Here is a 43,270-nt window from a genome sequence, read left to right on the forward strand (position 1 = left end):
GCGCGCGCGAGATCGCCCTGGTAGATCTGGATCGACAGCAGCGACAGCACCGCGATCGACGCCATCATCAGCCGCGCGGGCTTCCAGCGCCAGCCGAGCACGACAAGGGCCGGCACCGTGCCGATCATCACCGCCTTGTCGTAGTAATTCATGTGTTCGTTGTAATGCACGAACGCATAGCCTGCGCCGACCACGAGTGCCAGGGCGAACAGCCAGTCGATGATCGACAGGCGCGCGAGGAACGGACGGTCGTCGAACAACGGCGCCGGATTCGGGGCCTGGACCGGCCGCGAACGGGAAGAGGAAACTTGAGTGAGATCCATGATGTTACCGGGTGGAATTCTCGGAATCGGAATCGGAACCGCCGCCGGCAGGCGAACGGGCAGTCGCAGCCGAACCGGCGGGCGCGGCGTCGCGCGGTGTGGCGCGCAAGGCGGCGCCGGCCGCGTCGCGCGTCTGCACGAATTCTTTCTCGAAATCGAAGGTCTTGCGGGCCGTGGACATCGCCATCACCACATCGACGCCCGAACCGGCATCCTTGAGCCAGAACCAGAGGCGCCGCTCGCGCACGTAGAACATCGAGAAGATGCCGGCGACCAACAGCAGGCTGCCAAGATACACCAGATTCTTGCCGGGTGCGCGCGTCAACTGAAATACCGAAGCTTGCACCTGCTTGAAGGAGTCAAGCTGCAAATAGACCGGCGATCCGTACAAGAAGCTGTCCGATAGCGCATTGATCGCGTTCTGCACGAAGCGGATCGTGTCGGCGCCCTGCTGGGCGGCCGGCTCGCCGGCGCGCTCGCGCGCGATCTGCCAAACCTCCCACATCGAGCCCTCGAGCATGCGCAGCAGCAGGCTGGCGGCCTTTTCCTGCTCGGCCTTCGGCACCGAACGGTCGATGAACGTCGCCACCGCCTGGAAACCGCCGACCGGCTGGCCGTCGGCGCCGCGGCCGATGCTGTCGTCGCTCGCCGCAAAGAGGGTCAGCACCTTGAACGCGCTGTCCTGCAGGCGGCCGCGCAGCGACGCTTCGGTCGTCGGCAGCGAACGCTGCGCGAAGCGCGCGGCGGCGTCGGCACGCACGGCCGGATCCTCGAGGGCGGCGCGCAGGCGCATCCATTCGGCGATCGAATCCTGGCTGTCGGCCGGAATCCGCATGTAGCGGAACGGATCGTTCGGGCTCGCGCGCACGCCTGCGAGGAACACGCGCGTGCCGCCCATGTCGACGGGCAGCATGTAGTTGTTGAATTCGCGCGCCTGGCCGTCCTTGCCGCGAATCTTGTACTGCACCGACGGGCCGATGTTGTGGAGCTGCATCGGCTTCGACGTCTTCGCGCCCGAACCGAGCCGCTCGTCGAACGCTTCCTTCAGCGACTCCGTCTTCGCGACGCCGCGCACGTCCGGCTTGCCGTTCGCGTCGGCCATGTTCTCGACGTTGATCGCGCGGAAGTCGGAGAACTCGATCGTGTCGCCGTCGCTGCCCGGCATCTGCAGCGGCGCCGTACTGCCGATCGTGCCCTTCACCGCGAAGGTCTTCGCGTTGCCGCCCGTCATCGGATAGGCCGTCATCTCCATCTGCGAGCCGCCGTCCTGGAAGCTCGACTGGTAGATCGACACGCCCTTGTACGTGAACGGCTTGTTGACCTCGACACGCGCCGGGATCTTCTGGCCCGTCTCGCGATCGGTCACGACGATGTCGCTCGCGAACAGCTTCGGCATCCCCGTCGTGTAGTAGTCGACGATGAACTTGTTGAGCTGGATCGAGAACGGCAGGTCCTGGATCAGCGAGCCGCTCGGCTGGTTCAGGATCGCGGTCGACACGAACTGGCCTTCCGGCACCCACGCGTAGCCGCGGAACGTCGGGTTCGACGCGGACAGCCGGTGGTCGGGCGAGATTTCGCTGATCGTCGCGCTCGTGTTGACCGGGCTCTTGCCGAACATCCACATCTGGAATTTGATCGGCAGGTTGCTGTCCAGCAGGCCGCCGATACAGATCACGACAATCGCAAGGTGCGCGGAGATATAGCCCCACTTCGTCAGCGCGCCGCGCTTCGCGGAGATCAGCGTCGCGCCGTCGTTCTCGCGCACGACGTGCTTGTAGCCAGCCTTGGTGACGAACGTGGCGAGCGTGGCCGTGGCGGTCGCACGCGTGCCGGACGCCGAGTATTCAGCCTTGTGGTGGAACGCGCGCAGGCTGCCTTCGCGGACCTTGTCCTTCCAGCTCTTCGCATCGGCAAGCATCTTCGGCGCGTTGCGGATCACGCACAACGAGATCGACACGACGAGGAAGATCAGGATCAGCATGAACCACCACGCGCTGTACACGTTGTACAGGCCCAGCGAGCGGAAGATATCCGCCCAGAACGGGCCGAACTGGTTCACGTAGTTCGGATACGGGTCGTCCTGGGTCAGGACCGTGCCGACGATACTCGCGATCGACAGCACCACCAGCAGCGCGATCGCGAAGCGCATCGAGCTCAGCAACTCGATCGCGCGCCTGGTCACACTTTGACCCGACTTCGACTGCAACCCCGACGTGGTAACGCTCATTCAAACTCCGACTAAGGGGAAACAGCCCCCAATGCTCACTATGTTCGCTGCCCCCGAGGGGGCGGTCAGCACTCTTGGGGCGGCCCGGCGAGTGCTGACAACAAAAAAGGGCAAGGCGGCCGCAATCACGCGGCGCCCCACCCTTTTCTTGTTCTGACTCCGGCCGCCCTTCGGGCGCCCGGTCATTCCATTCGCGACCGTCCGTTCAACGCAGGCCCGCGATGTAATCCGCGACGGCCTTGATCTCGTTGTCCGACAGACGCGATGCGATCTGATGCATCGCCTCGTTGTTGTTGCGCGCGCCGGCACCCTGCTGGAACGCGGTCAACTGGGCAACCGTGTAATCGGCCCACTGCCCCGACAGACGCGGGTACTGGACCGGAATCCCCTGCCCCGTCGGCCCGTGGCAGCTCGCGCAGGCGGGTACACCCTTTTCCGCGATGCCGCCGCGATAGATCTTCTGGCCGATCGGCACGGTCGCCGCATCGCGTGCGGTGCCGAGCTTCGTCGTCTGCGATCCGTAATACGCGGCGACGTTGCGCATGTCGTCCGCGCTCAACGCGCTCGCGAACCCGACCATCACCGGATTGGTCCGCGCCGGCCCCTTCGCGCCCGGCTGGGCCTTGAAGTCGTTCAACTGCTTGACCAGATAGTCGGGATGCTGGCCGGCGAGCTTCGGGAAACTGCCCGACGCACTGTTGCCGTCGGCGCCGTGACACGACGCGCAGACTTGCCCGGCAATCGCCTTGCCGCGGTCCAGATCCGGCTTTGCCGCATCCGCCGCGTTTGCCTCCGCTACGAAACCTACGAACCCTGCTGCAACCTGAAGCACCATCAGAGACTTGCACAGTCGATTCATTCGCACACCCTGTTTCGTCTTGTGGGAATTTGAGGTTCTGCAAAAAACGACGTCGACCAGTCTACCGCAGAAGCTGCATAAAAGCGCGAGGCAGGCGCCCGCAGCCCGTCGGCAAAACCGCCGTATTGTACAATATCGCGCTGAAAGCTCCCGCGCCTATCGGGGCTACCCCGCCTCCACCAAGCGGCTCGCGCCGCCTCGTCCCACCGGTTTCCCCATGGCCTTTTTGCTCCATCAAGCCCGCTTCTACACGACCGTCAACCATCTGCGCGACCTGCCGCCGACGGTGCAACCGGAAATCGCGTTCGCGGGCCGCTCGAATGCCGGCAAATCGACGGCGATCAACGTGCTGTGCAACCAGAAGCGGCTCGCCTTCGCATCGAAGACGCCCGGCCGCACGCAGCACATCAACTACTTCTCCGTCGGCCCGGCCGCCGAGCCCGTCGCGAACCTCGTCGACCTGCCCGGCTACGGCTACGCGGAAGTCCCGGGGGCCGCGAAGGCCCACTGGGAAATGCTGCTGTCGTCCTACCTCGCGACGCGTTCGCAGCTGTGCGGCCTGATCCTGATGATGGATTCGCGCCGCCCGCTGACCGACCTCGATCGCCGGATGATCGAGTGGTTCGCGCCGACCGGCAAGCCGATCCACACGCTGCTGACGAAGTGCGACAAATTGACGCGACAGGAAAGCATCAATGCGCTGCGCAACACGCAGAAGGGCCTCGACGCGTATCGCGACCAGGGCGTGAAGGGCAAGCTGACCGTCCAGCTGTTCTCGGCGCTGAAGCGCACGGGGCTCGACGAGGCGCATGAACTGATCGAGAGCTGGCTGCGGCCGTCCGTCGCCGACGAAAAAAGCGAGCCTGTAGCACAATGAGCGGGCAACGTGCGGCCGGGATCGGCTGCGCGCACCTGACGGCGCCTGCGGATTCGGCCGGCTCATAAAAAAACCCGCCGTTGAACGGCGGGTCAAACAGCCTAATCGAATAACGACAGGCACCCGCTCAGGGAGGAGAAGCGGGGAGCTGCACGCAACGCGTGCCGCTCGATCGCTATCATATACCAACGATCTCGAAAATGACCTAAGGGTTCCGTAAGGTCCTTCTTGCCCTGATTTCTGCCCAATCGCCATGAGCTTCCATCCGCTTCATCGTCCGCGCCGGATGCGCCGCGACGACTTCTCCCGGCGCCTGATGCGCGAAAACCGCCTGACCACCGATGACCTGATCTACCCGGTGTTCGTCGTCGAAGGCACCAACGAACGCCAGCCCGTCCCGTCGATGCCCGGCGTCGAGCGCGTCTCGGTCGATCTGCTGATGCATGTCGCCGAGCAGTGTGTCGAACTCGGCGTGCCCGTGCTGTCGCTGTTCCCGGCGATCGAGCCGTCGCTGAAAACGCCCGACGGCCGCGAAGCGGCCAATCCGGAAGGCCTGATCCCGCGCGCGGTGCGCGAGCTGAAGAAGCGCTTCCCCGAACTCGGCGTGCTGACCGACGTCGCGCTCGACCCGTACACGAGCCACGGCCAGGACGGCGTGCTCGACGAGAACGGCTACGTGATCAACGACGACACGATCGAGATCCTGGTCGACCAGGCGCGCGCGCAGGCGGAAGCCGGCGTCGACATCGTCGCGCCGTCGGACATGATGGACGGCCGGATCGGCGCGGTCCGCGAAATGCTGGAAAGCGACGGCCATATCCATACGCGCATCATGGCCTATTCGGCCAAGTTCGCGTCGGCGTTCTACGGCCCGTTCCGCGATGCGGTCGGCTCGGCGTCCAATCTGGGCAAGGGCAACAAGATGACCTACCAGATGGATCCGGCGAACAGCGATGAGGCGCTGCGCGAAGTGCGCCTCGACATCGACGAAGGCGCGGACATGGTGATGGTCAAGCCCGGCATGCCGTATCTCGACATCGTGCGCCGCGTGAAGGACGAGTTCCGCTTCCCGACCTACGTGTACCAGGTGAGCGGCGAATACGCGATGCTGAAGGCCGCCGCGATGAACGGCTGGCTCGACCACGACAAGGTCGTGCTCGAATCGCTGCTCGCCTTCAAGCGCGCAGGCGCCGATGGCGTGCTCACATACTTCGCACTCGATGCCGCGCGCCTGCTGAAAGCGCAGCGCTGAGCCACTCACCGGCAGGTATCCAATAAAAACGGCGGGACACTTCGGTGTCCCGCCGTTCTTATTGGTGTTCCCGGTCAGTCGAGTTACACCGTCGGTACCGCTGCGCGATCGAGGCTGCGCAGGAACGTCTCGGCAGCCTGATAGCCGACGACGCGACCGATTTCGTTGCCGTTGCGATCGAAGAAGATGATGCCCGGCGGCCCGAACAGGTTGAAGCGCTTGAGCAGCGCCTGGTCGTCCGGATTGTTCGCAGTGACGTCCGCACGCACCAGGTGAAGCCGCGCGAGCCGCGCCTGCACGCGTGAATCGGTGAACGTCAGATGCTCCATTTCCTTGCAGCTCACGCACCAGTCGGCGTAGAAATCGAGCATCACGGGCCGGCCCGACGTCTTCAGCAGCGCGTCGAGTTCACCACTGGAGCGCACCGATGCGAACGCGAGACCCTGCTGCCCGGCCGCCGCGCCGGCTGCCGACGCATCGCCCGATGCGACCGTACGTGCCGCGAGGACGGCCAGCGGCTTCACGGGGTCGTTGGAGCCCGCAGCGAGACCGACGAGCAGCGTTGCAGCCCAGATCGCGAGCGCGGCGCCGAGACCGCGACCGAGGCGGCGCCAGATCGACGCGGCACCGGCATGCGGCGTGAACAGGCCGAGCGCCGCAGCCGCGACGAGCAGCCACAGCGCGGCGAGCACCATCTTCAAACCGCCCGCGAGCACCGGCCACACGATCCACAGCGCGGCGGCGAGCAGCACGATGCCGAAAAACACCTTCACGCCGTCCATCCATGCGCCTGCGCGCGGCAGCACCGTACCGGCACCGATACCGACGACGAGCAACGGCACGCCCAGCCCCAGTCCCATCGCGAACAGCGCGGCGGCGCCGAGCAGCGCATTGCCGGTGTGCGCGATGAACGCGAGTACCGCAAACAGCGGCGCCGTCATGCATGCGCCGACGACCAGCGCCGACAATGCCCCCATCGCGGCGACCGCGACAAAGTGGCCGCCCCGGCGCGCGCTCGAGGCTTCGGCCGCGCCGTTCTGCCAGCGCTCCGGCAGTGCGATGTCCTTGCCGGAAATCAGCGATACGGCGAATGCGGTGAGCAGCACACCGAATGCGCCGAGCACCCACGGGTTCTGCAGCCACGCACCAAGGCTCTGGCCGACCAGCGCGGCCGCGATGCCCAGCACCGTATAGACGAGCGCCATGCCGACCACGTACGTCAGGGACAGCGCGAAGCCGCGTGCATGCGTCGCGCGCGTGCCCTGGCCGATGATGATCGCGGACACGATCGGAATCATCGGATACGAACAGGGCAGGAGACTCAGCACGACGCCCGCGACGAAATAGAGCGCGACGATCGTGAAAAAGCCGTGCCCCTCGAGCAGCGACTGCGCGAAATCCGCGCTCGTGATCTTGTCGAACCAGCTGCCCGAAGCCGCCGCGTCATCGGCCGGCGCGGCCGCACCGAGCGCGGCGCCGTCGACCTTCACGACGTGCTCCGCAGGCGGATAGCAGATCCCTTCGTCGGCGCATCCCTGCGACGTCACCGCGAGCTCGAATGGTCCCGCAGCCTGCTTGACCGGCACGTGAATCACGACCTCGTCGCGATAGGTCTCGACTTCCTTCTGGAACGTCTGATCGAACTTCACATGACCGGCCGGGAATTTCGGATCGCCAAGCGTCGCCTGTCCACCCTTCACCGCGAACGCGAACCGCTCGCGGTAGAGGTAATAGCCGTTAGCCACCTTGAAGCGGACATCCACCTGCCCCGGCGATTCGCTCGCGCTCATCTTGAATGCGACCGACGGATCGAGAAAATCGTCGGCCGCGCGCGCGACCGACAGGCCGCCCAGCACGAACATGAACGACAACAGGACTGCGAGGAACCGCAGCGCGCGCGCGCGCACGGAAAGCGCCATACCGTTAAACATGAAATAGACGTTGAGTTTCGCTGGTCACCCACTGGCCGTACGCGGCCGAGGCCGTCGCCTGCCACGAGACGATTTCCGGCGTCTCGTACGGATGACGCGCGAGAATAAATCGCTCCAGTTCGAGCGAGCGCACGGGGCTCGTCTTGAACAGCAACTGGATCTCGTCGGCCGTCTCGACCTTGCCCTGCCAGTGATAGCGTGACTTGATCGCACCGAGCTCCGACACGCACGCGGCCAGCCGCGCGTCAAGCGCGCCGTCGGCGAGCGCTGCGGCCGTCGCCGCATCCGGCACCGTCGTCAGCATCAACACCACCACCATACGCGCCCTCCTGGCTGGTTTTTACCGGCTTCCGCCGCCACGAATCGCCCATCGAGAGCCCACGTCGACAGTTCCATATCGTAGCGCAGCCCGCGCGACGCTGCCGGCACCCGGCTGCGACAATCGATCGCAGCCGGGGCATCGCCAAAAATAAAAAGGGCCAAGCAATTGCTCGGCCCTTTCAGATACTGCAGCGTACCGGAAGCTTACTCAGCTTCTTGCACGTTTTCCGTTTCGTCGACTTCCGGACGATCGAGCAGCTCGACCAGTGCCATCGGTGCGTTGTCGCCGACGCGGAAGCCGAACTTCAGCACGCGCAGGTAGCCGCCCGGACGGTTCGCGAAACGCGGACCGAGCACGTCGAACAGCTTCGCCACCGAGTCACGATCGCGCAGGCGGTTGAACGCCAGGCGACGGTTTGCCAGCGACGGCTTCTTGCCGAGCGTGATCAGCGGCTCGACGACTTTACGGAGTTCCTTCGCCTTCGGCAGCGTCGTCTTGATGACTTCGTGCTCGATCAGCGAGTTGGACATGTTACGGAGCATAGCCAGACGGTGGCTGCTCGTGCGGTTCAGTTTCCGCAGACCATGACGATGGCGCATTTCAGTTTCCTTGATTCAAAGTTTTGATCCAGCTCTTCTATCGCACCGCTGGGGTGCACGGGCCGGTAACGAAAAAGCAAGATGCGGATTTTAAAGGAAAATCCGCATCTTTGCCAACTACGGCAACAACCGGGCTTACTTGTCGAGACCAGCCGGCGGCCAGTTTTCGAGCTTCATGCCCAGCGTGAGACCGCGCGAAGCGAGCACTTCCTTGATCTCGTTGAGCGACTTGCGACCGAGGTTCGGCGTCTTCAGCAGCTCGTTTTCCGTGCGCTGGATCAGGTCGCCGATGTAGTAGATGTTCTCGGCCTTCAGGCAGTTCGCCGAACGAACCGTCAGTTCGAGATCGTCCACCGGACGCAGCAGGATCGGATCGATCTGCGGTGCGCGCGACGGTGCTTCGGCAGCCGTTTCCGTGCCTTCCAGTGCCGCGAACACGGACAGCTGGTCGACCAGGATGCGGGCCGATTGACGGATCGCCTCTTCCGGGGTGATCACGCCGCTCGTCTCGATGTTCATCACGAGCTTGTCGAGGTCGGTACGCTGCTCGACACGTGCGCTTTCAACGGCATAGCTCACGCGGCGAACCGGCGAGAACGATGCGTCGAGGACGATGCGGCCGATGATCTTGGCCGTGTCTTCGCCGTAGCGACGGACGTTGCCGGGCACATAGCCGCGACCCTTTTCGATCTTGATCTGAACGTCGAGCTTGCCGCCCTTCGACAGGTGTGCGATCACGTGATTCGGGTTGATGACTTCGCAATCGTGAGCCAGCTCGATATCGCCGGCCGTGACGACGCCTTCGCCTTCCTTGCGCAGGGTCACCGTCACTTCGTCACGGTTGTGCAGCTTGAACACCACACCCTTCAGGTTCAGCAGCAGGTTGACGACGTCCTCTTGCACGCCATCAAGCGTCGAGTACTCGTGCACCACGCCGGCGATCGTGACTTCGGTCGGCGCGTAGCCAACCATCGACGACAGCAGCACGCGGCGAAGCGCATTGCCCAAGGTGTGGCCGTAACCGCGTTCGAACGGTTCCATGACCACCCTCGCGTGGTTCTCGCCCAGCGATTCCACGGCGATGATCTTGGGTTTCAGCAAACTGGTTTGCATGGGCTTTCCTTTTCAATACCCTCGGCTCGTTACACCGATAAGGCTGACCGGTAACAACCAGAAAATAAACAGCCGAGGCCCCTCCTTGCATAACGCAATCGGGGTACCTCGGCCGTCAATCGGATTAACGCGAATACAATTCGACGATCAGGCTTTCGTTGATGTCGCCTGCGATGTCAGCGCGTTCCGGCATTTGCTTGAACGTGCCTTCGAACTTCTTCGCATCGACTGCAACCCAGCTCGGCATGCCGCCTTGCTCAGCCAGCGACAGCGCTTCGACGATACGCGCCTGCTTCTTCGCCTTTTCGCGGATCGCGACGACGTCACCCGCCTTCACTTGCTGCGACGGCACGTTCGCGACGACGCCGTTCACGGTGATCGACTTGTGGCTCACCAGCTGACGCGCTTCAGCGCGGGTCGAGCCGAAGCCCATGCGATACACGACGTTGTCGAGACGCGACTCGAGCAGTTGCAGCAGGTTTTCACCCGTGTTGCCCTTGCGGCGGTCGGCTTCAGCGAAGTAACGGCGGAACTGACGCTCCAGGACGCCATAGATGCGCTTGACCTTCTGCTTTTCGCGCAGCTGCGTACCATAGTCGGACGTACGTGCGCCCGAGGTACGGCCGTGCTGACCCGGCTTGCTGTCGAGCTTGCACTTGTCGGCGAGCGAGCGGCGCGCGCTCTTCAGGAACAGGTCGGTGCCTTCACGGCGAGACAGCTTGGCCTTAGGGCCGATATAACGTGCCACTTTGCATTCCTTTATCAATCAGTCACGCGGATCGAGATCCGCGCTAGTTCGCGCCCTTTGGGGCGAACGGTGGGCTTAGTCAATCAAAAAAAGCAACGCCCGTCGACGCTACGCGGCGACAGGCAAATGCGCCAGCACGAACGTGCCAGCACATTCTTAGATACGACGGCGCTTCGGCGGACGGCAGCCGTTGTGCGGAATCGGGGTGACGTCCGAAATCGCGGTGATCTTGATGCCGAGGCCATGCAGTGCGCGCACTGCCGACTCACGACCCGGGCCCGGGCCCTTGATCCGCACTTCCAGATTCTTCACGCCATATTCCATCGCCACGCGACCGGCCGACTCAGCAGCAACCTGAGCAGCGAACGGCGTCGACTTGCGCGAGCCCTTGAAGCCCTGGCCGCCCGACGTCGCCCATGCCAGTGCATTGCCCTGGCGATCGGTGATCGTGATGATCGTGTTGTTGAACGACGCGTGAACGTGAACCACGCCTTCAGCGACGTTCTTCTTAACCTTCTTGCGAACGCGTTGCGCCGCGGTGTTCGAAGCCTTAGCCATTACGTTTTCCTGTAACTGTCAGTTCCGCTTACTTCTTCAGCGCTTGCGCTGCACGACGCGGACCCTTGCGGGTACGTGCGTTCGTACGCGTACGCTGACCGCGCATCGGCAGGCCCTTGCGATGACGAACACCACGGTAGCAACCGAGGTCCATCAGGCGCTTGATGTTCATCGTCACTTCACGGCGCAGATCGCCTTCGACGATGAACTTGCCCACTTCTTCACGCAGCTTTTCGAGGTCTGCGTCGGTCAGGTCCTTGACCTTCTTCGAGAATTCCACGCCAGCTGCCGTGCAGATGCTGCGCGAGCGCGTGCGGCCGATACCGAAGATTGCCGTCAGGCCGATCTCGGTATGCTGGTGATTCGGGATGTTAACCCCTGCGATACGAGCCATTGTTTTTCCTCAAACAAAAAGCGCAAACAAACGCGCGGTCAGCCTTGGCGCTGCTTGTGGCGCGGATCCGAGCTGCAGATCACGCGAACGACGCCTTTGCGCTTGATGATCTTGCAATTGCGGCAAATGCGCTTAACCGATGCCATCACTTTCATGATAATACCCTTTTTTCAAATCACTTCGCCCGGAACACGATCCGCGCACGAGACAGATCGTAAGGCGTCAATTCAACCGTCACCTTGTCGCCCGGCAGGATGCGGATGTAGTGCATCCGCATCTTCCCGGAGATATGCCCCAACACGACATGGCCGTTTTCCAGCTTCACACGGAAGGTCGCATTCGGGAGGTTTTCGATCACCTCACCTTGCATCTGGATTACATCGTCTTTGGCCATAGTCCTTGATTAACGCATTGGGATGTTGCCGCCCTTGAAGTTTGCCTTCTTGAGCAGCGACTCATACTGTTGCGACATAACGTACGACTGCACCTGCGCCATGAAGTCCATCGTGACGACGACAATGATCAGCAGCGACGTTCCACCAAAATAAAACGGCACGTTCCAGCGCAGCACCAGGAATTCCGGCAGCAGACACACGAAGACGATGTAGATCGCACCGGCCAGCGTCAGACGCGTGAGGATGCGGTCGATATATCGTGCGGTCTGATCGCCCGGACGAATACCCGGAACAAACGCGCCGCTCTTCTTCAGGTTGTCCGCGGTTTCCCTGCTGTTGAACACCAGTGCGGTGTAGAAGAAGCAGAAAAACACGATTGCCAGCGTGTACAGCAGCACATAGACCGGCTGGCCCGGCTTCAGCGCCTCCGCGACGTTATGCAACGTGTTGGAGATCCAGCTTCCCGACGGCTGACCCGTGCTGAACCAGCCGAGAATCGTGGCCGGGAACAGGATGATCGACGATGCGAAGATCGGCGGAATCACGCCCGACATGTTCAGCTTCAGCGGCAAGTGCGACGACTGGCCACCGTAGATCTTGTTGCCGACCTGGCGCTTCGCGTAGTTCACGAGGATCTTGCGCTGACCGCGTTCGATGAACACGACCAGGTAAGTCACCGCGGCAATCAGAGCGACGATGATGATCGCCGAAATGATGCTCATCGAACCCGTACGCACCAGCTCGAACAGCCCACCGACGGCATTCGGGAACCCTGCTGCGATCCCGCCGAAGATGATGATCGAGATGCCGTTGCCCAGACCACGCTCGGTGATCTGCTCACCCAGCCACATCAGGAACATCGTGCCGGTAACCAGCGTCACGACCGTCGTCAGTCGGAACAGCATGCCGGGGTCGATCACGAGGCCCGGCTGGTTTTCCAGCGCAGCCGCGATACCGAACGCCTGGAAGGTCGCGAGCACCACGGTGAAATACCGCGTGTACTGCGTGATCTTCCGTTGCCCTGCCTGCCCTTCCTTCTTCAGCGCCTCGAGCTGCGGCGAGACGATCGCCAGCAACTGCATGATGATCGACGCCGAGATGTACGGCATGATCCCCAGCGCAAAGATCGTGAAGCGGGAAAGCGCGCCGCCCGAGAACATGTTGAACATGCCCAGGATGCCGCCCGCCTGGCTCTGGAACAGCTTCGCCAGTTGATCCGGATCGATGCCCGGCACGGGGATGTGCGCGCCGATGCGATAGACGATCAGCGCCAGGAGCAGGAACATCGCTCGCCGACGCAGATCGCCGAATTTCGCCGTGCTTCGACCGGGTTTTGCAAGACTCGGGCTGTTAGCCAAGTACCTTCTCCGATGAATGCAAGTAACGACGCGCTACGCGTGTCACTCGGCGAACGAACCGCCAGCCGCTTCGATCGCAGCGCGCGCACCCTTGGTGGCGCCGAGACCCTTCACGACGATCTTGCGCTTCAGTTCGCCCGTCGCGATGATCTTCGCGCTCTTCGTCAGCTCGCCGACCAGGCCGGCTTGCTTCAGTGCGAGCAGATCGACTTCATCGACCGGCAGCTTCTCGAGGTCGCCCAGGCGCACTTCACCGACGAATTCCTTCGTCAGCGACGTGAAGCCGCGCTTCGGCAGACGACGTTGCAGCGGCATCTGACCACCTTCGAAACCGACTTTGTGGAAGCCGCCCGAACGCGATTTCTGACCCTTGTGACCACGGCCAGCCGTCTTGCCGAGGCCCGAACCGATGCCGCGACCGACGCGACGCTTGGCGTGCTTTGCACCAGCGGCCGGCTTCAGGTTATTCAATTCCATATCAACTCCTTGATCCGTAGGGCCGCTTACGCGATGACCTTAACGAGGTACGAGACCTTGTTGATCATGCCGCGGACCGCCGGCGTATCCTGCAGCTCGCTAACCGAGTTGAGTCGGCGCAGGCCCAGGCCACGCACGGTCGCACGGTGCGATTCGCGGGTCCCGATCAGGCTCTTCACGAGCTGAACCTTGACAGTTTTTTCAGACATGGTGACCACCCGGGCTTAGCCCAAAATATCTTCGACGGACTTGCCGCGCTTCGCCGCGATGTCTGCCGGGGTCGACTGCTTGCGCAGACCGTCCAGCGTGGCGCGAACGAGGTTGTACGGGTTCGTCGAACCGTGGCTCTTGGCCACGACGTTCTGAACGCCCATCACGTCGAACACTGCGCGCATCGGGCCGCCGGCGATCACGCCCGTACCTGCCTTCGCCGGAGCGAGGAGGACAGCGGATGCGCCATGCTTGCCGTGCACTTCGTGCTGCAGCGTGCCGTTCTTGAGCGGCACCTTGAACATGTTGCGGCGAGCTTGTTCCATTGCCTTCTGGACAGCGACCGGCACTTCCTTCGCCTTGCCCTTGCCCATACCGATGCGGCCATCGCCGTCGCCAACCACGGTCAGTGCGGCGAAGCCGAGAATACGGCCACCCTTCACGACCTTGGTCACGCGGTTGACCGAAATCATCTTTTCACGAAGGCCGTCGTCGCGCTCGTCAGCCTGAACTTTCGCTTGCATCTTTGCCATGACGAATTCCTTCCTTAGAACTTGAGCCCAGCTTCACGAGCTGCCTCAGCCAGCGCCTTGACGCGGCCATGGTAGCGGAAGCCCGAGCGGTCGAAGGCGACGGATTCGATGCCGGCAGCCTTTGCCTTCTCGGCAATACGCTTGCCGATCAGCGTCGCGGCATTAACGTTGCCGCCCTTGCCCGACTTGTCGGCCAGTTCAGCGCGCACTTCTGCTTCGAGCGTCGACGCGCTGGCGAGCACCTTGGTGCCGCAGGGCGAGAACACTTGAGCGTAGATGTGCGTGTTCGTGCGATGCACGGCGAGACGCGCGACCTGCAGCTCAGCGATCTTGATACGCGTCTGGCGAGCGCGGCGCAGGCGAGATTGAGTCTTATCCATGATTGCGCACCCTTACTTCTTCTTCGTTTCTTTGAGGATCACAACCTCGTCGGAATAGCGCACGCCCTTGCCCTTGTAGGGCTCCGGCGGACGGTAACCGCGGACTTCCGCAGCCACTTGACCGACTTGTTGCTTGTTGATCCCCTTGATCACGATTTCGGTTTGCGTCGGGGTTTCAGCCTTGACGCCTTCCGGCATCTGGTGCACCACCGGGTGCGAGAAACCCAGCGACAGGTTCAGCTTGTCGCCTTGCGCCTGCGCACGATAACCGACGCCAACCAGCGTCAGCTTGCGCTCGAAACCCTTGGTCACGCCGTGCACGGCATTCGCGATGATCGCGCGCATCGTGCCCGACAGTGCATTTGCTTCGCGGCTTTCGTCGACCGGCGACAGATTCAGCGTGCCGTCGTTGTTCGCCACGTTCACGAGCGGATTGATCGCTTGCGTGATGGTGCCCAGCGGGCCCTTGACGGTGATCGCACCGTCGGCCAGCTTGACTTCCGCGCCTTGCAGCGCGATCGGGCTCTTACCTACTCGAGACATGTTTCTCTCTCCTCGGCTTTAAGCAACGTAGCAGATGACTTCGCCGCCGACGCCGGTAGCGCGCGCCTTGCGGTCGGTCATCACGCCCTTCGGCGTCGACACGATTGCCACACCCAGGCCGTTCATGACCTGCGGAATGTCGTTACGGCCGCGGTACACGCGCAGACCAGGCTTCGACACGCGCTCGAGGCGTTCGATGACCGGGCGACCTGCGTAGTACTTCAGCGCGATATTCAGTTCGGACTTCGCACCTTCCGCCTTGACGGCGAAATCGTCGATATAACCTTCGTCCTTGAGGACTTGCGCGATTGCAACCTTGACCTTCGACGAGGGCATCGCGACCGATACCTTCTCGACCATCTGCGCGTTGCGGATGCGAGTCAGCATATCGGCGATAGGATCACTCATGCTCATTTACGTTTCTCCTATTACCAGCTCGCCTTGGTCAGGCCAGGAATCTCGCCACGGAATGCGATTTCACGAATCTTGTTACGCGCGAGGCCGAATTTACGGAACGTGCCACGCGGACGGCCCGTGATCGCGCAGCGGTTACGCTGGCGGGTCGGGTTTGCGTTGCGGGGCAGTTGCTGCAGCTCAAGGCGTGCTTCGTAGCGCTCTTCTTCCGACTTGCTTTGGTCTTCGACGATCGCCTTCAGCGCTTCGCGCTTTGCTGCGAACTTCGCGACCAGGCGGGCGCGCTTCTTTTCACGTTCGATCAGTGCCAGTTTAGCCACGGTAACCTCAGTTTCTGAACGGGAACTTGAAGCTGGCGAGCAGAGCCTTTGCTTCGTCGTCGGTCTTCGCAGTCGTCGTGATGCTGATGTTCAGCCCACGCAGTGCGTCGATCTTGTCGTAGTCGATTTCGGGGAAAATGATCTGCTCTTTCACACCGATGTTGTAGTTGCCGCGGCCATCGAAGGCACGACCCGACACACCGCGGAAGTCACGCACGCGGGGCAGGGCAACGGTCACGAAACGGTCGAGGAATTCGTACATCGCCTGGCCGCGCAGCGTCACCATCGCGCCGATCGGGTAGCCCTGGCGGATCTTGAAGCCTGCGATTGCCTTGCGTGCCTTCGTGACGACCGGCTTCTGGCCGGCGATCTTCGTGAGGTCGCCAACGGCGTTCTCGATGATCTTCTTGTCAGCGATCGCTTCGCCAAGACCCATGTTCAGCGTGATCTTGGTGATGCGCGGCACTTCCATGACCGACTTGTAACCGAACTTCTCGATCAGGCCGGGCACAACCTTTTCTTTGTAAAACTCTTGAAAACGAGCCATTTTTTACTCCGCTGCGTCAGGCGCTCAGTACGGCACCGGTCGTCTTCAGGAAGCGAACCTTCTTGCCTTCCTCGACCTTGATGCCAACACGCGACGCCTTGCCATTCGCGTCGACCAGTGCGACGTTCGAAATATGCAGGGGCATCGTCTTCGCTTCCACGCCGCCCGTCGTACCCTTCATCGGGTTCGGCTTCACATGCTTCTTGACGAGGTTGATACCTTCAACCGTCACATGTTCTGCACCGACAGCCAGCACGACGCCGCGCTTGCCCTTGTCTTTGCCAGTGACGACGATGACTTCGTCACCTTTGCGAATCTTGTTCATCGCGACTCCTTACAGCACTTCCGGCGCCAGCGAAACGATCTTCATGAATCGTTCGCTACGCAGCTCACGCGTCACCGGCCCGAAGATACGGGTGCCGATCGGCTCAAGCTTGTTATTCAAAAGCACAGCGGCGTTGCCGTCGAACTTGATCAGCGAGCCGTCTTGACGGCGAACACCCTTGGCGGTGCGGACCACCACGGCGTTGTAGATTTCGCCTTTCTTCACGCGCCCGCGCGGCGTTGCTTCTTTGACGGTCACCTTGATGATGTCGCCAATGCCGGCATAACGACGCTTCGAGCCGCCGAGCACCTTGATGCACATGACTTCACGCGCACCCGTGTTGTCGGCTACTTCGAGCCGAGATTCGGTCTGGATCATGGTTTGTCTTTCCCAACTTAATCCGGATGCACCACCATGATGCATTCGGTCAGTCTTGGTCCCGTCAGCCAATCGGCTGCTTGGGTTGGAACAGCAGCGACGGCAAACGAAACCCGCCATCGCAATTCGGTGAATCTTTCGGACAGGCTGGCGCCAGTCCGCTTCCCCCACCAACTTCGCCCGCGACGGGGCTCCCATAAAGAGGGAAGACCGGGATTATAACAAATAATCCCGGTCACGCAAGCAAAAACTTTGCGATTTCAAGCACTTCATGGCGAAGTGCCTGTTACTGCCTACAGCTCTGCCCGCTTAGATGACGCGAGCTGCTTCGACGAGGCGCGACACCGTCCAGGCCTTCGTCTTCGAAACAGGACGAGTTTCCTGGATTTCGACGAGATCGCCTTCGTTGCAGGTGTTCGCTTCATCATGCGCGTGGTACTTCTTCGAGCGCACGACATACTTGCCGTAGATCGGGTGCTTGACGCGGTGCTCGATCAGCACGGTGACGGTCTTGTCCATCTTGTTGCTGACGACCCGACCGACCAGCGTCCGCTTCAGCGAGGTTTTCACGCTATCGTTCATTTCTGGTTCGCCTTCTGAGTCATGACGGTCCGCACACGTGCGATGTCGCGACGAACCTTCTTCAGCTGGCTCGTGTTCGTGAGCTGCTGGGTCGCGAGTTGCATGCGCAGGCCGAATTGCGCCTTCAGCAGGTCCGCCAGCTCCTTGTTGAGCGCGGCCTGGTCTTTCTGGAGAAGTTCGGAAGCCTTCATGTTTTCTCCTTAGGCGCCGAGCTGGCGCACGATGAATGCCGTCTTCAGCGGCAGCTTGGCTGCAGCCAGACGGAACGCTTCGCGTGCCAGTTCTTCGGTTACGCCGTCCATTTCATAGAGCATCTTGCCCGGCTGGATCTCGGCGACGTAGTACTCCGGGTTACCCTTACCGTTACCCATACGCACTTCTGCCGGCTTTTGCGAAATCGGCTTGTCCGGGAAGATCCGGATCCAGATGCGGCCGCCACGCTTGATGTGACGCGTCATTGCACGACGCGCCGCTTCAATCTGGCGTGCGGTCAAACGACCGCGACCGATAGCCTTCAGGCCGAACTCACCGAACGACACTGCGTTGCCGCGCGTCGCCTTGCCGGTGTTACGACCCTTCTGCTCTTTACGATACTTTCTGCGTTTCGGTTGCAGCATCGTTATTCTCCAGTCTTGCCGTCTTCGGGCTTGCCGGCGCCACGGCGCGGTGCGCCACGACGAGCACCCGGAGCGCCGCCTTCGCCGTCACGGCGCGGACGACGGTCGCCCGGACGCGCATTGCGACGCGGACGCTTGTCTTCGGCTACTTCTTCCACCACCGGTGCATCGTTGCGGCCGAGCGTATCGCCCTTGTAGACCCACACCTTGACGCCGATGATCCCGTAAGTCGTCTTCGCTTCCGAAGTCGCGTAGTCGATATCAGCACGCAGCGTGTGAAGCGGCACGCGACCTTCGCGATACCACTCCGTACGAGCGATTTCGATACCGTTCAGACGGCCTGCGCTCATGATCTTGATGCCTTGGGCACCCAGACGCATCGCGTTCTGCATCGCACGCTTCATCGCGCGACGGAACATGATCCGGCGCTCGAGCTGTTGCGTGATCGAGTCAGCGATCAGTTGAGCATCGGTTTCGGGCTTGCGGATTTCTTCGATGTTGACGTGAACCGGCACGCCCATGCGGCGTTGCAGTTCCGTCTTCAGCTGTTCGATATCCTCGCCCTTCTTGCCGATGACGACGCCCGGACGCGAGCTGTAAATCGTGATGCGCGCGTTCTTCGCCGGACGCTCGATGACCACCCGACCGACCGAAGCGTTCTTCAGCTTCTTCTTCAGGTATTCACGAACACCGATGTCTTCCTGCAGCATCGCCGCGAAATTGTTGTTGTTCGCGTACCAACGCGAAGCCCAATTGCGGCTGACAGCCAGGCGGAAGCCAGTCGGATGAATTTTCTGTCCCATCGTATGGCTCCTTAATTCCCGACCGTCACAGTGATGTGACAGGATTGCTTCTCGATGCGGTTACCGCGGCCCTTGGCGCGCGCGGTGAAACGCTTGAGCGATGCAGCCTTGTCGACGTAGATGCTCTTGATCTTGAGCTCGTCGATATCAGCGCCTTCGTTGTGCTCCGCATTCGCGATTGCCGACAGCACAACCTTCTTCACGATGCCAGCCGCCTTCTTCGGCGAGAACGTCAGAACGTTCAGCGCCTTGTCGACCGGCAAACCGCGGATCTGGTCAGCCACAAGGCGCGTTTTTTGCGCCGAGATGCGGGCACCGCGATGAATTGCTTTCACTTCCATCTTGATTGCCCCTTATTTCTTGGCCTTCTTGTCGGCCGCGTGACCCTTGAACGTACGGGTCAGTGCGAACTCGCCAAGCTTGTGGCCGACCATGTTTTCCGAGATGTACACCGGAACGTGTTGACGGCCGTTGTGAACAGCGATCGTCAGGCCGATGAAATCCGGCAGAATCGTCGAGCGACGCGACCAGGTCTTGATCGGCTTTTTGTCGCGCGAAGCTGCAGCCGCCTCAACTTTCTTCAGCAAATGGGCGTCGCAGAACGGACCTTTTTTTACAGAACGTGCCATTGCCTACTCCTTAACGCTTGTGACGGCGCTGGACGATCATCGTCGTCGTGCGCTTGTTGCTGCGGGTGCGGTAACCCTTAGCCGGCGTACCCCACGGGCTCACCGGGTCGCGACCTGCAGCCGTCTTGCCCTCACCACCACCGTGCGGGTGATCAACCGGGTTCATCGCAACGCCACGCACCGTCGGGCGGATACCGCGCCAGCGGTTCGCGCCAGCCTTGCCGATTTGGCGCAGGCTATGCTCTTCGTTGCCGACTTCACCGATCGTTGCACGGCACTCGATGTGCACGCGGCGGATTTCGCCCGAACGCAGACGAACCTGCGCGTAGACGCCTTCACGTGCCAGCAGCATGGCCGACGTGCCAGCCGAACGCGCCATTTGCGCGCCCTTGCCCGGCAGCATCTCGATGCAGTGGATCGTCGTACCGACCGGAATGTTGCGGATCGGCAGCGTGTTGCCTGCACGGATCGGTGCTTCCGAACCCGACATCAGCTGCTGGCCGACGGTCAGGCCCTTCGGGGCGATGATGTAGCGACGCTCGCCGTCTGCGTAGAGCACCAGCGCGATGTTCGCGCTACGGTTCGGGTCGTACTCGAGACGCTCGACCTTTGCCGGGATGCCATCCTTCGTGCGACGGAAATCGACGATACGGTAGTGCTGCTTGTGACCACCACCCTTGTGACGCGTGGTGATACGGCCGTTGTTGTTACGGCCGGCGGTCGAGCTCTGCGAGTCGAGCAGTGCCGCGAACGGCTTGCCCTGGTGCAGGTTCTTGTTGACCACCTTGACCATCGCGCGGCGACCCGGCGAAGTCGGTTTAACTTTCACGATTGCCATGATTACTTGGCCTCCGCTTCAAAGTTGATTTCCTGGCCGGGCTTCAGGCAAACGTACGCCTTCTTCACGTCCTTACGGCGGCCCATCGAACGGCCGAAGCGCTTTTGCTTGCCCTTCTGAACCAGCACGTTGACCGAATCAACTTCAACCTTGAACAGCAGCTCGACAGCCGCCTTCACTTCCTGCTTCGTGGCATCCGGTGCGACTTCGAACACGACTTGCTCGTTCTTGTCGGCAACCAGCGTCGCCTTTTCCGAGATCACCGGTGCGAGCAGGACCTGCATCAAACGATGATCGTTCTTGCGAATCTCGCTCATGACAGCAACTCCTCGATCTGGGCGACCGCAGCCTTCGTGACCAGCACTTTCTTGAAGTAGATCAGCGACAGCGGGTCAGCGTAGCGCGGCTCGACAATCGCCACGTGCGGCAGGTTGCGCGATGCCAGGTACAGGTTCTCGTCAACCGTGTCCGTAATGATCAGCACGGAGTCGAGACCCATGGTCTTGAATTTGTCAGCCAGCAGCTTGGTCTTCGGCGCTTCGAGGATGATGTCCTCGACGACCGACAGACGGCCTTCACGGGCCAGCTGCGAGAAGATCGAGCAGAGACCTGCGCGATGCATCTTCTTGTTGACCTTGTGCGAGAAGTTTTCTTCCGGCGAGTTCGGGAAGATGCGACCACCGCCACGCCACAGCGGGCTCGACGACATACCGGCACGAGCGCGGCCCGTACCCTTCTGACGCCACGGCTTCTTGGTGGTGTGCTTGACTTGCTCACGGTCCTTCTGTGCGCGGTTACCCTGGCGAGCATTCGCCTGGTACGCGACGACGACCTGGTGGATCAGCGCTTCGTTGTAGTCACGGCCGAACACGACGTCCGACGCGTTAACCACTGCACCTTCCTGACCATTTTCGTTCAGGAGCTTGAGTTCCATTATTTCGCCCCCTTGGTCTTGACGGCCGGCGTCACGAAAACCTTGCCGCCCTTCGCACCCGGAATCGCACCCTTGACGAGCAGCAGCTTGCGCTCTGCGTCGATACGCGCGATTTCGAGGTTCTGCACCGTCACCGTAACGTCACCGAGGTGACCCGTCATGCGCTTACCCGGGAAAACACGACCCGGATCCTGCGCCATACCGATCGAGCCCGGCACGTTGTGCGAGCGCGAGTTACCGTGCGTGGCACGGCCGGAGGAGAAGTTGTAACGCTTGATCGTACCGGCGTAGCCCTTACCGATCGACACGCCCTGCACGTCGACCTTCTGGCCCACTTCGAAAAGATCAGCACCGACCACGGCGCCATTCGACAGCTCGGCTGCCTTGGCCGCGTCAATGCGGAATTCCTTGAGGATTTCACCGGCTTCGACACCGGCTTTGGCGAGATGACCTGCCAGCGGCTTCGTCACGCGCGATGCGCGGCGGGAGCCGAATGCAACCTGCACGGCCGTGTAGCCGTCGGTTTCAACAGTCTTGATCTGCGTCACGCGGTTGTCCGACACGTCCAGCACGGTGACGGGAATCGAATCCCCTTCAGCCGTGAAGATACGGGTCATGCCAACCTTGCGACCTACGAGTCCAAGGCTCATCATTTTCTCCATTCCCGACTGCGATTGGTCGGGGCTGATTTACAAAATGCCGGGCACGCAAGGCCCAACTTTTTTACGCGAATACGCGAAAAGCCAAGCAGTATAGCCCGACCTCTCGATTTCCGCAAGCAATACAAAGACTTAGCACCACCCGACAAACCGGTTGGCGCCGAAAGCCTTACTGCAGCTTGATTTCCACGTCGACGCCAGCCGGCAGGTCGAGCTTCATCAGCGCGTCAACCGTCTTGTCGGTCGGATCGACGATGTCCATCAGGCGCTGGTGGGTACGGATTTCGAGCTGATCGCGCGACGTCTTGTTGACGTGCGGCGAACGCAGGATGTCAAAACGCTGGATGCGCGTCGGCAGCGGCACCGGGCCACGGACGATTGCGCCAGTCCGCTTCGCGGTATCGACAATCTCGGCTGCCGATTGATCGATCAGACGATAGTCGAAAGCCTTCAGGCGAATGCGGATTTTCTGTTGCTGCATGACGATTCCTTGAAAAGAGCGAGGCGATGTTGCATCGCCGGACACTAAAAGAACGCGAAACCTGTTGCCTGCGGGGAGCGAGGCGCCCGGTTCCGAACGGTACTTCCACTGCTAAGCCCGCGATTCTACACGAAAAACCGAAATGGTGGTGCGGGTTTATCGACGCGCGTGACGGCACGCCACAAAGACAAAACCGGGTGCCAGATCAAACTGGACACCCGGTTTCGACGGTACAACTGCCTACCGTGGAATCGCGGACCCCGGAGGGATCCGCGGATCGTCGATATTACTCGATGATCTTGGCGACGACGCCGGCGCCGACGGTACGGCCGCCTTCGCGGATTGCGAAGCGCAGACCTTCTTCCATCGCGATCGGAGCGATCAGTTTCACCGTGATCGACACGTTGTCGCCCGGCATCACCATTTCCTTGTCCTTCGGCAGCTCGATCGAACCCGTCACGTCCGTCGTACGGAAGTAGAACTGCGGACGGTAGTTGTTGAAGAACGGCGTGTGACGGCCGCCTTCGTCCTTGCTCAGCACGTACACTTCAGCCGTGAAGTGCGTGTGCGGCGTGATCGAACCCGGCTTCGCCAGAACCTGACCACGCTCCACGTCTTCACGCTTCGTGCCGCGCAGCAGGATACCGACGTTGTCGCCTGCCTGACCTTGGTCCAGCAGCTTGCGGAACATTTCAACGCCCGTGCAGGTCGTCTTCACCGTCGGCTTGATACCGACGATTTCGATTTCCTCGCCGACCTTCACGATGCCGCGCTCGACACGACCCGTCACCACCGTACCACGGCCCGAGATCGAGAACACGTCTTCCACCGGCATCAGGAACGCGCCGTCAACTGCACGCTCCGGCGTCGGGATGTACGTATCCAGCGCGTCTGCCAGGCTCATGATCGCCACTTCGCCCAGCTCGCCCGTGTCGCCTTCCAGCGCCAGCTTCGCCGAACCCTTCACGATCGGCGTGTCGTCGCCCGGGAAGTCGTACTTCGACAGGAGTTCGCGAACTTCCATCTCGACCAGCTCGAGCAGTTCAGCGTCGTCCACCATGTCGCACTTGTTCAGGAACACGATGATGTACGGAACGCCAACCTGACGCGCCAGCAGGATGTGCTCACGCGTTTGCGGCATCGGGCCGTCTGCTGCCGAGCAAACCAGGATCGCGCCGTCCATCTGCGCTGCGCCCGTGATCATGTTCTTCACATAGTCAGCGTGGCCCGGGCAGTCGACGTGTGCGTAGTGGCGGTTTGCCGTTTCGTACTCGACGTGTGCCGTGTTGATCGTGATGCCGCGCGCCTTTTCTTCCGGTGCCGCGTCGATCTGGTCGTATGCCTTCGCTTCGCCGCCGAACTTCTTCGTCAGAACCGTCGTGATCGCTGCCGTCAGCGTCGTCTTGCCGTGGTCAACGTGACCAATCGTACCAACGTTGACGTGCGGCTTGGTCCGCTCAAATTTACCTTTTGCCATGATTCTCTTCTTTCAAAAAATATCAGTTGGTAGCTGGAGATTTACTTCGACTTCGCACTGATGATCGCTTCAGCAACGTTGCGCGGAGCTTCAGCGTAGTGCTTGAACTCCATCGTGTACGTTGCACGACCTTGCGTCAGCGAACGCAGCGACGTCGAGTAACCGAACATTTCCGACAGCGGCACTTCGGCGCGAACGATCTTGCCGCCGCCAACCATGTCTTCCATGCCCTGGACGATGCCGCGACGACCCGACAGGTCGCCCATCACGTTGCCCATGTAGTCTTCCGGCGTCTCGACTTCGACAGCCATCATCGGCTCGAGGACGACCGGATTCGCCTTGCGCATCGCTTCCTTGAACGCCATCGAACCGGCCATGCGGAACGCGTTTTCGTTCGAGTCAACGTCGTGGTACGAACCGAACGTCAGGTGAACCTTCACGTCGACGACCGGGAAGCCAGCCAGCACGCCCGACTTCAGCGTGTCCTGGATACCCTTGTCGACCGCCGGGATGTATTCACGCGGAATCACACCACCCTTGATCTCGTCGAAGAACTCGTAACCCTTGCCTTGTTCGTTCGGCTCGAGCGTGATGACTGCGTGACCGTACTGGCCGCGACCACCCGACTGCTTGACGAACTTGCCGTCGACGTCCTTCGCCGTCGAACGGATCGTTTCGCGGTATGCAACCTGCGGCTTGCCGACGGTTGCTTCCACGCCGAATTCACGCTTCATCCGGTCGACCAGAATTTCGAGGTGGAGCTCGCCCATGCCCGAAATGATGGTCTGGCCCGACTCTTCGTCGGTCTGCACGCGGAACGACGGATCTTCCTGAGCCAGACGGTTCAGTGCGAGGCCCATCTTTTCCTGGTCAGCCTTGGTCTTCGGCTCGACAGCCTGCGAAATCACCGGCTCCGGGAACACCATGCGCTCGAGCACGATCGGATTTGCCGGATCGCACAGCGTGTCGCCGGTGGTCGCTTCCTTCAGGCCGACCGCAGCTGCGATGTCGCCTGCACGAACTTCCTTGATTTCTTCACGCTGGTTCGCGTGCATCTGCAGAATACGGCCGAGGCGTTCCTTCTTGCCCTTGGTCGAGTTCAGCAGCGTGTCGCCCGAGTTGACGACGCCCGAGTACACACGGAAGAAGATCAGCTGGCCGACGAACGGGTCGGTCATGATCTTGAACGCGAGCGACGAGAACTTCTCTTCGTCCGATGCCTTGCGCTCTGCTTCTTCACCGTTCTCGAGCTCGCCCTTGACCGGCGGGATGTCGACCGGCGACGGCAGGAAGTCGATCACGGCGTCGAGCATACGCTGCACGCCCTTGTTCTTGAACGCGGTACCGCACAGCATCGGCTGGATTTCGCACGCGATCGTACGGTCGCGCAGTGCCTTGACGATGTCGGCTTCCGGCAGATCGCCTTCTTCCAGGTACTTGTTCATCAGGTCTTCGCTGGCTTCAGCAGCCACTTCGACCATCTTCTCGCGCCATTCCTTGCAGGTCTCTGCGAGCTCGGCCGGGATGTCGACGTAGTCGAACTTCGTGCCTTGCGACGCTTCGTCCCAAATGATCGCCTTCATCTTGATCAGGTCGACCACGCCCTTGAAGTTTTCTTCCGAGCCGATCGGCACCACGACCGGAACCGGGTTCGCCTTCAGGCGCAGACGGAGCTGGTCGTAGACCTTGAAGAAGTTCGCGCCGGTACGGTCCATCTTGTTGACGAACGCGAGACGGGGCACCTTGTACTTGTTAGCCTGGCGCCACACCGTTTCCGACTGCGGCTGCACGCCGCCCACTGCGCAGTACACCATGCACGCGCCGTCGAGCACGCGCATCGAACGCTCCACTTCGATCGTGAAGTCGACGTGGCCCGGGGTGTCGATGATGTTGATGCGGTGTTCCGGATAGTTGCCGCCCATGCCCTTCCAGAAGGCCGTGGTAGCAGCGGACGTGATCGTGATGCCACGCTCCTGTTCCTGCTCCATCCAGTCCATCGTTGCTGCGCCGTCGTGGACTTCACCGATCTTGTGGTTCACACCGGTGTAAAACAGAATGCGCTCGGTCGTCGTCGTTTTGCCGGCGTCGATGTGAGCGCTAATACCGATATTGCGGTAGCGCTCGATAGGAGTCTTGCGAGCCACTTTGATCCTCTACTGGGATGGCATGATGCAGCCCTGCTGCATCATGCTTCAACACAAACGGGCGAGGCGCCTGAAAAGCGCACCCGCCCGGAATTTATTTCCGCAAACAGCCCAGCCAGGCGCTTAGAAACGGAAATGCGAGAACGCGCGGTTGGCTTCTGCCATGCGGTGAACTTCATCGCGCTTCTTCATCGCGCCGCCACGGCCTTCGGCCGCTTCGGAGAGTTCGCCTGCCAGGCGCAGAGCCATCGACTTCTCGCTGCGCTTCTTCGCAGCCTCACGCAGCCAGCGCATCGCCAATGCCATACGACGCGACGGGCGCACTTCGACCGGAACTTGATAGTTGGCACCACCAACGCGGCGGCTCTTCACTTCGACCACCGGCTTCACGTTGTTGAGCGCAACCGTGAACACTTCCAGCGGGTCCTTGCCACCCTTGGTCTGGATTTGTTCGAATGCGCCATAAACGATGCGCTCTGCGACCGACTTCTTGCCGGACAGCATCAGCATGTTCATGAACTTGGCAACATCAACGTTGCCGAACTTCGGATCCGGCAACACTTCCCGCTTGGGGACTTCGCGACGACGCGGCATGATTCTTCCTTTACTTGTTCAGTTGGAGCTGTATTCAGCTCCGCGGCCACCAACAAACCCGATCACATCTTCACGACTAACCAGCTTGGCCGGGTGACCACTTACTCGACAGCACCGGCAATCCGGCACTCCCGCCTTGACCGCCCTGCGGCGATCCCTGATCAAAAACTGCTTACTTGGCAGCCTTTGCACGCTTCGCGCCGTACTTCGAGCGCGCTTGCTTACGGTCCTTGACGCCCTGGGTATCCAGCGAGCCGCGAACCATGTGGTAACGCACACCCGGCAAGTCCTTCACACGGCCGCCGCGGATCAGCACAACCGAGTGTTCCTGCAGGTTGTGGCCTTCACCGCCGATGTACGAAATCACTTCGAAACCGTTCGTCAGACGAACCTTGGCGACCTTACGGAGTGCCGAGTTCGGCTTCTTCGGCGTCGTCGTGTACACACGGGTGCACACGCCGCGACGCTGGGGGCAGTCCTGCAGGGCCGGGCTCTTGCTCTTCGTCGTTTCCGACTGACGGCCTTTGCGAACCAGTTGGTTGATGGTTGGCATTGTTTATTCCTGAAATTGAACAAAATCTGCACAGCGATTTCGGGCAAAGCGAGAATCGACGCACAGTTGACTTCCGAACCGGCGGTACGGACACGAACCTTCGAACGCGACTCGGCCCACCGAATACCGGAACCCAGCATAATATTCCGGAAATGCCAACTAAGTCAACGGCTTGCGTAATTCACTAGTCGCACGGGCGGTTTACCGGAAGGGTCGGAATACCTGTGTCACGCCGATTCGACGACGTCGATGATCTCGTCGCCGAAGCGTTCGAGCTTGCGCACGCCCATGCCGGGGATATGGCGCAGGTCGTCGATCGTCTCCGGCGCGTTGCGCGCGATTTCGGCCAGCGTCGCGTCATGGAAGATCACGTAGGCCGGCACGCCGTCGGACTTCGCGGTTTCCGCGCGCCATGCACGCAGCGCGTCCCACCGGGCGCGCTCCCGCGTGCCCATGCCGGCTGTCGGGTCGACGCGCGTGCCGCTGCGGCTCGACGACTGGCGCGTGCGCTGCGGCTTCACGTAGCGGCGCAGCGTGACCTTCTCCTCGTTCTTCAGCACGGGCTTCGCGGCTTCGGTCAGCATCAGCGCGCCGAAGCCGCCATGGTCGACCGCCAGATAGCCATACGCGACGAGCTGCCGGAAAATCGCGCGCCATTCGGGCTCGGACAGCGACGCGCCGATCCCGAACGTGCTGAGCTGGTCGTGGCCGCGCTGCAACACCTTCTCGGTGCGGCCCCCGCGCAGGATCTCAATCAGATGGCTCGAGCCGAAATTGAAGCCGCTCGCACGCTGCGCGCGGAACACACACGACAGCGCCATCTGCGCCTCGCGCGTAGCGTCCCATGAATCGGGCGGCTCGAGGCACGTATCGCAGTTGCCGCACGGCTGGCTCGCCTCGCCGAAGTAGTTCAGAAGCCGCACGCGCCGGCATGAGATCGTCTCGCACAGCCCGAGCAACGCATCGAGCTTCGACGTCTGCACACGCTTGTGCGCGTCGTCCGCATCGGACTCGTCGATCATCTTGCGCTGCTGGACGACGTCGCCGAGCCCATACGCCATCCATGCGTTCGCCGGCATCCCGTCGCGGCCCGCGCGGCCGGTTTCCTGGTAATAGCCTTCGACGCTCTTCGGCAAATCGAGGTGTGCAACGAAGCGCACGTCCGGCTTGTCGATACCCATGCCGAACGCGATCGTCGCGCACATCACGATGCCTTCCTCCCGCTGGAACATCTCCTGGTGCTTCTGCCGCACCTCGAACTCCATCCCCGCGTGATACGGCAGCGCGCGCATGCCCTGTGCCTTCAGCCATTCGGCCGTTTCCTCGACCTTGCGGCGCGACAGGCAATAGACGACGCCCGCGTCGGTCGTGCCGTCCGCGTTCGTGTGCTCGGCACGGATGAAGTCGAGCAGCTGCGCGCGCGCGTTGTCTTTCTCGACGATCCGGTAACGGATGTTCGGGCGGTCGAAGCTCGACACGAACACGCGCGCATCGTCGAGCGCGAGACGATGGACGATCTCGTCGCGCGTGATCGCGTCGGCAGTGGCCGTCAGCGCGATGCGCGGCACCGACGGGAAGCGCTCGTGCAGCACCGACAGCTGGATGTATTCGGGTCGGAAGTCATGCCCCCATTGCGACACGCAGTGCGCCTCGTCGATCGCGAACAGGCCGATCTTCGCGCGCTCGAGCAGGTCGAGGAAGCGCCCGGTCATCAACCGCTCGGGCGCGACGTACAGCAGATCGATCTCGCCCTCCCGCAGCGCGCGCTCGGTCGCCGCGGCCTCGGCGCCCGACAGCGTCGAGTTCAGGTAGGCCGCGCGCACGCCGACTTCGCTCAGCGCGGCGACCTGGTCCTGCATCAGCGCGATCAGCGGCGACACCACGATGCCGGCGCCCTGCCCGGCCTCGCGGCGCAGCAGCGCCGGAATCTGGTAGCACAGCGACTTGCCGCCGCCCGTCGGCATCAGCACGAGGCAATCGCCGCCGCCGGCGACGTGTTCGACGATCTCGCCCTGCTGGCCGCGAAAGGCGGAATAACCAAAGACTTCGTCGAGGATTTCGAGGGCGCGGGACATGAATGAGAACGAGGACGGCAGAACGATGACCGCAATTTTAACAACCCGCTCGCGCTGCGCGCGGCGAATCGTGCAACGTTGGCCAATCGGACAGCGTTCGCGCGCGCGCATGACGGGCCTGCGCAACCGTGCGGCAAGCCCGTCATGCACGTGAACGACGGATAAAAAAAACCGCCCGGCGGACCGGGCGGTTTCGATGACAGCGAATAGCGCAGCGTGAAGCGGCTCGCGCCGCCCGCGCTTACTCCGCTGCCGGGTGTTGCGGCTCTTCGGCCGGCGCGCTCGGCGTACCGAAGTCGAATGCCTCTTCCGCTGCGATCTGGTCGAAACGCTCGCGGTCGGACATCTCCTTCGCCTTGCGTGCCTTGTGGAACGCGAGACCCGTACCGGCCGGGATCAGACGGCCGACGATCACGTTTTCCTTCAGGCCGCGCAGATCGTCGCGCTTGCCCATGATCGCCGCTTCGGTCAGCACGCGGGTCGTTTCCTGGAACGATGCCGCGGAGATGAACGAGTCGGTCGACAGCGACGCCTTCGTGATACCGAGGAGCACGTTGTCGTACGACGCCGGACGCTTGTCCTCGGCGATCATGCGATCGTTCTCGTCCAGCATGTCGGAACGCTCGACCTGTTCGCCCGGGATGAAGCGCGTATCGCCGTTGTCGGTGATCTGCACACGACGCAGCATCTGGCGAACGATCACCTCGATGTGCTTGTCGTTGATCTTCACGCCCTGCAGACGATACACGTCCTGCACTTCGTCGACGATGTAGCGCGACAGCGCCTCGATACCCTGCAGACGCAGGATGTCGTGCGGATCGGCCGGGCCGTCCACGATCATTTCGCCCTTGTTGACGACCTGAGCATCGTGGACCAGGACCTGCTTTTCCTTCGCGATCAGGAACTCGTGCTGATTACCTTCGAGGTCCGTGATGACGAGACGCTGCTTGCCCTTCGTGTCCTTGCCGAACGACGTCGTACCGGTGACTTCCGCGAGAATGCCGGCATCCTTCGGCGAACGCGCTTCGAACAGTTCCGCCACTCGCGGCAGACCGCCGGTAATGTCACGCGTCTTCTGCGCTTCGGTCGGGATACGTGCAAGCACTTCACCTACCTGCACTTGCTGGCCGTCCTTCACGGTGATCAGTGCGCCGACCTGGAAGCCGATCTGCACTGCGTGTTCCGTGCCCGGGATCTTCACTTCGTCGCCGTTCGCGTCGAGCAGTTTCACCTGCGGACGCACGCTCTTCGAAGCTTGCGAACCACGACGCTTCACGTCGATCACGACCAGCGTCGACAGGCCGGTCACGTCGTCGATCTGCTTCGCGACGGTCACGCCTTCCTCGACGTTCTCGAACTTCACCGTACCACCGTACTCGGTGATGATCGGACGCGTCATCGGATCCCACGTCGCCAGCTGAGTGCCGGCCTTGATCGTCGCGCCGTCGAGCTGCAGCAGCGTCGCGCCGTACGGCACTTTGTGACGCTCGCGCTCGCGACCGAAATCGTCGGTGATCAGCGCCTCGCCCGAACGCGAAATGACGATCTGCTCGCCCTTCGCGTTGGTGACGTAACGCATCGTCGCCGTGAAGCGCACGATACCGTTGCTCTTCGCTTCGACCGACGACGCCACTGCCGCACGAGATGCCGCACCACCGATGTGGAACGTACGCATCGTCAGCTGCGTGCCCGGCTCACCGATCGACTGTGCCGCGATCACGCCGACTGCTTCGCCGACGTTCACGAGCGAGCCGCGGCCCAGGTCACGGCCGTAGCAGGCCGCGCACAGACCGTAACGCGTTTCGCAGGTCAGCGGCGTGCGCACGCGCACTTCGTCGATGCCGAGGCGTTCGATTTCCTCGACCGCCGTTTCGTCAAGCAGCGTGCCCGATTCGTACAGCGTTTCCTGCGTTTCCGGGTTCACGACGTCCGCGACCGCGACGCGGCCGAGGATACGGTCGCGCAGCGCTTCGACGACTTCACCGCCTTCGACGAGGGCCTTCATCGCCACGCCGTTCGACGTGCCGCAATCGTCCTCGACCACCACGAGATCCTGCGTGACGTCGACGAGACGACGCGTCAGGTAACCCGAGTTCGCGGTCTTCAGTGCCGTATCAGCCAGACCCTTACGTGCACCGTGGGTCGAGATGAAGTACTGCAACACGTTCAGGCCTTCGCGGAAGTTCGCGGTAATCGGCGTCTCGATAATCGAGCCGTCCGGCTTCGCCATCAGGCCTCGCATACCGGCCAGCTGACGAATCTGCACCGCCGAACCCCGGGCGCCCGAGTCGGCCATCATGTAGATCGAGTTGAACGACTCCTGGCGCGTCTCGTTGCCGTCGCGGTCCGTCACCGGCTCCGTCGACAGCTGCTCCATCATCGCCTTGCCGACCGCTTCCGACGTCGCCGACCAGATGTCGACCACGTTGTTGTAGCGTTCCTGCGCGGTGACGAGACCCGACATGTACTGGCGGTCGTACTCCTTCACCTTCTTCGCGGCGTCGCCGACAATCGTTTCCTTCTGCGGCGGCACGAGCATGTCGTCCACGCAGATCGAAATACCGGCGCGCGTCGCGAGACGGAAACCCGACTGCATCAGCTGGTCGGCGAACACGACCGTCGCACGCAGACCGCACTTGCGGAACGCGGTGTTGATCAGGCGCGAGATTTCCTTCTTCTTCAGCGGCTTGTTCAGCACCGAGAACGGCAGGCCGTGCGGCAGGATCTCCGACAGGATCGCGCGACCGACGGTCGTCGCGTACAGCGAGATCTTCGGCACGAATTGCGGCGCGCCTTCCGACGTGTCCTCGTTGCGGACCATTTCGGTGATCCGCACGTTGACGCGCGATGCCAGCTCGACTTCCTTGTTCTCGTACGCGCGGATCACTTCCGACACGCCGGTGAACGACAGGCCTTCGCCCTTGCCGTTGATCGCTTCGCGGGTCGCGTAGTACAGACCCAGCACGATATCCTGCGACGGCACGATCGACGGATCGCCGTTGGCCGGGAACAGCACGTTGTTCGACGCCAGCATCAGCGTGCGCGCTTCCATCTGCGCTTCGAGCGACAGCGGCACGTGAACGGCCATCTGGTCACCGTCGAAGTCGGCGTTGAACGCCGCGCAGACGAGCGGGTGCAGCTGAATTGCCTTGCCTTCGATCAGGACCGGCTCGAACGCCTGGATACCGAGACGGTGCAGCGTCGGCGCACGGTTCAGCATCACCGGGTGCTCGCGGATCACCTCTTCGAGGATGTCCCACACCACCGGCGTCTGGTTCTCGACTTCCTTCTTCGCGGCCTTGATGGTCGTCGCGACGCCCATCACTTCCAGCTTGTTGAAGATGAACGGCTTGAACAGCTCGAGCGCCATCAGCTTCGGCAGACCGCACTGGTGCAGCTTCAGCGTCGGGCCGACCACGATGACCGAACGGCCCGAGTAGTCGACGCGCTTGCCCAGCAGGTTCTGACGGAAACGACCGCCCTTGCCCTTGATCATGTCGGCGAGCGACTTCAGCGGACGCTTGTTCGCGCCCGTCATCGCCTTGCCGCGACGACCGTTGTCGAGCAGCGAGTCGACGGCTTCCTGCAGCATCCGCTTTTCGTTGCGGACGATGATTTCAGGTGCCTTCAGCTCGAGCAGGCGCTTCAACCGGTTGTTACGGTTGATCACGCGGCGATACAGGTCGTTCAGGTCCGACGTCGCGAAACGGCCGCCGTCCAGCGGCACGAGCGGACGCAGTTCCGGCGGCAGCACCGGCAGCACTTCGAGGATCATCCACTCGGGCTTGATGCCCGAGCGCTGGAATGCCTCGAGAACCTTCAGGCGCTTCGCGTACTTCTTGATCTTCGCTTCCGAGCCGGTGTTCTTCAGCTCGGTGCGCAGCGTCTCGACCTGCTCGTCGATGTTGATCGCGCGCAGCAGTTCACGCACGCCTTCCGCGCCCATTTCGGCACGGAATTCGTCGCCGTATTCCTCGACCTTGTTGTAGTAATCCTCTTCGGTCATGATCTGCCGCGCCTTCAGCGGCGTCATGCCCGGTTCGATCACCACGTACGCTTCGAAGTACAGCACGCGTTCGATGTCGCGCAGCGTCATGTCGAGCACCATGCCCAGACGCGACGGCAGCGACTTCAGGAACCAGATGTGCGCGACCGGCGAGGCCAGTTCGATGTGGCCCATCCGTTCGCGACGCACCTTCGCGAGCGTCACTTCGACGCCGCACTTCTCGCAGATCACGCCGCGGTGCTTCAGGCGCTTGTACTTGCCGCACAGGCACTCGTAGTCCTTGATCGGCCCGAAGATCTTCGCGCAGAAGAGACCATCGCGTTCCGGCTTGAACGTACGGTAGTTGATGGTCTCCGGCTTCTTCACTTCACCGAACGACCACGAACGGATCTTGTCCGGCGAGGCCAGACCGATCTTGATCGCGTCGAAAACTTCTTCCTGTTGGACTTGCTTGAATAGATCGAGCAGAGCTTTCATTGCTTTCTCTCCGTAGTCCGATTAATTGCGGTCGAGATCGATGTCGATACCGAGCGAGCGGATTTCCTTCACGAGCACGTTGAAGGATTCCGGCATGCCTGCATCGATGACGTGATCGCCCTTGACGAGGTTTTCGTACACCTTCGTCCGGCCGGTCACGTCGTCCGACTTCACCGTCAGCATTTCCTGCAGCACGTAGGACGCGCCGTACGCTTCGAGTGCCCACACTTCCATTTCACCGAAACGCTGGCCACCGAACTGCGCCTTACCACCCAGCGGCTGCTGCGTGACGAGCGAGTACGGGCCGGTCGAACGCGCGTGCATCTTGTCGTCGACCAAGTGGTGCAGCTTCAGGTAGTGCATGTAGCCGAGCGTCACGCGACGTTCGAACATCTCACCCGTGCGGCCGTCGTACAGGCGGACCTGGTTCTTCGACGGATTCATGCCGAGCTGTTCGGCGATGTCGTCCGGGAACGCGAGGTCGAGCATCTTGCCCATTTCTTCCTCGGTCGCACCGTCGAACACCGGCGTCGCGAACGGCACGCCTTCGCGCAGGTTCTTCGCGAGTTCGAGGATCTCGTCGTCGGTGAAGCTTTCCAGGTCTTCCTGGCGGCCCGACTCGTTGTAGATCTTCGTCAGGAACACGCGCAGTTCCTCGATCTTCGCCTGACGCTGCAGCATTTCGCCGATACGCCAGCCGAGGCCCTTCGCGGCCCAGCCGAGGTGCACTTCCAGAACCTGACCCACGTTCATCCGCGAAGGCACGCCGAGCGGGTTCAGCACGACGTCTGCCGGACGGCCGTCGGCCATGTACGGCATGTCTTCGATCGGGACGATCTTCGACACGACACCCTTGTTACCGTGACGGCCTGCCATCTTGTCGCCAGGCTGCAGACGGCGCTTCACCGCAAGGTACACCTTGACCATCTTCAGCACGCCCGGCGGCAGTTCGTCGCCTTGCGTGAGCTTCTTGCGCTTCTCTTCGAACGCGAGATCGAACTGGTGACGCTTCTCTTCGATCGAGTTCTTGATCGCTTCGAGCTGCACCGCTGCTTCGTCGTCCGCCAGGCGGATGTCGAACCAGTGATAGTGGTCGAGGTCTTCCAGGTAAGCCTGGTCGATCTTCGTGCCCTTCGCGAGCTTCTTCGGACCGCCGTTCGCGACCTTGCCCACCAGCATGCGGGCGAGACGCTGGAACGCGTCGCCTTCCACGATGCGCAGCTGGTCGTTCAGGTCGAGACGGTAGCGCTTCAGTTCGTCGTCGATGATCTGTTGTGCACGCTTGTCGCGCTGGATGCCTTCACGCGTGAACACCTGAACGTCGATCACGGTACCGCTCATGCCCGACGGCACGCGCAGCGACGTGTCCTTCACGTCCGAAGCCTTCTCGCCGAAGATCGCGCGCAGCAGCTTCTCTTCCGGCGTCAGCTGGGTCTCGCCCTTCGGCGTGACCTTGCCGACCAGCACGTCGCCTGCTTCGACTTCCGCACCAATGTACACGATGCCCGATTCGTCGAGACGGCCGAGCTGGACTTCCGCCAGGTTCGAGATGTCGCGCGTGATTTCTTCCGGCCCGAGCTTCGTGTCGCGTGCAACGACGTTCAGCTCTTCGATGTGGATCGACGTGTAGCGATCGTCGGCCACGACCTTCTCCGAGATCAGGATCGAGTCCTCGAAGTTGTAGCCGTTCCACGGCATGAACGCGATCAGCATGTTCTGGCCGAGCGCGAGCTCGCCCAGGTCCGTCGAGGCGCCGTCGGCCAGCACGTCGCCGCGCGAGACCTTGTCGCCCATCTTCACGATCGGACGCTGGTTGATGTTCGTGTTCTGGTTCGAACGCGTGTACTTGATCAGGTTGTAGATGTCGACACCAACTTCACCTGCGACTGCTTCGTCGTCGTTCACGCGAATCACGATACGGCCTGCGTCGACATAGTCGACGACGCCGCCGCGGAACGCCTGGACCGTCGTACCCGAGTCGACCGCACAGGTGCGCTCGATGCCCGTACCGACGACCGGCTTTTCCGGACGCAGACACGGCACGGCCTGACGCTGCATGTTCGAACCCATCAGTGCACGGTTCGCGTCATCGTGCTCGAGGAACGGAATCAGCGAAGCTGCCACCGACACGATCTGCGACGGCGCAACGTCCATGTACTGGATACGGTCAGGCGTGACCATCATCGTTTCGCCGGCTTCACGCGACGACACGAGTTCGTCGATCAGCTGGCCGTTCTCGTCGATCGCGGCGTTCGCCTGGGCGATCATGTAGCGGCCTTCCTCGATCGCCGACAGGTAGTCGATCTGGTCGGTCACCTTGCTGTCCACGACCTTGCGGTACGGCGTCTCGAGGAAGCCGTACTCGTTCAGGTGCGCGTACAGTGCGAGCGAGTTGATCAGGCCGATGTTCGGACCTTCCGGCGTTTCGATCGGGCACACGCGGCCGTAGTGGGTCGGGTGCACGTCACGGACTTCGAAGCCTGCACGCTCGCGCGTCAGACCGCCCGGGCCCAGCGCGGAAACACGGCGCTTGTGCGTGATTTCCGACAGCGGGTTGGTCTGGTCCATGAACTGCGACAACTGCGACGAACCGAAGAACTCGCGGATCGCCGACGAAATCGGCTTCGAGTTGATCAGGTCGTGCGGCATCAGGTTTTCGCTTTCGGCCTGGCCGAGGCGTTCCTTGACCGCGCGCTCGACACGCACGAGACCCGCGCGGAACTGGTTTTCCGCCAGTTCGCCGACGCAACGCACGCGACGATTGCCGAGGTGGTCGATGTCGTCCACTTCGCCCTTGCCGTTGCGCAGCTCGACGAGGATCTTGATCGTCGCGAGGATGTCGTCGTCCTGCAGCGTCATCGGACCGGTGATCTCGTCACGGCTGACGCGGCGGTTGAACTTCATACGGCCGACCTTCGACAGGTCGTACGCTTCTTCGCTGTAGAACAGACGGTTGAACAGCGCCTCGACCGCTTCTTCGGTCGGCGGCTCGCCCGGACGCATCATGCGGTAGATCGCGATGCGCGCGGCCGTCTTGTCGGTCGTTTCGTCAACGCGCAGCGTCGACGAGATGTACGGACCCTGGTCCAGATCGTTCGTGTAGAGCGTCTGGATGTCCTTGATGCCCGCTTCGCGCAACTTCTCGAGCACGCTTTCCGTGACTTCGTCGTTCGCGTTCGCGATCACTTCGCCGGTGTCGCCGTCGACGACGTTCTTCGCCAGCACGCGGCCGAGCAGATAGTCTTCCGGCACCGAGATGAACTTGGTCTTCGCGGCTTCGAGGTCGCGAATGTGCTTCGCGTTGATCCGCTTGTCCTTCTGGACGATGACCTTGCCATCACGATCCGTGATGTCGAAACGCGCGACTTCACCACGCAGGCGCTCGGGCACGAACTCGAGTTGCGCGCCTTCGTCCATCAGCGTGAAGTTGTCGAACACGAAGAAGTTCGCGAGGATCTGTTCCGGCGTCAGGCCGATGGCCTTCAGCAGGATCGTGACCGGCATCTTGCGGCGACGGTCGACGCGGAAGTACAGGATGTCCTTCGGATCGAATTCGAAGTCGAGCCACGAGCCACGGTACGGAATGATCCGTGCCGAGAACAGCAGCTTGCCCGAGCTGTGCGTCTTGCCCTTGTCGTGTTCGAAGAACACGCCCGGCGAACGGTGCAGCTGCGAGACGATGACACGCTCGGTGCCATTGATGACGAACGAGCCCGTCGGCGTCATGAGCGGCATTTCGCCCATGTACACTTCCTGCTCCTTCACTTCCTTGACGACCGGCTTGTTCGGCGATTCCTTGTCGAGGATGACGAGGCGGACCTTCGCGCGCAGCGCGGAGCAGTACGTCAGGCCACGCTGCTGGCATTCCTTGATGTTGAATGCCGGCGCGGACAACGCATAGCTCACGAACTCGAGGCGCGCGAAGCCGTTGTGCGAAACAATGGGAAATACCGATGTGAACGCGGCCTGCAAACCTTCAGGCTTGCGTTGCGTGCCAAGCACATCGGCTTGCAGAAACGTGCTGAATGATTCAAGCTGGGTGGCCAGCAAGAACGGAACTTGGTGAACGATGGGGCGCTTCGCGAAACTCTTGCGAATGCGCTTCTTCTCGGTGAAGGAATATTGCATACGATCTCCGAATCACGGCGGGTGCTGTCGAGGCGGAATACCTGGACGTTTCAAACCCGAGTGTTCACCGACTGAGACCCGATGGCCGTCCAACGGCTTGAACGAGCCGAGAAGCTTGGTGGTTGGCCGCTACCAACCGCTGGCTGACGGCAGCGGATGCCTGTGTTGCCCGCTACCCGACCAAACTTGCCTTCTGCAGTCGCTTCAGAAGACAAAGAGAAACGCCAATCGTGACCATTGACAACGATTTGGCGGTTTTCTTTGGCTTCTGGGGCCGATTATTCGGGCTCCCGAATGAGTGCCAGAATAACGTCCCCACAAAGCACAAAAAGGCCGGCGGTGAAAATACCGCCAGCCTTCGCACAGCGCGTCGAAACTTACTTGACTTCGACCTTCGCGCCAGCTTCTTCCAGCTTCTTCTTGGCTTCTTCAGCAGCAGCCTTGTCGACGCCTTCCTTGACAGCCTTCGGTGCGCCGTCAACGACGTCCTTCGCTTCCTTCAGGCCCAGGCCCGTCAGTTCGCGAACTGCCTTGATGACTGCAACCTTGTTGCTGCCTGCTTCAGCCAGAACGACCGTGAATTCGGTCTTCTCTTCTGCAGCAGCAGCAGCGCCGCCGCCTGCCGGGCCAGCGACTGCCACTGCAGCTGCCGACACGCCAAACTTCTCTTCGAACGCCTTGACCAGTTCGTTCAGTTCCAGAACGGTCATCCCTTCGACTGCTGCCAGGATGTCTTCTTTTGCGATTGCCATTTGAAATACTCCTAAATTGAATTCGGATACAGCCAGCGATCAGTAACGCTGATGCACGTTCGCTTACGCAGCTTCCGCTTGCTTCTTCTCGGCGAGCGCGGCCAGAGCACGCGCGAAGCCCGAAACAGGCGATTGCATAACGAACAGCAGCTTCGAGAGCAGTTCTTCACGGCTCGGGATGCTTGCCAGCGCTTGCACGCCAGCCTTGTCCATCACCTTGCCATCGAACGAACCAGCCTTGATGACCAACTTGTCATTGCTCTTGCTGAAGTCGTTGACGACCTTAGCAGCGGCAATTGCATCTTCCGAGATGCCGTAGATCAGCGGACCAGTCATCTGCTCTGCCAGCGGAGCGAAAGGCGTACCTTCAACAGCGCGACGCGCCAGCGTGTTCTTCAACACGCGCAGGTAAACCTGTTGCTCACGCGCTTTCGCGCGCAGCTTGGTCAGATCGCCAACCGCAATTCCACGATACTCAGCCAGCACAACGGTCTGGGCCTTCGCGACTTGCGCGGAAACCTCAGCGACGACGGCTTGCTTGTCTTCTCTATTAAGCGGCACGGTTAGCCTCCAGAAACGATACGTTCAGCTTGCCGGTATGGCAGGAACCTCACGTACCTCGTTCAACAACGGCGTCCGACCTCGTTAGGAGTATTTCCACCTCATGCCGTGAATCACTTCACGACCTGCGGCTTCACCACTGCAAAACTTTTTCGGGTTCGCCATCTGCGTTGGCTTGAATTAAGGGATCACCTGCCTGCTGCGTCCCACCAACGGTCTTTGATAACCGGTTGCCCGCCCTACTGCACGAACAACCGCCCAAAGCCCATGTAGGCCGCTTCGCGAACGAAGCGGCCCGAATACTTGCTTACTGTGCTGCCAGCGTAGCCTGGTCGACACGCACGCCGACGCCCATCGTGCTCGACAGTGCGATCTTGCGCAGGTAGACGCCCTTGCTCGTTGCCGGCTTCGCCTTCTGCAGCGCTTCGATCAGCGCCGACAGGTTCGAACGCAGTGCGGTCGATTCGAACGATGCACGGCCGATGGTCGCGTGGATGATACCGGCCTTGTCGACACGGAATTGCACCTGACCAGCCTTCGCGTTCTTGACGGCCGTTGCGACGTCCGGCGTGACCGTGCCGACCTTCGGGTTCGGCATCAGGCCGCGCGGGCCGAGGATCTGACCGAGCGTACCGACGATACGCATCGTGTCCGGCGAAGCGATCACGATGTCGAAGTCCATCTGGCCAGCCTTGATCTGCTCAGCCAGGTCTTCCATACCGACGATTTCCGCACCTGCTGCACGAGCCTGCTCGGCCTTTTCGCCTTGTGCGAACACGGCAACGCGAACCGACTTGCCCGTACCTGCCGGCAGAACGACCGAACCACGAACGACCTGGTCCGACTTCTTCGCATCGATGCCGAGCTGGACTGCGACGTCGATCGATTCGTTGAACTTCGCGCTCGCGCATTCCTTCACGAGTGCCAGTGCGTCTTCGATCGCGTACAGCTTCTGACGGTCGACCTTGGCGGCAAATGCCTGACGGCGCTTGGAGATCTTAGCCATTTACACGCCCTCCACAGTGATGCCCATCGAGCGTGCGCTACCAGCGATGGTGCGAACGGCTGCGTCCAGATCAGCTGCCGTAAGGTCCGGCATCTTGGTCTTCGCGATTTCTTCGGCTTGAGCGCGCGTGATCGAACCGACCTTGTCGGTGTGCGGCTTGCTCGAGCCCTTGTCCACCTTTGCCGCCTTCTTGATCAGGACGGTCGCCGGCGGCGTCTTCATCACGAACGTGAAGCTCTTGTCAGCGTATGCCGTGATGACCACCGGCACCGGCAGACCCGGCTCCATGCCTTGAGTCTGCGCGTTGAACGCCTTGCAGAACTCCATGATGTTCAGGCCGCGCTGGCCCAGTGCCGGACCGACCGGCGGCGACGGGTTGGCTTTACCTGCAGGAATCTGCAGCTTGATAAAGCCGACAATCTTCTTTGCCATTTGTAAACCTCGTTGGAACGCCAGACGGCGTTCGGTGAGTGATAACGCGCGTTCGCCGCTGGCTACTGACGCTCCTCAACGGCCATAACGCGGACCGTAAGCGCGAAGGTGGGCAGCCGAGGCTGCCCACCGAATCGGGATCAAACTTTTTCGACCTGACCGAACTCGAGTTCGACCGGGGTGGAGCGGCCAAAGATGGTGACCGACACACGCACGCGCGATTTTTCGTAGTTGACTTCTTCGACCGTGCCGTTGAAATCCGTGAAAGGACCTTCCTTGACACGCACCATCTCGCCCACTTCGAACAGGGTTTTCGGGCGCGGCTTCTCGACGCCTTCCTGCATCTGCGACATGATCTTTTCGACTTCCTTCGGGGAAATCGGGGTCGGGCGGTTACGCGCACCGCCGACGAAACCCGTGACCTTCGCCGTGTTCTTCACGAGGTGCCACGTTTCGTCCGTCATTTCCATTTCGACCAGCACGTAGCCGGGGAAGAAACGACGCTCGGTCACAGCTTTGTGGCCGCCTTTGACTTCGACCACTTCTTCGGTCGGAACCAGGATCTGACCGAATTTATCCTGCATGCCAGCACGTTCGATGCGCTCCTGAAGCGCGCGTTGCACGCTCTTCTCCATACCGGAGTAGGCGTGCACGACGTACCAACGTTTTCCGCTCGGGGATGCCGGAGTATCGCTCATATCATTTCCAACCCAGAATCGCCGAGAAAATCACCCATTCGATCGATTTGTCACTCAACCAGAGGAAAATCGCCATCACGAGCACGAAACCGAACACGACGAGTGTGGTTTGCGTTGCTTCCTTGCGGGTGGGCCAAACGACCTTGCGGACTTCCTTGTACGAATCCTTGGCAAACGCGATGAGGCTCTTGCCAGGTGCGGACATCAGACCGACGGCCACGCCAGCGATGATACCTACCGCCAGTGCGGCACCGCGGACATACCACTGCTGGTTGGCCAGCCAGAAGAAGCCCACGAATCCGGCCAAGACCAGCAATACGCCCAGGGCCAGCATCAGCTTATCGCCGGAGGTATTTACAGTTTCGACGGATGGATTCGCCATAACACCTTAAAACAAATGCCACGTAGAACACGTGGCGATTTTTGGCAGGGGCAGAGGGAATCGAACCCCCAACCTTCGGTTTTGGAGACCGACGCTCTGCCAGTTGAGCTATACCCCTAAACCATGCTGGGGCCGGCTGCTGCCAGCCCCAAAACTGTCGATCAACGAATAACTGGCTTACTCGATGATCTTGGCGACGACGCCGGCGCCGACGGTACGGCCGCCTTCGCGGATTGCGAAGCGCAGACCTTCTTCCATCGCGATCGGAGCGATCAGTTTCACCGTGATCGACACGTTGTCGCCCGGCATCACCATTTCCTTGTCCTTCGGCAGCTCGATCGAACCCGTCACGTCCGTCGTACGGAAGTAGAACTGCGGACGGTAGTTGTTGAAGAACGGCGTGTGACGGCCGCCTTCGTCCTTGCTCAGCACGTACACTTCAGCCGTGAAGTGCGTGTGCGGCGTGATCGAACCCGGCTTCGCCAGAACCTGACCACGCTCCACGTCTTCACGCTTCGTGCCGCGCAGCAGGATACCGACGTTGTCGCCTGCCTGACCTTGGTCCAGCAGCTTGCGGAACATTTCAACGCCCGTGCAGGTCGTCTTCACCGTCGGCTTGATACCGACGATTTCGATTTCCTCGCCGACCTTCACGATGCCGCGCTCGACACGACCCGTCACCACCGTACCACGGCCCGAGATCGAGAACACGTCTTCCACCGGCATCAGGAACGCGCCGTCAACTGCACGCTCCGGCGTCGGGATGTACGTATCCAGCGCGTCTGCCAGGCTCATGATCGCCACTTCGCCCAGCTCGCCCGTGTCGCCTTCCAGCGCCAGCTTCGCCGAACCCTTCACGATCGGCGTGTCGTCGCCCGGGAAGTCGTACTTCGACAGGAGTTCGCGAACTTCCATCTCGACCAGCTCGAGCAGTTCAGCGTCGTCCACCATGTCGCACTTGTTCAGGAACACGATGATGTACGGAACGCCAACCTGACGCGCCAGCAGGATGTGCTCACGCGTTTGCGGCATCGGGCCGTCTGCTGCCGAGCAAACCAGGATCGCGCCGTCCATCTGCGCTGCGCCCGTGATCATGTTCTTCACATAGTCAGCGTGGCCCGGGCAGTCGACGTGTGCGTAGTGGCGGTTTGCCGTTTCGTACTCGACGTGTGCCGTGTTGATCGTGATGCCGCGCGCCTTTTCTTCCGGTGCCGCGTCGATCTGGTCGTATGCCTTCGCTTCGCCGCCGAACTTCTTCGTCAGAACCGTCGTGATCGCTGCCGTCAGCGTCGTCTTGCCGTGGTCAACGTGACCAATCGTACCAACGTTGACGTGCGGCTTGGTCCGCTCAAATTTACC

The 43,270-nt window shown here is 61.5% G+C and carries 49 protein-coding genes, 1 tRNA gene and 1 pseudogene; 2 read left to right on the forward strand and 49 right to left on the reverse strand.

The features are described 5' to 3' along the window. From DIE06_RS33260 to DIE06_RS33275, 3 genes and pseudogenes are all read right to left on the reverse strand, one after another. Positions 1-323 (reverse strand): annotated as a pseudogene (locus tag DIE06_RS33260) (c-type cytochrome biogenesis protein CcsB); the annotation flags it as partial. 4 nt (positions 324-327) lie between these two features. Then, positions 328-2,550 carry a cytochrome c biogenesis protein ResB gene (locus tag DIE06_RS33265; RefSeq protein WP_124665073.1) on the reverse strand — a complete coding sequence of 741 codons (2,223 nt, stop codon included), beginning with the start codon at positions 2,548-2,550 and terminating at the stop codon, positions 328-330. Between the two features lie 205 nt (positions 2,551-2,755). Beyond that, a complete protein-coding gene (locus DIE06_RS33275; RefSeq protein ID WP_124665081.1) occupies positions 2,756-3,409 on the reverse strand; it encodes a cytochrome c in 654 nt (217 codons plus the stop codon). A 217-nt stretch (positions 3,410-3,626) separates the two neighbouring features. Between DIE06_RS33275 and yihA the strand changes: the two genes are divergently transcribed. Both yihA and hemB read left to right on the forward strand, forming a co-directional pair. Beyond that, positions 3,627-4,286 carry a ribosome biogenesis GTP-binding protein YihA/YsxC gene (gene yihA, locus DIE06_RS33280; protein WP_006477171.1) on the forward strand — a complete coding sequence of 220 codons (660 nt, stop codon included), beginning with the start codon at positions 3,627-3,629 and terminating at the stop codon, positions 4,284-4,286. Between the two features lie 253 nt (positions 4,287-4,539). Beyond that, entirely contained in the window at positions 4,540-5,538 is a 999-nt protein-coding gene (gene hemB, locus DIE06_RS33285) for a porphobilinogen synthase (RefSeq protein ID WP_034209736.1), read from the forward strand. 83 nt (positions 5,539-5,621) lie between these two features. Here the strand turns inward: hemB and dsbD are convergent, their stop codons facing one another. The 46 genes from dsbD to tuf (DIE06_RS33520) form a co-directional block, all read right to left on the reverse strand. Then, a complete protein-coding gene (gene dsbD / locus DIE06_RS33290; protein WP_124665074.1) occupies positions 5,622-7,469 on the reverse strand; it encodes a protein-disulfide reductase DsbD in 1,848 nt (615 codons plus the stop codon). After that, entirely contained in the window at positions 7,462-7,788 is a 327-nt protein-coding gene (gene cutA, locus DIE06_RS33295; RefSeq protein WP_124665075.1) for a divalent-cation tolerance protein CutA, read from the reverse strand. Before cutA ends, dsbD begins: the two co-directional genes overlap by 8 nt. A gap of 206 nt (positions 7,789-7,994) precedes the next feature. After that, entirely contained in the window at positions 7,995-8,390 is a 396-nt protein-coding gene (rplQ, locus tag DIE06_RS33300) for a 50S ribosomal protein L17 (RefSeq protein ID WP_006477175.1), read from the reverse strand. Between the two features lie 135 nt (positions 8,391-8,525). Next, entirely contained in the window at positions 8,526-9,503 is a 978-nt protein-coding gene (locus DIE06_RS33305; protein ID WP_006477176.1) for a DNA-directed RNA polymerase subunit alpha, read from the reverse strand. Positions 9,504-9,627: 124 nt separating this feature from the next. Then, positions 9,628-10,251 carry a 30S ribosomal protein S4 gene (gene rpsD / locus DIE06_RS33310; RefSeq protein WP_012362893.1) on the reverse strand — a complete coding sequence of 208 codons (624 nt, stop codon included), beginning with the start codon at positions 10,249-10,251 and terminating at the stop codon, positions 9,628-9,630. A gap of 156 nt (positions 10,252-10,407) precedes the next feature. Further along, complete coding sequence (gene rpsK / locus DIE06_RS33315; RefSeq protein WP_004197937.1) at positions 10,408-10,809, reverse strand: 30S ribosomal protein S11; 402 nt, start codon at positions 10,807-10,809, stop codon at positions 10,408-10,410. A 28-nt stretch (positions 10,810-10,837) separates the two neighbouring features. Then, positions 10,838-11,203 (reverse strand): 30S ribosomal protein S13, encoded by a 366-nt coding sequence (rpsM, locus tag DIE06_RS33320; RefSeq protein WP_039323572.1) that lies wholly within the window; start codon positions 11,201-11,203, stop codon positions 10,838-10,840. A 38-nt stretch (positions 11,204-11,241) separates the two neighbouring features. After that, the gene (rpmJ, locus tag DIE06_RS33325; RefSeq protein WP_004199844.1) at positions 11,242-11,358 is read right to left on the reverse strand and encodes a 50S ribosomal protein L36; all 117 of its coding nucleotides are present in this window, start codon (positions 11,356-11,358) and stop codon (positions 11,242-11,244) included. Between the two features lie 20 nt (positions 11,359-11,378). Beyond that, positions 11,379-11,597, reverse strand: coding sequence for a translation initiation factor IF-1 (gene infA / locus DIE06_RS33330; protein ID WP_004521905.1), 219 nt, complete (start codon positions 11,595-11,597; stop codon positions 11,379-11,381). Between the two features lie 9 nt (positions 11,598-11,606). Continuing rightward, a complete protein-coding gene (gene secY / locus DIE06_RS33335) occupies positions 11,607-12,956 on the reverse strand; it encodes a preprotein translocase subunit SecY (protein WP_124665076.1) in 1,350 nt (449 codons plus the stop codon). 42 nt (positions 12,957-12,998) lie between these two features. Further along, entirely contained in the window at positions 12,999-13,433 is a 435-nt protein-coding gene (gene rplO, locus DIE06_RS33340; protein ID WP_059759907.1) for a 50S ribosomal protein L15, read from the reverse strand. A 26-nt stretch (positions 13,434-13,459) separates the two neighbouring features. After that, entirely contained in the window at positions 13,460-13,642 is a 183-nt protein-coding gene (gene rpmD / locus DIE06_RS33345) for a 50S ribosomal protein L30 (protein ID WP_006400644.1), read from the reverse strand. Positions 13,643-13,657: 15 nt separating this feature from the next. Further along, positions 13,658-14,176, reverse strand: a complete 519-nt coding sequence (rpsE, locus tag DIE06_RS33350) for a 30S ribosomal protein S5 (RefSeq protein ID WP_006752931.1) — start codon at positions 14,174-14,176, stop codon at positions 13,658-13,660. A 14-nt stretch (positions 14,177-14,190) separates the two neighbouring features. Then, positions 14,191-14,556, reverse strand: a complete 366-nt coding sequence (rplR, locus tag DIE06_RS33355; protein WP_006477183.1) for a 50S ribosomal protein L18 — start codon at positions 14,554-14,556, stop codon at positions 14,191-14,193. Between the two features lie 12 nt (positions 14,557-14,568). Further along, entirely contained in the window at positions 14,569-15,099 is a 531-nt protein-coding gene (gene rplF, locus DIE06_RS33360; protein WP_006758786.1) for a 50S ribosomal protein L6, read from the reverse strand. A gap of 18 nt (positions 15,100-15,117) precedes the next feature. Further along, complete coding sequence (gene rpsH, locus DIE06_RS33365; protein ID WP_006477185.1) at positions 15,118-15,513, reverse strand: 30S ribosomal protein S8; 396 nt, start codon at positions 15,511-15,513, stop codon at positions 15,118-15,120. A gap of 14 nt (positions 15,514-15,527) precedes the next feature. Further along, entirely contained in the window at positions 15,528-15,833 is a 306-nt protein-coding gene (rpsN, locus tag DIE06_RS33370; protein WP_006482884.1) for a 30S ribosomal protein S14, read from the reverse strand. A 7-nt stretch (positions 15,834-15,840) separates the two neighbouring features. After that, positions 15,841-16,380 (reverse strand): 50S ribosomal protein L5, encoded by a 540-nt coding sequence (rplE, locus tag DIE06_RS33375; protein ID WP_006477186.1) that lies wholly within the window; start codon positions 16,378-16,380, stop codon positions 15,841-15,843. Between the two features lie 16 nt (positions 16,381-16,396). Then, positions 16,397-16,705, reverse strand: a complete 309-nt coding sequence (rplX, locus tag DIE06_RS33380) for a 50S ribosomal protein L24 (RefSeq protein ID WP_006477187.1) — start codon at positions 16,703-16,705, stop codon at positions 16,397-16,399. 9 nt (positions 16,706-16,714) lie between these two features. Continuing rightward, positions 16,715-17,083 (reverse strand): 50S ribosomal protein L14, encoded by a 369-nt coding sequence (gene rplN, locus DIE06_RS33385; RefSeq protein WP_006752929.1) that lies wholly within the window; start codon positions 17,081-17,083, stop codon positions 16,715-16,717. A 309-nt stretch (positions 17,084-17,392) separates the two neighbouring features. Further along, positions 17,393-17,665: a 30S ribosomal protein S17 gene (rpsQ, locus tag DIE06_RS33390; RefSeq protein WP_006752928.1), complete on the reverse strand. Its 273-nt coding sequence runs from the start codon at positions 17,663-17,665 to the stop codon at positions 17,393-17,395. Then, positions 17,662-17,856 (reverse strand): 50S ribosomal protein L29, encoded by a 195-nt coding sequence (rpmC, locus tag DIE06_RS33395; RefSeq protein WP_006400652.1) that lies wholly within the window; start codon positions 17,854-17,856, stop codon positions 17,662-17,664. The genes rpsQ and rpmC overlap by 4 nt, the downstream gene beginning before the upstream one ends. A gap of 9 nt (positions 17,857-17,865) precedes the next feature. Beyond that, positions 17,866-18,282 carry a 50S ribosomal protein L16 gene (rplP, locus tag DIE06_RS33400; protein ID WP_006482873.1) on the reverse strand — a complete coding sequence of 139 codons (417 nt, stop codon included), beginning with the start codon at positions 18,280-18,282 and terminating at the stop codon, positions 17,866-17,868. Between the two features lie 2 nt (positions 18,283-18,284). After that, positions 18,285-19,085 carry a 30S ribosomal protein S3 gene (rpsC, locus tag DIE06_RS33405; RefSeq protein ID WP_006482899.1) on the reverse strand — a complete coding sequence of 267 codons (801 nt, stop codon included), beginning with the start codon at positions 19,083-19,085 and terminating at the stop codon, positions 18,285-18,287. Positions 19,086-19,096: 11 nt separating this feature from the next. Next, positions 19,097-19,426 (reverse strand): 50S ribosomal protein L22, encoded by a 330-nt coding sequence (gene rplV, locus DIE06_RS33410; RefSeq protein WP_004199272.1) that lies wholly within the window; start codon positions 19,424-19,426, stop codon positions 19,097-19,099. Between the two features lie 12 nt (positions 19,427-19,438). Then, the gene (gene rpsS / locus DIE06_RS33415; RefSeq protein WP_004199273.1) at positions 19,439-19,714 is read right to left on the reverse strand and encodes a 30S ribosomal protein S19; all 276 of its coding nucleotides are present in this window, start codon (positions 19,712-19,714) and stop codon (positions 19,439-19,441) included. 10 nt (positions 19,715-19,724) lie between these two features. Beyond that, complete coding sequence (rplB, locus tag DIE06_RS33420; RefSeq protein ID WP_006482900.1) at positions 19,725-20,552, reverse strand: 50S ribosomal protein L2; 828 nt, start codon at positions 20,550-20,552, stop codon at positions 19,725-19,727. Between the two features lie 2 nt (positions 20,553-20,554). Beyond that, on the reverse strand, positions 20,555-20,869 hold the full coding sequence (rplW, locus tag DIE06_RS33425; RefSeq protein ID WP_004199275.1) for a 50S ribosomal protein L23: 315 nt from the start codon (positions 20,867-20,869) through the stop codon (positions 20,555-20,557). After that, positions 20,866-21,486, reverse strand: coding sequence for a 50S ribosomal protein L4 (rplD, locus tag DIE06_RS33430; protein WP_006477192.1), 621 nt, complete (start codon positions 21,484-21,486; stop codon positions 20,866-20,868). The genes rplW and rplD overlap by 4 nt, the downstream gene beginning before the upstream one ends. Continuing rightward, the gene (gene rplC, locus DIE06_RS33435; protein ID WP_006752926.1) at positions 21,486-22,136 is read right to left on the reverse strand and encodes a 50S ribosomal protein L3; all 651 of its coding nucleotides are present in this window, start codon (positions 22,134-22,136) and stop codon (positions 21,486-21,488) included. The genes rplD and rplC overlap by 1 nt, the downstream gene beginning before the upstream one ends. Before the next feature lie 178 nt (positions 22,137-22,314). Beyond that, positions 22,315-22,626, reverse strand: a complete 312-nt coding sequence (gene rpsJ / locus DIE06_RS33440) for a 30S ribosomal protein S10 (protein ID WP_004199280.1) — start codon at positions 22,624-22,626, stop codon at positions 22,315-22,317. 286 nt (positions 22,627-22,912) lie between these two features. Beyond that, a complete protein-coding gene (gene tuf, locus DIE06_RS33445; protein WP_011350666.1) occupies positions 22,913-24,103 on the reverse strand; it encodes an elongation factor Tu in 1,191 nt (396 codons plus the stop codon). A 41-nt stretch (positions 24,104-24,144) separates the two neighbouring features. Next, positions 24,145-26,247: an elongation factor G gene (fusA, locus tag DIE06_RS33450; protein ID WP_044849034.1), complete on the reverse strand. Its 2,103-nt coding sequence runs from the start codon at positions 26,245-26,247 to the stop codon at positions 24,145-24,147. A gap of 123 nt (positions 26,248-26,370) precedes the next feature. Beyond that, the gene (rpsG, locus tag DIE06_RS33455) at positions 26,371-26,841 is read right to left on the reverse strand and encodes a 30S ribosomal protein S7 (protein ID WP_006477195.1); all 471 of its coding nucleotides are present in this window, start codon (positions 26,839-26,841) and stop codon (positions 26,371-26,373) included. A 172-nt stretch (positions 26,842-27,013) separates the two neighbouring features. Then, positions 27,014-27,394 carry a 30S ribosomal protein S12 gene (rpsL, locus tag DIE06_RS33460; protein ID WP_006400662.1) on the reverse strand — a complete coding sequence of 127 codons (381 nt, stop codon included), beginning with the start codon at positions 27,392-27,394 and terminating at the stop codon, positions 27,014-27,016. A 227-nt stretch (positions 27,395-27,621) separates the two neighbouring features. Beyond that, positions 27,622-29,469 (reverse strand): DNA helicase RecQ, encoded by a 1,848-nt coding sequence (recQ, locus tag DIE06_RS33470; RefSeq protein ID WP_124665078.1) that lies wholly within the window; start codon positions 29,467-29,469, stop codon positions 27,622-27,624. 241 nt (positions 29,470-29,710) lie between these two features. Beyond that, positions 29,711-33,952 carry a DNA-directed RNA polymerase subunit beta' gene (gene rpoC / locus DIE06_RS33475; RefSeq protein ID WP_124665079.1) on the reverse strand — a complete coding sequence of 1,414 codons (4,242 nt, stop codon included), beginning with the start codon at positions 33,950-33,952 and terminating at the stop codon, positions 29,711-29,713. Positions 33,953-33,973: 21 nt separating this feature from the next. Then, positions 33,974-38,080 (reverse strand): DNA-directed RNA polymerase subunit beta, encoded by a 4,107-nt coding sequence (gene rpoB / locus DIE06_RS33480; protein ID WP_124665080.1) that lies wholly within the window; start codon positions 38,078-38,080, stop codon positions 33,974-33,976. Between the two features lie 377 nt (positions 38,081-38,457). Continuing rightward, the gene (rplL, locus tag DIE06_RS33485; protein ID WP_021161757.1) at positions 38,458-38,832 is read right to left on the reverse strand and encodes a 50S ribosomal protein L7/L12; all 375 of its coding nucleotides are present in this window, start codon (positions 38,830-38,832) and stop codon (positions 38,458-38,460) included. Between the two features lie 63 nt (positions 38,833-38,895). After that, a complete protein-coding gene (gene rplJ / locus DIE06_RS33490; protein WP_021161756.1) occupies positions 38,896-39,393 on the reverse strand; it encodes a 50S ribosomal protein L10 in 498 nt (165 codons plus the stop codon). 307 nt (positions 39,394-39,700) lie between these two features. Further along, a complete protein-coding gene (rplA, locus tag DIE06_RS33495; protein WP_017333534.1) occupies positions 39,701-40,399 on the reverse strand; it encodes a 50S ribosomal protein L1 in 699 nt (232 codons plus the stop codon). After that, complete coding sequence (rplK, locus tag DIE06_RS33500) at positions 40,400-40,831, reverse strand: 50S ribosomal protein L11 (protein WP_006400671.1); 432 nt, start codon at positions 40,829-40,831, stop codon at positions 40,400-40,402. A 140-nt stretch (positions 40,832-40,971) separates the two neighbouring features. Continuing rightward, positions 40,972-41,529, reverse strand: a complete 558-nt coding sequence (nusG, locus tag DIE06_RS33505; protein WP_006400672.1) for a transcription termination/antitermination protein NusG — start codon at positions 41,527-41,529, stop codon at positions 40,972-40,974. A gap of 1 nt (position 41,530) precedes the next feature. After that, a complete protein-coding gene (secE, locus tag DIE06_RS33510; RefSeq protein ID WP_006482892.1) occupies positions 41,531-41,911 on the reverse strand; it encodes a preprotein translocase subunit SecE in 381 nt (126 codons plus the stop codon). 42 nt (positions 41,912-41,953) lie between these two features. Next, positions 41,954-42,029, reverse strand: a tRNA-Trp gene (locus DIE06_RS33515). A 59-nt stretch (positions 42,030-42,088) separates the two neighbouring features. Next, a partial coding sequence (tuf, locus tag DIE06_RS33520) for an elongation factor Tu (RefSeq protein WP_027805213.1) occupies positions 42,089-43,270 on the reverse strand: 1,182 nt, incomplete at its 5' end.

Source organism: Burkholderia sp. Bp8998, from assembly GCF_003854235.1.
In the GTDB taxonomy this organism is placed as follows: domain Bacteria; phylum Pseudomonadota; class Gammaproteobacteria; order Burkholderiales; family Burkholderiaceae; genus Burkholderia.

What these genes read in the sequence shown, in the direction of transcription:
- rplP (WP_006482873.1), bottom strand. Translation starts at nt 18,282, where the DNA reads ATGCTGCAACCGAAACGCAGAAAGTATCGTAAAGAGCAGAAGGGTCGT.
- rplL (WP_021161757.1), bottom strand. Translation starts at nt 38,832, where the DNA reads ATGGCAATCGCAAAAGAAGACATCCTGGCAGCAGTCGAAGGGATGACC.
- rplN (WP_006752929.1), bottom strand. Translation starts at nt 17,083, where the DNA reads ATGATCCAGACCGAATCTCGGCTCGAAGTAGCCGACAACACGGGTGCG.
- rplB (WP_006482900.1), bottom strand. Translation starts at nt 20,552, where the DNA reads ATGGCAATCGTGAAAGTTAAACCGACTTCGCCGGGTCGCCGCGCGATG.
- rpoC (WP_124665079.1), bottom strand. Translation starts at nt 33,952, where the DNA reads ATGAAAGCTCTGCTCGATCTATTCAAGCAAGTCCAACAGGAAGAAGTT.
- rplC (WP_006752926.1), bottom strand. Translation starts at nt 22,136, where the DNA reads ATGAGCCTTGGACTCGTAGGTCGCAAGGTTGGCATGACCCGTATCTTC.
- rpsJ (WP_004199280.1), bottom strand. Translation starts at nt 22,626, where the DNA reads ATGCAGCAACAGAAAATCCGCATTCGCCTGAAGGCTTTCGACTATCGT.
- dsbD (WP_124665074.1), bottom strand. Translation starts at nt 7,469, where the DNA reads ATGTTTAACGGTATGGCGCTTTCCGTGCGCGCGCGCGCGCTGCGGTTC.
- rplQ (WP_006477175.1), bottom strand. Translation starts at nt 8,390, where the DNA reads ATGCGCCATCGTCATGGTCTGCGGAAACTGAACCGCACGAGCAGCCAC.
- rplA (WP_017333534.1), bottom strand. Translation starts at nt 40,399, where the DNA reads ATGGCTAAGATCTCCAAGCGCCGTCAGGCATTTGCCGCCAAGGTCGAC.
- cutA (WP_124665075.1), bottom strand. Translation starts at nt 7,788, where the DNA reads ATGGTGGTGGTGTTGATGCTGACGACGGTGCCGGATGCGGCGACGGCC.
- recQ (WP_124665078.1), bottom strand. Translation starts at nt 29,469, where the DNA reads ATGTCCCGCGCCCTCGAAATCCTCGACGAAGTCTTTGGTTATTCCGCC.
- infA (WP_004521905.1), bottom strand. Translation starts at nt 11,597, where the DNA reads ATGGCCAAAGACGATGTAATCCAGATGCAAGGTGAGGTGATCGAAAAC.
- rpsC (WP_006482899.1), bottom strand. Translation starts at nt 19,085, where the DNA reads ATGGGACAGAAAATTCATCCGACTGGCTTCCGCCTGGCTGTCAGCCGC.
- rplO (WP_059759907.1), bottom strand. Translation starts at nt 13,433, where the DNA reads ATGGAATTGAATAACCTGAAGCCGGCCGCTGGTGCAAAGCACGCCAAG.
- rpmJ (WP_004199844.1), bottom strand. Translation starts at nt 11,358, where the DNA reads ATGAAAGTGATGGCATCGGTTAAGCGCATTTGCCGCAATTGCAAGATC.
- DIE06_RS33305 (WP_006477176.1), bottom strand. Translation starts at nt 9,503, where the DNA reads ATGCAAACCAGTTTGCTGAAACCCAAGATCATCGCCGTGGAATCGCTG.
- rpsG (WP_006477195.1), bottom strand. Translation starts at nt 26,841, where the DNA reads ATGCCGCGTCGTCGCGAAGTCCCCAAGCGGGAAGTGTTGCCGGATCCG.
- hemB (WP_034209736.1), top strand. Translation starts at nt 4,540, where the DNA reads ATGAGCTTCCATCCGCTTCATCGTCCGCGCCGGATGCGCCGCGACGAC.
- rpsQ (WP_006752928.1), bottom strand. Translation starts at nt 17,665, where the DNA reads ATGAACGATAGCGTGAAAACCTCGCTGAAGCGGACGCTGGTCGGTCGG.
- rpmD (WP_006400644.1), bottom strand. Translation starts at nt 13,642, where the DNA reads ATGTCTGAAAAAACTGTCAAGGTTCAGCTCGTGAAGAGCCTGATCGGG.
- secE (WP_006482892.1), bottom strand. Translation starts at nt 41,911, where the DNA reads ATGGCGAATCCATCCGTCGAAACTGTAAATACCTCCGGCGATAAGCTG.
- rpoB (WP_124665080.1), bottom strand. Translation starts at nt 38,080, where the DNA reads ATGCAATATTCCTTCACCGAGAAGAAGCGCATTCGCAAGAGTTTCGCG.
- rplE (WP_006477186.1), bottom strand. Translation starts at nt 16,380, where the DNA reads ATGGCTCGTTTTCAAGAGTTTTACAAAGAAAAGGTTGTGCCCGGCCTG.
- rplR (WP_006477183.1), bottom strand. Translation starts at nt 14,556, where the DNA reads ATGGATAAGACTCAATCTCGCCTGCGCCGCGCTCGCCAGACGCGTATC.
- rpmC (WP_006400652.1), bottom strand. Translation starts at nt 17,856, where the DNA reads ATGAAGGCTTCCGAACTTCTCCAGAAAGACCAGGCCGCGCTCAACAAG.
- nusG (WP_006400672.1), bottom strand. Translation starts at nt 41,529, where the DNA reads ATGAGCGATACTCCGGCATCCCCGAGCGGAAAACGTTGGTACGTCGTG.
- rplW (WP_004199275.1), bottom strand. Translation starts at nt 20,869, where the DNA reads ATGAGCGAGATTCGCAAGAACGATCATCGTTTGATGCAGGTCCTGCTC.
- rplD (WP_006477192.1), bottom strand. Translation starts at nt 21,486, where the DNA reads ATGGAACTCAAGCTCCTGAACGAAAATGGTCAGGAAGGTGCAGTGGTT.
- rpsH (WP_006477185.1), bottom strand. Translation starts at nt 15,513, where the DNA reads ATGAGCATGAGTGATCCTATCGCCGATATGCTGACTCGCATCCGCAAC.
- rplX (WP_006477187.1), bottom strand. Translation starts at nt 16,705, where the DNA reads ATGAACAAGATTCGCAAAGGTGACGAAGTCATCGTCGTCACTGGCAAA.
- rplK (WP_006400671.1), bottom strand. Translation starts at nt 40,831, where the DNA reads ATGGCAAAGAAGATTGTCGGCTTTATCAAGCTGCAGATTCCTGCAGGT.
- rpsK (WP_004197937.1), bottom strand. Translation starts at nt 10,809, where the DNA reads ATGGCTAAGGCTTCGAACACCGCGGCGCAACGCGTTCGCAAGAAGGTT.
- rpsE (WP_006752931.1), bottom strand. Translation starts at nt 14,176, where the DNA reads ATGGCAAAGATGCAAGCGAAAGTTCAGGCTGACGAGCGCGACGACGGC.
- rpsL (WP_006400662.1), bottom strand. Translation starts at nt 27,394, where the DNA reads ATGCCAACCATCAACCAACTGGTTCGCAAAGGCCGTCAGTCGGAAACG.
- yihA (WP_006477171.1), top strand. Translation starts at nt 3,627, where the DNA reads ATGGCCTTTTTGCTCCATCAAGCCCGCTTCTACACGACCGTCAACCAT.
- rplF (WP_006758786.1), bottom strand. Translation starts at nt 15,099, where the DNA reads ATGTCTCGAGTAGGTAAGAGCCCGATCGCGCTGCAAGGCGCGGAAGTC.
- rplV (WP_004199272.1), bottom strand. Translation starts at nt 19,426, where the DNA reads ATGGAAGTGAAAGCAATTCATCGCGGTGCCCGCATCTCGGCGCAAAAA.
- tuf (WP_011350666.1), bottom strand. Translation starts at nt 24,103, where the DNA reads ATGGCAAAAGGTAAATTTGAGCGGACCAAGCCGCACGTCAACGTTGGT.
- rpsS (WP_004199273.1), bottom strand. Translation starts at nt 19,714, where the DNA reads ATGGCACGTTCTGTAAAAAAAGGTCCGTTCTGCGACGCCCATTTGCTG.
- rpsM (WP_039323572.1), bottom strand. Translation starts at nt 11,203, where the DNA reads ATGGCTCGTATCGCAGGGGTTAACATCCCGAATCACCAGCATACCGAG.
- DIE06_RS33265 (WP_124665073.1), bottom strand. Translation starts at nt 2,550, where the DNA reads ATGAGCGTTACCACGTCGGGGTTGCAGTCGAAGTCGGGTCAAAGTGTG.
- DIE06_RS33275 (WP_124665081.1), bottom strand. Translation starts at nt 3,409, where the DNA reads ATGAATCGACTGTGCAAGTCTCTGATGGTGCTTCAGGTTGCAGCAGGG.